The organism is Planctomycetaceae bacterium (genome assembly GCA_041398825.1).
Lineage (GTDB): Bacteria > Planctomycetota > Planctomycetia > Planctomycetales > Planctomycetaceae > F1-80-MAGs062.
On sequence record JAWKTX010000003.1, the window covers coordinates 403,701 to 461,371 of the forward strand.

Annotated in this window: 43 protein-coding genes and 2 pseudogenes (2 of these 45 cut by a window edge); 28 read left to right on the forward strand and 17 right to left on the reverse strand. The window is 53.6% G+C overall.

Annotated elements, in window-relative coordinates:
• Nucleotides 1-1,006 carry the beginning of a HEAT repeat domain-containing protein gene (locus R3C20_07850; GenBank protein MEZ6040404.1) on the reverse strand. 2,447 nt of this gene lie to the left of the window's left edge, so the window shows 1,006 of its 3,453 coding nt (coding positions 1-1,006); its start codon is at nucleotides 1,004-1,006; the stop codon falls past the left edge of the window.
• Between the two features lie 691 nt (nucleotides 1,007-1,697).
• Here R3C20_07850 and R3C20_07855 point away from each other — a divergent pair.
• The 3 genes from R3C20_07855 (at nucleotide 1,698) to R3C20_07865 (ending at nucleotide 4,492) form a co-directional block, all read left to right on the forward strand.
• Nucleotides 1,698-2,132, forward strand: a complete 435-nt coding sequence (locus tag R3C20_07855; protein ID MEZ6040405.1) for a hypothetical protein — start codon at nucleotides 1,698-1,700, stop codon at nucleotides 2,130-2,132.
• Between the two features lie 889 nt (nucleotides 2,133-3,021).
• The gene (locus R3C20_07860; protein ID MEZ6040406.1) at nucleotides 3,022-3,702 is read left to right on the forward strand and encodes a metallophosphoesterase; all 681 of its coding nucleotides are present in this window, start codon (nucleotides 3,022-3,024) and stop codon (nucleotides 3,700-3,702) included.
• 313 nt (nucleotides 3,703-4,015) lie between these two features.
• Nucleotides 4,016-4,492, forward strand: coding sequence for a DUF1851 domain-containing protein (locus R3C20_07865; protein ID MEZ6040407.1), 477 nt, complete (start codon nucleotides 4,016-4,018; stop codon nucleotides 4,490-4,492).
• On the opposite strand, the gene R3C20_07870 is transcribed toward R3C20_07865, so the two are convergent.
• Nucleotides 4,479-4,964, reverse strand: a complete 486-nt coding sequence (locus R3C20_07870; GenBank protein ID MEZ6040408.1) for a hypothetical protein — start codon at nucleotides 4,962-4,964, stop codon at nucleotides 4,479-4,481. The genes R3C20_07865 and R3C20_07870 overlap by 14 nt on opposite strands.
• 288 nt (nucleotides 4,965-5,252) lie before the next feature.
• Here R3C20_07870 and R3C20_07875 point away from each other — a divergent pair, with 288 nt between their 5' ends.
• Genes R3C20_07875 through R3C20_07885 form a run of 3 tightly spaced genes read left to right on the forward strand, consistent with a single transcriptional unit; the run spans nucleotide 5,253 to nucleotide 9,010 of the window.
• On the forward strand, nucleotides 5,253-6,581 hold the full coding sequence (locus tag R3C20_07875; protein MEZ6040409.1) for an APC family permease: 1,329 nt from the start codon (nucleotides 5,253-5,255) through the stop codon (nucleotides 6,579-6,581).
• Between the two features lie 12 nt (nucleotides 6,582-6,593).
• On the forward strand, nucleotides 6,594-7,238 hold the full coding sequence (locus R3C20_07880; protein ID MEZ6040410.1) for a methyltransferase domain-containing protein: 645 nt from the start codon (nucleotides 6,594-6,596) through the stop codon (nucleotides 7,236-7,238).
• Between the two features lie 50 nt (nucleotides 7,239-7,288).
• The gene (locus tag R3C20_07885; GenBank protein MEZ6040411.1) at nucleotides 7,289-9,010 is read left to right on the forward strand and encodes an SBBP repeat-containing protein; all 1,722 of its coding nucleotides are present in this window, start codon (nucleotides 7,289-7,291) and stop codon (nucleotides 9,008-9,010) included.
• A gap of 204 nt (nucleotides 9,011-9,214) precedes the next feature.
• Here the strand turns inward: R3C20_07885 and R3C20_07890 are convergent, their stop codons facing one another.
• The gene (locus R3C20_07890; GenBank protein MEZ6040412.1) at nucleotides 9,215-10,066 is read right to left on the reverse strand and encodes a DUF817 domain-containing protein; all 852 of its coding nucleotides are present in this window, start codon (nucleotides 10,064-10,066) and stop codon (nucleotides 9,215-9,217) included.
• A 215-nt stretch (nucleotides 10,067-10,281) separates the two neighbouring features.
• Here R3C20_07890 and rpsR point away from each other — a divergent pair, with 215 nt between their 5' ends.
• Nucleotides 10,282-10,563, forward strand: a complete 282-nt coding sequence (rpsR, locus tag R3C20_07895) for a 30S ribosomal protein S18 (protein ID MEZ6040413.1) — start codon at nucleotides 10,282-10,284, stop codon at nucleotides 10,561-10,563.
• 77 nt (nucleotides 10,564-10,640) lie between these two features.
• Here rpsR and mog read toward each other — a convergent pair whose 3' ends face one another.
• Complete coding sequence (gene mog / locus R3C20_07900) at nucleotides 10,641-11,192, reverse strand: molybdopterin adenylyltransferase (protein MEZ6040414.1); 552 nt, start codon at nucleotides 11,190-11,192, stop codon at nucleotides 10,641-10,643.
• Between the two features lie 234 nt (nucleotides 11,193-11,426).
• On the opposite strand from mog, the gene R3C20_07905 reads away from it, so the two are divergent.
• The 5 genes from R3C20_07905 to R3C20_07925 all read left to right on the forward strand — a co-directional run bounded on the left by R3C20_07905 (nucleotide 11,427) and on the right by R3C20_07925 (nucleotide 19,766).
• Nucleotides 11,427-14,342, forward strand: a complete 2,916-nt coding sequence (locus R3C20_07905) for a 2-oxoglutarate dehydrogenase E1 component (protein MEZ6040415.1) — start codon at nucleotides 11,427-11,429, stop codon at nucleotides 14,340-14,342.
• Nucleotides 14,339-15,535, forward strand: coding sequence for a 2-oxoglutarate dehydrogenase complex dihydrolipoyllysine-residue succinyltransferase (gene odhB / locus R3C20_07910; GenBank protein ID MEZ6040416.1), 1,197 nt, complete (start codon nucleotides 14,339-14,341; stop codon nucleotides 15,533-15,535). The genes R3C20_07905 and odhB overlap by 4 nt, the downstream gene beginning before the upstream one ends.
• A 171-nt stretch (nucleotides 15,536-15,706) precedes the next feature.
• Nucleotides 15,707-17,092 carry a dihydrolipoyl dehydrogenase gene (lpdA, locus tag R3C20_07915; protein MEZ6040417.1) on the forward strand — a complete coding sequence of 462 codons (1,386 nt, stop codon included), beginning with the start codon at nucleotides 15,707-15,709 and terminating at the stop codon, nucleotides 17,090-17,092.
• Nucleotides 17,093-17,919: 827 nt separating this feature from the next.
• A complete protein-coding gene (locus R3C20_07920; protein ID MEZ6040418.1) occupies nucleotides 17,920-18,498 on the forward strand; it encodes a response regulator in 579 nt (192 codons plus the stop codon).
• 125 nt (nucleotides 18,499-18,623) lie between these two features.
• Entirely contained in the window at nucleotides 18,624-19,766 is a 1,143-nt protein-coding gene (locus R3C20_07925; GenBank protein ID MEZ6040419.1) for a HAMP domain-containing sensor histidine kinase, read from the forward strand.
• Nucleotides 19,767-19,797: 31 nt separating this feature from the next.
• Here R3C20_07925 and R3C20_07930 read toward each other — a convergent pair whose 3' ends face one another.
• On the reverse strand, nucleotides 19,798-21,435 hold the full coding sequence (locus R3C20_07930; protein ID MEZ6040420.1) for an ammonia-forming cytochrome c nitrite reductase subunit c552: 1,638 nt from the start codon (nucleotides 21,433-21,435) through the stop codon (nucleotides 19,798-19,800).
• A 461-nt stretch (nucleotides 21,436-21,896) separates the two neighbouring features.
• Here R3C20_07930 and R3C20_07935 point away from each other — a divergent pair.
• From R3C20_07935 to R3C20_07960, 6 genes and pseudogenes are all read left to right on the forward strand, one after another.
• Nucleotides 21,897-22,094 (forward strand): annotated as a pseudogene (locus tag R3C20_07935) (DUF1559 domain-containing protein).
• Nucleotides 22,081-22,314, forward strand: a complete 234-nt coding sequence (locus R3C20_07940) for a DUF1559 domain-containing protein (protein ID MEZ6040421.1) — start codon at nucleotides 22,081-22,083, stop codon at nucleotides 22,312-22,314. Before R3C20_07935 ends, R3C20_07940 begins: the two are co-directional and overlap by 14 nt.
• Nucleotides 22,315-22,822: 508 nt before the next feature.
• Nucleotides 22,823-23,035, forward strand: a complete 213-nt coding sequence (locus R3C20_07945) for a DUF1559 domain-containing protein (protein MEZ6040422.1) — start codon at nucleotides 22,823-22,825, stop codon at nucleotides 23,033-23,035.
• A gap of 375 nt (nucleotides 23,036-23,410) precedes the next feature.
• Nucleotides 23,411-23,614, forward strand: coding sequence for a hypothetical protein (locus tag R3C20_07950; GenBank protein MEZ6040423.1), 204 nt, complete (start codon nucleotides 23,411-23,413; stop codon nucleotides 23,612-23,614).
• 268 nt (nucleotides 23,615-23,882) lie between these two features.
• A complete protein-coding gene (locus R3C20_07955) occupies nucleotides 23,883-25,838 on the forward strand; it encodes a Na+/H+ antiporter NhaC family protein (protein ID MEZ6040424.1) in 1,956 nt (651 codons plus the stop codon).
• A 122-nt stretch (nucleotides 25,839-25,960) separates the two neighbouring features.
• On the forward strand, nucleotides 25,961-26,986 hold the full coding sequence (locus R3C20_07960; protein MEZ6040425.1) for a dihydrodipicolinate synthase family protein: 1,026 nt from the start codon (nucleotides 25,961-25,963) through the stop codon (nucleotides 26,984-26,986).
• A 20-nt stretch (nucleotides 26,987-27,006) separates the two neighbouring features.
• Here the strand turns inward: R3C20_07960 and R3C20_07965 are convergent, their stop codons facing one another.
• Genes R3C20_07965 through R3C20_07975 form a run of 3 tightly spaced genes read right to left on the reverse strand, consistent with a single transcriptional unit; the run spans nucleotide 27,007 to nucleotide 31,311 of the window.
• Nucleotides 27,007-29,064, reverse strand: a complete 2,058-nt coding sequence (locus tag R3C20_07965; GenBank protein MEZ6040426.1) for a transglutaminase-like domain-containing protein — start codon at nucleotides 29,062-29,064, stop codon at nucleotides 27,007-27,009.
• Nucleotides 29,061-30,305, reverse strand: coding sequence for a DUF58 domain-containing protein (locus tag R3C20_07970; protein MEZ6040427.1), 1,245 nt, complete (start codon nucleotides 30,303-30,305; stop codon nucleotides 29,061-29,063). The genes R3C20_07965 and R3C20_07970 overlap by 4 nt, the downstream gene beginning before the upstream one ends.
• 43 nt (nucleotides 30,306-30,348) lie before the next feature.
• Nucleotides 30,349-31,311 (reverse strand): MoxR family ATPase, encoded by a 963-nt coding sequence (locus R3C20_07975; GenBank protein ID MEZ6040428.1) that lies wholly within the window; start codon nucleotides 31,309-31,311, stop codon nucleotides 30,349-30,351.
• Between the two features lie 506 nt (nucleotides 31,312-31,817).
• On the opposite strand from R3C20_07975, the gene R3C20_07980 reads away from it, so the two are divergent.
• The 5 genes from R3C20_07980 to R3C20_08000 all read left to right on the forward strand — a co-directional run bounded on the left by R3C20_07980 (nucleotide 31,818) and on the right by R3C20_08000 (nucleotide 37,040).
• Nucleotides 31,818-32,864 carry a GDP-L-fucose synthase gene (locus tag R3C20_07980; GenBank protein MEZ6040429.1) on the forward strand — a complete coding sequence of 349 codons (1,047 nt, stop codon included), beginning with the start codon at nucleotides 31,818-31,820 and terminating at the stop codon, nucleotides 32,862-32,864.
• Nucleotides 32,776-33,975 carry a DegT/DnrJ/EryC1/StrS family aminotransferase gene (locus R3C20_07985; GenBank protein ID MEZ6040430.1) on the forward strand — a complete coding sequence of 400 codons (1,200 nt, stop codon included), beginning with the start codon at nucleotides 32,776-32,778 and terminating at the stop codon, nucleotides 33,973-33,975. Before R3C20_07980 ends, R3C20_07985 begins: the two co-directional genes overlap by 89 nt.
• Nucleotides 33,976-34,188: 213 nt before the next feature.
• On the forward strand, nucleotides 34,189-34,467 hold the full coding sequence (locus R3C20_07990) for a hypothetical protein (GenBank protein MEZ6040431.1): 279 nt from the start codon (nucleotides 34,189-34,191) through the stop codon (nucleotides 34,465-34,467).
• A gap of 26 nt (nucleotides 34,468-34,493) precedes the next feature.
• Nucleotides 34,494-35,636, forward strand: coding sequence for a glycosyltransferase family 4 protein (locus R3C20_07995; GenBank protein MEZ6040432.1), 1,143 nt, complete (start codon nucleotides 34,494-34,496; stop codon nucleotides 35,634-35,636).
• A gap of 15 nt (nucleotides 35,637-35,651) precedes the next feature.
• Nucleotides 35,652-37,040 (forward strand): hypothetical protein, encoded by a 1,389-nt coding sequence (locus R3C20_08000; protein ID MEZ6040433.1) that lies wholly within the window; start codon nucleotides 35,652-35,654, stop codon nucleotides 37,038-37,040.
• A 209-nt stretch (nucleotides 37,041-37,249) separates the two neighbouring features.
• Here R3C20_08000 and R3C20_08005 read toward each other — a convergent pair whose 3' ends face one another.
• From R3C20_08005 to R3C20_08025, 5 genes are all read right to left on the reverse strand, one after another.
• Nucleotides 37,250-38,797 carry a sulfatase-like hydrolase/transferase gene (locus R3C20_08005; protein ID MEZ6040434.1) on the reverse strand — a complete coding sequence of 516 codons (1,548 nt, stop codon included), beginning with the start codon at nucleotides 38,795-38,797 and terminating at the stop codon, nucleotides 37,250-37,252.
• Between the two features lie 443 nt (nucleotides 38,798-39,240).
• Entirely contained in the window at nucleotides 39,241-40,479 is a 1,239-nt protein-coding gene (locus tag R3C20_08010) for a hypothetical protein (GenBank protein ID MEZ6040435.1), read from the reverse strand.
• Between the two features lie 93 nt (nucleotides 40,480-40,572).
• Nucleotides 40,573-41,583 carry a hypothetical protein gene (locus R3C20_08015; GenBank protein MEZ6040436.1) on the reverse strand — a complete coding sequence of 337 codons (1,011 nt, stop codon included), beginning with the start codon at nucleotides 41,581-41,583 and terminating at the stop codon, nucleotides 40,573-40,575.
• A 206-nt stretch (nucleotides 41,584-41,789) separates the two neighbouring features.
• Nucleotides 41,790-42,302, reverse strand: a complete 513-nt coding sequence (locus tag R3C20_08020; protein MEZ6040437.1) for a hypothetical protein — start codon at nucleotides 42,300-42,302, stop codon at nucleotides 41,790-41,792.
• A 134-nt stretch (nucleotides 42,303-42,436) separates the two neighbouring features.
• Complete coding sequence (locus tag R3C20_08025; protein ID MEZ6040438.1) at nucleotides 42,437-43,435, reverse strand: DUF1559 domain-containing protein; 999 nt, start codon at nucleotides 43,433-43,435, stop codon at nucleotides 42,437-42,439.
• Between the two features lie 539 nt (nucleotides 43,436-43,974).
• Between R3C20_08025 and R3C20_08030 the strand changes: the two genes are divergently transcribed.
• Together R3C20_08030 and R3C20_08035 are read left to right on the forward strand one after the other, a co-directional pair.
• Entirely contained in the window at nucleotides 43,975-45,813 is a 1,839-nt protein-coding gene (locus R3C20_08030; GenBank protein ID MEZ6040439.1) for a CRTAC1 family protein, read from the forward strand.
• Nucleotides 45,810-46,583 (forward strand): hypothetical protein, encoded by a 774-nt coding sequence (locus R3C20_08035; GenBank protein ID MEZ6040440.1) that lies wholly within the window; start codon nucleotides 45,810-45,812, stop codon nucleotides 46,581-46,583. Before R3C20_08030 ends, R3C20_08035 begins: the two co-directional genes overlap by 4 nt.
• A 428-nt stretch (nucleotides 46,584-47,011) precedes the next feature.
• Here the strand turns inward: R3C20_08035 and R3C20_08040 are convergent, their stop codons facing one another.
• The gene (locus R3C20_08040) at nucleotides 47,012-47,503 is read right to left on the reverse strand and encodes an HD domain-containing protein (GenBank protein MEZ6040441.1); all 492 of its coding nucleotides are present in this window, start codon (nucleotides 47,501-47,503) and stop codon (nucleotides 47,012-47,014) included.
• A 153-nt stretch (nucleotides 47,504-47,656) separates the two neighbouring features.
• Between R3C20_08040 and R3C20_08045 the strand changes: the two are divergent.
• Nucleotides 47,657-47,866 (forward strand): annotated as a pseudogene (locus R3C20_08045) (transposase).
• 411 nt (nucleotides 47,867-48,277) lie between these two features.
• On the opposite strand, the gene R3C20_08050 reads toward R3C20_08045, so the two are convergent.
• Complete coding sequence (locus R3C20_08050; GenBank protein ID MEZ6040442.1) at nucleotides 48,278-48,535, reverse strand: WG repeat-containing protein; 258 nt, start codon at nucleotides 48,533-48,535, stop codon at nucleotides 48,278-48,280.
• Nucleotides 48,536-48,690: 155 nt separating this feature from the next.
• Nucleotides 48,691-49,263, reverse strand: coding sequence for a WG repeat-containing protein (locus R3C20_08055; protein ID MEZ6040443.1), 573 nt, complete (start codon nucleotides 49,261-49,263; stop codon nucleotides 48,691-48,693).
• 273 nt (nucleotides 49,264-49,536) lie between these two features.
• Here R3C20_08055 and R3C20_08060 point away from each other — a divergent pair, with 273 nt between their 5' ends.
• A complete protein-coding gene (locus R3C20_08060; GenBank protein MEZ6040444.1) occupies nucleotides 49,537-54,642 on the forward strand; it encodes a GDSL-type esterase/lipase family protein in 5,106 nt (1,701 codons plus the stop codon).
• A gap of 482 nt (nucleotides 54,643-55,124) precedes the next feature.
• Here the strand turns inward: R3C20_08060 and R3C20_08065 are convergent, their stop codons facing one another.
• On the reverse strand, nucleotides 55,125-55,517 hold the full coding sequence (locus tag R3C20_08065) for an SMI1/KNR4 family protein (protein ID MEZ6040445.1): 393 nt from the start codon (nucleotides 55,515-55,517) through the stop codon (nucleotides 55,125-55,127).
• 1,063 nt (nucleotides 55,518-56,580) lie between these two features.
• On the opposite strand from R3C20_08065, the gene R3C20_08070 reads away from it, so the two are divergent.
• Nucleotides 56,581-57,671: the 5' portion of a hypothetical protein gene (locus R3C20_08070; protein ID MEZ6040446.1), read on the forward strand. It continues 280 nt past the right edge of the window; only the first 1,091 of its 1,371 coding nucleotides appear in the window; its start codon is at nucleotides 56,581-56,583; the stop codon falls past the right edge of the window.

The following is a 57,671-nucleotide window of genomic DNA, read 5'->3' on the forward strand; positions in this document are numbered from 1 at the left end:
ATGTGGAATCTCGCTCGTGCAGGATGTCCACGTTGATGCAGTTTCCGTGGATATTTCCCATCATCAGCCGATCACGATATTCCTTTGGATAGGCGTCACTATCGAAGTATGTGATCCCGCAGTAAGCAGCCTTCTGGTGCTTGTGACTAACAATCGATTCGGCCTTCCATGTGAATGGCGGATACGGTCCTCCCTGACGATGGTAGTAGCCGGTTTCTGTCAGATGCCACAAATGATCGATCACACAAGCACTCAGGAACGGATCGCCGACCGGATTCCACGCAATGCCCCAGGGATTGCTGGTGCCTTCTGCAAACAAATTGAATTCATGCGTTCTGGGGTTGATGCGGAATAAAGCACAGGTGAAATCAAACGTCTGTCCGGTGACGGGATCCTGCACAACACTGCGATTGAAGACCCCGTTCAAACCGTAAAGCCAACCATCCGGCCCCCAGGTCAGAGAATTTGGCAGCTCGTGCGTATCGAATCGGCCGAAGCCAGTGACCACCACAGTTTTCCTGTCCGCTTTGTCGTCCCCATCAGTATCTTCGAGGAAAAGGATGTCGGGCGAGTTCGCAACCCAAACACCGCCATATCCCACGGCAATGCCGGAGGGTATGTTCAGCCCTTCGGCAAATGTCGTGAACTTGTCCATGCGTCCATCGTGGTCCGTGTCTTCCAGAATGCGAATCCGGTCTCGCCCTTCGCCCGCAGACATTCGTGGATATTCCAGTGATTCGGTTACCCAGACACGGCCCCGTTCATCGAATGTCATGGCAACGGGATTCACCAATTCGGGTTCACTGGCAATCAGTTCGACGGTAAAGCCATCCGGGACGGTCATTCTGGCAATGGCTTCTTCCGGAGAAAGAGCAGGGCCGGGCGGCTTGTCCTGAGCGTGCGGAATTCGTTCCTGACCGATGGAAAGACCGGTACCTGTGATGGCTGCGAAAACCGCGAACACAAAGCCGGAAATGAGCTTCTTCAGGAGCTTGCTTGACCGCATTGATGGAGTACTCCGGGAATTTCTGGATCAAATTGTGGTGGTGTATGGTGGCAGGATGCTGTCCATGCTGCAATGAGCCGTCAGGTCGGCTGCCACTGTTGTGGAGCTCACCTCCGGCATCGATGGCGATTTCAGCACGCAGCCGATCCGTGAGCACTCGACGATTGACCGGAGTTCAGGTTGAGTCACTGGCTTGCGGTTACAGAACGCTCTTGACACGGCGGCATGGAACAGAGGAAGGGGCACGATTGAATGAGCTCGTCGTCCGGAATTCACGCCTGAAGAATTACAGATCTACAGGAACACTGCAGTTCCGGATGTCTCATTTGACCTGCGACCGACATGCCAATTCTTGTCGCGAAATCCGGGCCTCCGCTTCCGTGCAAGATGCATAATACCGGATTCGAATCTGCTTTCGCATATCCTGCAGCAACGCTGGCATACCTCCGACGATCTCGTCGGGCATTATGCAAATCGGTTTAAGTTAAACTTGGGGAGTCAAAGGAATCCCTTTCAGGGCTTCCATGCCGACAGTCGGCGCATGTAGAATCGCATCTGGACCATCAGGTTCTCGCAGCCTGGTAGTGGTCCTCAATCAACAATCGAATGCACCGGAATTGGGCTTGGTGTTGAAATCTGCAAATCATCTCGCCGAGCCCAATTCGGTGATATCCCGCATTTACCTAATCCGATGGCTTCTCAAATTGCGTACAAGGACCTGGAGGTTCTGACAAACAATATGCAGTTTTCGAGGTTGATCGACTTCGTAATTCAGGTGGGTCGCGCGACTACGACTGGTTCCGTCGAGGATCGCTACGTCGATCGCATGAGTCAATTGCAGGAATCGGAGTTTTGGCCTGGACGAGGTATTCAGATCGAAGATGACTTCCCAGACATCGAAGAGCAAAAATTTTGGGCAAGAGTATTCCTTGATACAGCCCGTGAAGTTTTCGATCGCCGAATCGGAAATCATGAGCATTCGTTCTGGCAGGCACAGTGCATTTATCAAGCGTACGGGGCAGGGCAACTCTTTGTGCACGCTGTTCGCGATACGGACCGACGATGGTTACCTGATTGCCGAGACTACCGTGAGTTCGATCTCGTGATGAACAAACCCTCCACATAGAGCGGCGAGCAGGGTGTTCAACTTGAGCAATTCCTGAAATCAAAGGTTCATGGCTCGGGTTACCTTGGTCGACTAAGAAGCCGTTTTGTATTCACGGGTGAGTTTCACATTCTGTTGGTCGATTGGAAGTTCCTCTCATTGAGCCAGAGTTGAGGCGGGACTGGCCTCCGTGGACCCGAACCATACAAGGTGGCTTCACTCGGTTCTTCGCGGCGTCCGGCCTGGTAACACTGTTGTTGTTTCTGCTGCGAGGTCTTACTCTATCCATGCGTGGAAGAAGACGCTGATGCACCTGTCGATTCCTGTCAGCATTGCAAGGCTTTGTCACTGGAACAGCGACGGCTATATTGGCTTTCGCTACAGATTTTGAAGATCGGCTGGCCGAACTTCAGCAGTGATCGTTCGGCTCGTACGTTGGGAATCGGCACATGGACGGTCGGAAGGTGATTCATCGTTGTGAATCTCGCCAGTTCGAGGGTTTCATCTCGATCAGTCCAGCGTTTGATCTTCGACCATCGATTTGCCGTCCAGGTTTGCGATGAAGTCGGGCTGGTCGAGTTCGCCGCACGGATCGGTCAGGCAGCCGACCCACGCCCAGAATATGGAGATAAGGATGTCAGTTTTTTTGTATTTGATGAGCTATACAAATTCGATGCCATCCTCTGGTCGGTGGTGAAGTGGCAGGGCCGTCGCGGGCAGTGCGGTTGGTGTCGGTCTCTTCGCACATGCTGGCAAACGTCTTAAACTGGCCCGGGGCCCATGCGAAAATCCTTTTGGCCGTTTTGTGTTCATCCTGAATAATAGCAGCATATGCTGCCCGTTTGCGGGGTAATGCCCCGTCCGATCAGACTGCGAGTAAACCTGCCTGCCTTATCGGCGCAAGGCTTTCATGATTTTTTTGCTGGGGAATGCATTGACTGACCGCACCATTGCAATCGGTGACATCCACGGCTGCGCGTCCGCTCTGAACTCTGTACTGGAAGCGATCTGTCCGACGCAATGTGACACGATCATTCAACTTGGCGATGCGATCGATCGAGGAACTCACTCTCGGGCGGTGATCGATTCGCTGCTCTCGCTTTCAAAGCAATGTGCCTTCGTTTTCGTTCGAGGCAATCACGAAGAGTTGCTGTTGGATGCACTCGATGATACCGACAAACTGGCTCGCTGGTTGCGAAACGGCGGCACTGACACGCTTCGTGCATACGGATGCGATCGACCAGAGAATATTCCGGCCGATCATCTGGAGTTCCTTCGTGGCTCCGTCCAGTATTTTGAATCCGAACGTCATATCTTCGTTCACGCCGGATATATCGACGATCAGCCAATGGCCGGGCAACCGGGTCTGGCACTTCGCTGGCGAGTCACCAACGAAAACAGTCGACCACATTGTTCCGGGAAAACAGTAATTACCGGCCACACGGCTCAGAAATCGGGAGAGATTCTGGATCTTGGTCATGTGAAATGCATCGACACCAACTGCGTTCACGGTGGCTGGCTGACTGCGATCAACGCAGACAATGGCGAAATGTGGCAGAGCGATCAATATGGTAAGCTTCGTTCACGCTGAACAATAAATTGCCAGTTGGCGAATGCGGAAAGAACGGGGCTGCTGCGGCTGGTTCGGTATCTGCTTGGCAGGATGATTGAACCTGCGGTCGGTGTGTGATCTGTTTGCTATGACTTCCGGAGCTCCGACGGCATTGGAGTGGAACGCCTTTCAGGGCTTCCTGTCCGAGGCTCCATGTGCGTAAAATCCGGCGTGTTCGATGTTCGCTCGTCGTACGGTTGCGGGGCGATCGAACATTTCACAAGCAGGTCAGCCGGAGTCGTTGTTCACCCGCTCCCACAAAAAATCGGAAAGCGTGCGTCTGGAGGTACTGATGCCGATCACAATGAACGACCTGACTATCAGCCCAAAGGGCATTGATATGGATTCGCTTCTATCGGATTGGACATGGGTAATGCCTGAGCCACTGCGTCCGGTTCTGCTCACCGCGATGGGCGATGCGTTTGCACAAGGCGAGTCTGGTGCTGTCTACTTTGTGGACACTGTCGGAGGCGATATTCGGGTCGTTGCTGACGACGGGGCCTCATTTCAGTCGTTGCTTCGGAACAGTCAGTTCGTTTCAGACCACATGTTTCCATCACGAATTGGGCAGTTTCGTAATGCCGGGATGAAGCTGGGGCCGGGACAAGTCTACAGTCACAAACAATTACTCGTCCTGGGTGGAGATGACGACATCGAGAATGTCGAAGTCGCCGACGTCAGCGTTCACATCAGTATTCACGGCCAGGTGCACCGACAGGTTAAAGATCTGCCGGACGGCGCGCAGATCTCCGAAATCAGGATCTTGTAACCTTTACGTGGAACGGGCCGAGTGCATGAACGAGTTGCCCTGGATTCGATGCCCCGGCTGTGACGCCATCGTTGCCCCGACGCGGCCTGTTTGTCCAGGTTGTGGGCGATGTCTCAACTGCGGCAAGATACGGGCGACGGAGGTTAACCAGTGTCTCGATTGTGACTTGCCCTACTGTGACTGTTGCGGTCGTTGCCCGAAATGCCTTCAGTTGCGATACGAGGACATTGGCTCTTGTGACTGCGGACACCCCGGAAACGATGAGAAACTCGAACGACTTATTCGGTATAGTGCTGTGGTGGGCGCGGAACGTTCCCGAGCGCCGATTGGCTGCGTCGTCGCGATCGTTGTTGTGTTGGGCATCCTGACTGTTAGCGTTGTCTGGGTACTGCGATAGCCGCTCTGCCCAGCGACGTCGCGTCGCGCTGCAACCCATCCAGTGAGTTGAAGGAAATCCTTCAATAGTAGACATTGTCACGTCACCATCGGAGGCATCTGAGTCATCAGTTCTAACAAGAACATCCAGATTCTCTGCTCAACTGTTCGTTGAAAAATCAGGACAGGCACACGCGGGATGGCTGTCAACCGTTGTTTTTTGGTGTCTCCTGCTTGAGCCAGTCGCATTTTTCAACAGGCTGCCATGGCCGTGTCGAATGTGTTCAGTCAGCGGGTTGACGAGTTTTGAGCTTCAACAATCAACTGAAACACCGGTTACGAACCGCAGTTCAGCGGTCTTGCCTGCAAGTGACGAACGCCAATGATGTCGCCAGACTCGAATCAATCAACAGACTCATCCGGGATTGGGATTCTCGGGGCGGCCGCCATTGGAGTGGGCGGCATGGTTGGTGGAGGAATATTTGCTGTCCTGGGAACTGCTGTTGGTCTGGCGGGGGGAGGCACGCCGATTGCTTTTGGGCTGGCTGGCCTGATCGCGCTCCTGACTTCGTACTCCTATGCGAAGTTGTCCGTCCGGTATCCTGCTTCAGGTGGCACGCTTGTGTTTCTCGATCAGGCATTCGGCGTCAATGTGCTGACCGGCACGCTTAATGTGTCCTTGTGGTTAAGCTACCTGGTCACAATAGCGCTGTATGCGTCGGCATTTGGTTCATACGCGATGACATTTTTTCCGAATGCCACTTCTGTATGGAAGCACGCCTTCGTCAGTGCCGCCATCATCCTTCCGGCTTTGATTAATCTTCTGAATTCTGCCATTGTCAGTAAGTCGGAAACCGTTGTGGTAGTGGTGAAACTGATCCTGCTGGCCATTGTCATCGTTGCGGGTGCACCGCACGTTCAGCTCGACAGGCTTCAGGTGTCCACGTGGTCTGACCCACTTTCAATGTTTGTGGCCGGAATGGTGATTTTCGTGGCTTACGAAGGGTTCGAACTGATTGCAAATGCGGCTGCAGACGTTCGCCAACCAGCGTACACTCTACCGCGAGCATATTTTGGCTGTGTGACTTTTGTTGTACTGTTGTACGTGCTGGTTGCTGTCGTGACAGTGGGGTCTGTGAGTGAGTCGACAATCTCAAATGCGAAAGACTACGCGCTGGCGGCAGCAGCCAGGCCTGCGTTGGGGCATGCGGGATTTGTACTGGTGGCGGTGTCGGCACTGCTCGCGACTTTTTCTGCCATCAATGCAACCATTTATGGTAATGCCAGGCTTGGCTTTGCTATTGCCCGGGACGGTGAGTTACCGGAGATGCTTGAACGCAAAGTGTGGAGTCGCCCGCTGGCCGGAGTACTGTTGACGACGGGGCTGTCATTGCTGCTTGCAAACGGTGTTGACCTTCAGGCAATTGCCATCATGGGCAGCGCTGGCTTCTTGTTGATTTTTGCTGCCGTGAATGCAGCTGCATTTCGTCTGGCCACTGAAGTCAGTGGCAACCGTTTCATTCCCGCATTGGCGACCCTGTCATGCTTTGCCGCACTCGTTGCGTTACTCAGCAATACTTACCAAACTGATCCGACGGCCCTTTGGGTCTTTGTCGCGATGATGGTTGGTTCGCTGCTGTTCGAACTGATCTACCCTCGCATCGTACGTCGGACAAAACGACAGCTTGTACCTGCACCATCCGCTTCGAATTAGAGTGACAAAGCCATGACCGAAAGCTCAGCCAGAAAGTTCTATGATCGCATCAGTCACGCGTATGATTTGATCGCCGATGGTGGAGAGCATGTTGCCCGCGAGAAAGGACTTGACCTTCTGGATGTCAGAAAAGGCGAATCCGTTTTGGAGATCGGTTTTGGCACCGGCCATTCACTGATTGCTCTGGCTGATTTGGTCGGCGATGAAGGGCATGTGACTGGAATTGATATCTCCACAGGAATGCGTGACGTGGCAGCACAGCGGGTGGCCGACGCAAAGCTTGAACATCGGGTCGATCTGAACGTCGCAACCGTACCTCCGATTCCTCCAAACCTCGGGCCGTTCGATGTGATTTCCATGAGCTTCACGCTTGAACTGTTTGCCCTGGAAACCATCCCACATGTGTTGGCTGAATGTCGGCGTGTGTTACGGCCAGGTGGTCGGCTTGGCGTCGTGAGCATGGCGACGGTCGAGCCCGGGAAAAGTGAAAGCATTCTGGAACGGACGTATATCTGGATGCACAACCATTTCCCGCATATCGTCGATTGCCAGCCGATTCCTCTGGAGTCTTACCTGCAGGATGCGGGTTTCACGATCACGAAGGGTGAGCGAATTGATTTGTTCACGATGCCGGTCGCGATCGCTGTGGCAACTTAGTTCTGAACGAACGGCCTGTCCCGAAAGGAGTCTGTGGTTTCTGGTGACCAATGTCGCGTTCTGAGGGCCATGGTGCTTTGTACGGGACCGAAACGGCAGCGTGTGAAATTGTCTTTGGAGAATGGACGAAGTATCGAGGCATCCACAATTCCTGCGTACGCCTTCACTTTACTTACAGGGGCCTGGCCGTGGCTTTTTCATGTTGCTGCAAATGGATCTTTTTACGAGCGACAAAATTCTTCCGTATCGCGACTGTTGGAGTTCTGCTGCACAGTTCTTTGAACGGTGGTGAGACGGAACTGCAATTCGTGAGGCTGCTTGGCGGAGCCGGGCCGGAGGATACCGCGCGGGCGGTTGCTGTGGACCAAAGCGGATGCATCTACGTTGCCGGAGGAACTCGATCGCAGGACTTCCCGACGACATCCGGTGTGATCCAGGAACGGTTTGCCAGCGGCGGAACATCGCTTGGGGCAAATGGCGAGATGGATGCGTTTATCACGAAGTTGTCGCCGACAGGGACTGTTCTCTGGTCAACATTCCTGGGTGGGCCAAACTATGATCGAATCTATTCGATTCGTATTGGCAACGACCAGAGTATCTACGTTGCAGGCCGCGCTGGTGAAGGATTTCCGACGACACCTGGCACGCTTCAGCCGAGGTTTGCCGGAGACAACCAGCTTGTGAATCGAGGATATGGAAAGCAGGATGGTTTTGTGGCCAAGTTGTCGCCGGATGGGGCTCAACTGCAGTGGTCTACTTACTTCGGGACTCCAGGTCCATCCATCATTCGCGACATGGTCCTGGATCGCAATGGCGACGTTTATGTGACGATGATCGAACTTAAGACGTCCTCCCCCTACATCACCGACAACGCGATTGTCAGCAAGCCCATTGATGGACGGGAAAGTCTTGTGGCGAAGATTTCCGGAGATGGTCAACGAGTGCTTTGGTGTACTTATCTGGCGGGTAATGGTGTCGATCTCGCAACTTCTCTGGCCGTCGACAGCAACAATCGTTTGATTGTTGCCGGTTCCACTCAGTCGAGTGATTTTCCGGTCACTGCAGGCGCGTTTCAGACAACGCTTAAGGGATCGATGGACGGCTTTGTGACAGCCTTTTCTTCGGACGGGGAGCTTGAGTACTCCACTTATATCGGCGGTTCCGACATTGATGGAGGCACCAGTAAACATGCGGTGGCGGTCGATCAGGAGAACCGCGCCTGGATCATTGGTTTCACTCAATCCACCGACTTTCCAGTGACGCCCGGAGCATTTCAAACGTCCAATCATGGAGCTCTGACGGGTGCCTGGCGAATGACGGCTGATCGTTTCGTCGCCATTGTTTCAGCCGACGGAAGTCGAGTCGAAGCGGCGACTTATCTCGGCGGTGGTGCTCGCGACGGGGGAGAGGGAATCGTGATCGATCGACAGGGGAACGGTTGGCTGACAGGCTTTACATTTTCATCTGACTTCCCCACAACACCGGATGCGATTCAGTCCGAATATCGAGGTGCACCAAAGCTTCGCAATCCATACAGTGGCGGTGGCGACGCAACTATTACGGCTTTTACGGACAGGCTTGGACCCCCTGTCTATTCAACGCTGATGGGCGGAACCGGGGAAGACATGCTGCGAGCCTGTGCGGCAGGTCCCGACGGTGGCATCATTTGCGTCGGCACCACGCGATCGAACGACTGGACGCCTGGTTTACGTTCAAGCGATCGACGAATCGGGCCCGATGAAATCGTCGTTGTTTCCGTTCGACGTGAATGATGCTGTCTGCTGGTGATTCGCTGTTCGTTCGGGATTCGTCGGGACCACGTGCTGGCAACCCGCAAATCATCGGTCCTGCCACCGGCTACAACACAACAGGTGTGCAGTTCCCATCTGTTGCGATTCCTGATTCAGGATGGTGGATTCGCCGCGGCTGATGATGAGCTCGTCGGAGGATCACCGGGGCATCGCCGCGGATATCTGTCAATCGGGCACGTTGATGGATTCTTTGATGTGTTTTAGATGGGCGACAATTGTGAAAGTCATAATGACCAGCAGCGACCATGACGTCCATTTTCCGACGTGTACGGCCGCCCAGCCGCCCAACTGATTGGGATACAACCAGATGCTGAAGAAGGTGCTGATGTTTTCGGCAAGCCAGACAAAGAATCCGATCAGCACGAATGACAGTAGCAACGGCATCTTGCGGTCGCGATCAAGGGGGCGGAAAATGCAGGTGGCCCGCGCGTAGAGTCCCATAGCGAAGAAGGCGATCTGCCAACGATAGTCAGGAATGAAATGGTGAGTGAAGAAATTCAGATAGATCAGCGCTGCGACGGCGGTGGCCATCCAGTAAGGGGGGTGATGGCGAATTCGAATGTCGAACAGCCTCCAGGCCTGAATGAGGTAGCTGCCGACACCTGCGTACATGAACCCCGAAAACAGGGGCACTCCCATGAATTTGAAGTAACCAGCGTCAGGGTAGCTCCATGAACGGATGGGGCTCGACGTCTTAAAGACCTCGAGGCCAAGACCGATCAAGTGGAAAAGTGTGATTGCCTTCACCTCATCCCACGTTTCCAGCTTTGCCCGCAGCATCCAGAACTGGATCGACAGAGCGATCAGAAACAGCAGATCGTAACGTGCAATTCCCAGAACTCCCTCTCGTGGAACACCGAAAACCGCAGCAAAGAACAGCACGACGAAAAGGCAGGCTCGCGCTTCCTTGATCCCGAAGAACCAGAATTCGACAAGAAACCGTCGCAGGCCGACCAGGTTTGGACGCACAGTTGCATCCATGAGGCGGCGATCGAGTTCCTGAAGCAGCCGGTTCATGAGAATTTCCTGAGCAGGAATCTTTCGGGGGAGGAGAGTTTGTGTTGTGGAACCGTTTTTGCCGAATTACACTACGCGACTCGAATTCTCCCCGCTGGATCGAATCTTCCAGTCCATAGGGCGGCCGTCGGGATTGACGATCTGTTCAATTCCAATGGGCTAAACGGGGGCAGAGGCCCTTTCTTTTGTGTTTCGAAAAGGTTGTAAGTAGTTCCATGGCAACGATTTCCCGCGCAGATCTGAAGAAGCTTCGCAAACGCCGTGCTCGTCTGAAGAAAAAGAAGATGAGCTGTCAGTTCACCGTTGGAGGTGAAGTTCCACGTCCGGTTTATGTGGATTACAAGGACCTGCGAACGCTTCGGAATTTGATTGATCGAGAAGGTCGCATCGTTCCGCGTCGCCGCACCGGCACAAGTGCACTCTATCAACGGGCTGTGCGAACCGCTGTCCTGCGGGCACGATTTATTGGCCTGCTGCCCTACGTAGCAGAAGAGTAGTCTGGTCGAGGCGGATGGCCCGCAGACGGTTGTAAATGCAGATAAGAAGCCAGGTTCCCTTTGTCGGAGTCTGGCTTTTATTTTGGTTTTGGGCGAAATGCGGTCAGGACTTCCGGATTGGTCTGAAGGGAAGGGCCGCCGATCAGGTCGATGCAATAGGGTATTGCGGGAAAAACAGCGTCCAGGCATTCCGCAATGGCTTTGGGCTGGCCGGGCAGATTGACGATGAGGCTTTTTCCCCGAATTCCTGCCGTTTGTCTGCTGAGGATGGCCGTGGGGACTTTTTCCAGCGAGACCTTCCGCATGAGTTCGCCGAATCCAGGCATAAGTTTTTGACAAACATCCTCGGTTGCTTCAGGAGTTACGTCCCGAATTGCTGGTCCTGTGCCACCTGTCGTAATAATAAGACAGCATTTGTGCTGGTCTGCAAGTTCCTTCAGAGTGAGTGCAACCTTCGTGCGGTCATCTTCGATAATTCGAGAGATCGCGTGGAACGGTGTCGAAAGAACTTTGGAGAGGTAAGCCTGAATGGCTGGACCGCCTCGATCCTCGTAAACACCCTGACTGGCCCGATCCGAGACGGTAACAATGCCAATCGTCGCGGTTAACTGATTGTCGAGTGGGTTCATTGGGTCCTGCCCATGTTTCATTTTCGAAGATTGTTGCAGTCGAATTTGTCGAGGAATAACAGAAATCCACAATCGGTCAAACCGGCGTTAACTTCCCATTCTTCCGCGCGGGTTTATTATGCAGATCTCACTCTCTGGTGCTCGATAAAGAGCCGCACACCCAACGGAGCCGGATCCGCATTTGAAAATGGCAAGAATCCGCTACTTCAGGTGTGCCTTTAAAAAAATAATTCCATGTCATCCCAAATTCCGACATCCGCACCACAGTTTCTGGACTCTTCAGATCAGCCGAATTCGCCTCAGGGCAATTCCGTGGATGGACAGAATCTCAGATCCGGTTCGACCGTTCAGCTGGGGACGCAGAATCTGGACTTTGCAGAGGAGCAGTTCGCGAGTTACCTGCGGGACCGGAATTCTGTTTCGCCCGATTGGCGCGATTATTTCGACGAGCTGAGCGCGGGGCAGGAAGAACTGACGGTTGAGGCACTCCAGGCTCCGTTCCATTTCGAGAGTGTATTTCATCGGACAATTGCTACGGGTACGGGTTCGAAAGCCTCCCCGTCTCCCGCTACGGCTTCGCACACGACGATTCTTCAGGAACGGCTTGACCAGCTGATTCGTAATTACCGGGTTCGAGGCCACATCATCGCACAGATTGATCCCCTGAATCATGTGCGCCCCCGACCGGCCGAACTGGATCCGTCATTCTACGGATTCAGCGACGAACACATGCAGATGGAGTTCTCGACGGAATGGTTTGGTGGTCCGGAATGCCGAACTCTGCGGGAAATGCTGGCGTGGTTACAGACAACGTACTGTCGTTCAATTGGTGCACAGTTCATGCACATCGACAGTTTGCAGGTCAGGGCGTGGCTGCAGGATCGAATGGAACGCACCGCGAATCGCATACGTTTGACGCGCGATGAACAGGTCCGGATCCTGAAGCGGCTCAGCGATGCCGTCATGTTCGAAGAATTTGTCCAGAAGAAGTACGTCGGTGCCAAGAGCTTTTCGCTGGAAGGCGCGGAAAGTCTGATTCCCCTGCTCGACATGGCGATTGAGCGTGCCGGCAGTCAGGGTATCGAACTGATCGTCATGGGTATGGCCCATCGAGGTCGGCTGAATGTTCTGGCAAACATCATGGGAAAGGATCCCAAGAAGATCTTTCGGGAATTCGAAGACTGTGATCCCGAATTGAAGATGGGGCGTGGTGATGTGAAGTATCACCTGGGATACAGTTCCGACTGGAAGACGGCTGAGGGCAGGAATGTCCATCTCACGTTGTGTTTTAATCCCAGCCATCTGGAATTTGTGAATCCGGTGGCACTCGGGCGACTGCGTGCGAAGCAGGATCATGATGGCGACTTTGAACGCCGAAACAGCTGCGTCATTTTGATTCATGGTGACGCTGCATTTGCGGGAGAAGGGGTCGTTCAGGAAACATTAAACCTGAGTGAATTGCCTGGATACCAGACCGGCGGAACAGTCCACATTATCGTGAACAATCAGGTTGGCTTTACGACGTCACCTTCGGAATCGCGTTCGTGCACATACGCAACCGATGTGGCCCGTATGCTGCAGATTCCCATCTTCCACGTGAACGGCGAAGATCCGGAAGCCGTGGCACAGGTGGTTCAGCTGGCGATGGATTTCCGGGCGAAGTTTCATCGCGATGTCATCATCGACATGTACTGTTTCCGCCGTCGTGGACATAACGAAGGGGACGAACCATCCTTCACTCAGCCGACGATGTACCAGGTGATCCGCAGTCGCGAAACTGCATTTGAACGCTATCTGAAGTCCCTGCTGTCGCTTCGTGAATTGACCAGCGAAGAGGCGGACGAGATTGTGGCTCGTCGCGCTCAGTTACTTGAAGACGAACTGGCTGAAGCGCGGAAGACCGAATACCAGTATCTGGAGGATACCGGCGGTGGTGTGTGGAAGGAATTCTTCGGTGGCCCGGTCGGCAAGGCGGATGTTGTCGACACGTCTGTTTCGCTCTCTGAGTTACAGAGAGTCGTCCGGACACTGAATTCGCCTCCTGACGGATTTACCCCGCATCCACGTCTTGTTCGTATGCTCGAACAACGGATTGAAATGGCCGAAGGTGGCAAATCGTTCGACTGGGGAGCTGCAGAAATGGCTGCCCTGGGGACGCTTGTCGGAGAGGGCGTTCGCCTTCGGTTCAGCGGTCAGGACGTGCGCCGAGGCACGTTCAGTCATCGACATGCTGGCTTGTATGACAATAAGGATGGACGTGTCTGGATTGGTTTGCAATCTCTCGCAGAACGACCGGAGTATGTGGAGATTCACAACAGTCCGTTGTCCGAGGCCGGGGTGCTGGGTTTTGAGTACGGCTACAGTCTTGATTCACCGTACGGCCTCGTAATCTGGGAGGCCCAATTCGGGGATTTCGTGAATGTCGCTCAGGTGATTATTGACCAGTTTATCAGCAGTGCGGAGGACAAGTGGCGACGGCTGAGCGGCCTCGTGATGCTGTTGCCACACGGCTTTGAAGGTCAGGGCCCGGAACATTCGAGTGCACGGCTGGAGCGTTTTCTGCAGCAAGCCGCTGAAGATAACATGCAGATCTGCAATCCGACGACCCCGGCCAACTACTTCCATCTGCTGCGACGTCAAACGCTCCGAAAATGGAAGAAACCCCTTATCGTGATGACACCGAAAAGCCTGCTTCGTCACAAGGACGCAGTGTCTCCGGTTTCTGATTTCACGAGTGGCTCCTTTCACGAAGTGCTGGCCGATCCCCTTGCCCCGGATCCGGCGAAAGTCAAACGCGTACTCATCTGTTCGGGAAAAGTGTACTACGATTTGGCTGGCTATCGCGACGAGCAGCAACGCGACGACGTCGCCATCATTCGACTCGAACAGCTGTACCCGTTTCCCGAGACTGCTCTGGACGAGGTTCTGTCGCAGTACTCCGATGATGCTCAAATCGTTTGGGTACAGGAAGAGCCAGCCAATATGGGGGCTTGGGGCTTTCTGCGTTACCGGTTCGGAAACACATTGCTGAATAAGTATTCTTACATTGGGGTGAGTCGTCCCGAGTCTGCCAGTCCGGCAACGGGCTCCGGCACCAGCCACAAGATCGAACAACAGGTCATTTTGAAAGAGGCATTTGCAGTTCAATGAGCAACTCACAACCAGAAGTTGAAATCCGCGTCCCAGCGGTTGGCGAATCGATCTCTGAAGTTTTCATCGGCGAATGGTATGCGCCTGAGGGAACGTTTGTGGAGTTGGATGCAAATGTCGTTGGCCTTGAAACTGACAAAGCCACTTTCGATGTTCCCGCATCAACGGCCGGCGTCGTTTCAAAGATTCTGAAACAGGCGGGCGAAACTGCCAATGTGGGTGATGTCATTGGGTATATTCAGCCATCGGCAGCGCCAGCGGCCGGTAGCGCGCCGTCTACCAGTGCCCCGGCTGCGGGGGCAAGTCCATCGAAACAGTCGAATGCCTCAGGAGGCAAGGACAGTGGACACGTCATGCCAGCAGCCGAACGGCTGATGGCTGAGAACAAAATGGCTGCGGGTTCGGTGCAGGGAACGGGCCCGGGGGGCAGGGTGCTGAAGGAAGACGTTGTTCGCCAGATTCAGTCGGGTGGACCTGCAACTTCCGTCGGTCTTCGTGAGACAAAAACTGTTCCGCTCAGTCCAATTCGACAGACGATTGCCCAGCGCCTCGTCAGTGCACAACAGACTGCAGCCCTGCTGACCACTTTCAACGAAGTGGATATGTCCAGCGTAAAACGACTGCGCGAATCTTACAAAGATCTGTTCGAAAAGAAGTATGGCATTAAGCTTGGTTTCATGTCGTTCTTTGTTCGAGCCGTGGTAAGCGGTCTTCAGGCGTTTCCTCAGATCAATGCTCAGATGGAAGGCAAGCATCTGGTGCACCACAACTACTGTGACATTGGAATTGCCGTAGGTGGTGGAAAGGGACTTGTTGTTCCCGTGTTGCGAAATGCGGAAAACCTGAGCTTTGCGGACATCGAACTGGCAATCGTGGAGTTTGCACGCAAAGCGAAGAATAATCAGTTGTCACTGGATGAACTGGAAGGTGGCACATTCACCATCACAAATGGCGGGGTCTACGGTTCGTTGTTGTCCACGCCGATTGTCAATCCTCCACAAAGTGGTGTGCTGGGGATGCATGGCATCTTCGATCGCCCCGTTGCTGTCAATGGCGAAGTGGTGATCCGGCCAATGATGTACATCGCGTTAACCTATGACCATCGCGTTGTGGATGGTCGGGAAGCCGTTTCATTCCTGAAGCACGTCAAAGACATGATTGAGGATCCGACACGATTGGTTCTGGAAGTCTGATTTGCCGGAGCGATGGTTCACGTTTCAGCATCTGAATGATTAAGATTTCCGCCCGGCATCCCGCAGTGCCGGGCTTTCCTTTTTTTCTGTGTCCCTGGCGATTTCCCCTTCCGCTGCCGGGTATCCTGACCAGTCCTGTTTTCACCCGGTTGCAGACTTAAGGCTCGAGTAATGGCTGAAGAATTTGACCTGATTGTAATTGGTGCCGGTCCCGGGGGATATGTTGCTGCCATCCGAGCATCGCAGCTGAAGATGAAAGTGGCCATTGTCGAACGCGAAGGCCAGCTTGGTGGAACATGTCTGAGAGTCGGTTGTATTCCCAGCAAGGCGCTGCTCGAAACAAGTGAGATGTACGAACGTGCTCAGCAGGAATTCGCAGACCGCGGCCTCAAAGTGAAGAGCGTTGACGTTGATGTCCCCAGGATGATGGAGCACAAACAATCGGTGGTGAATACCCTGGATACTGGTATTCAGGGATTGCTGAAGAAGAACAGGATCGAACGCTTTTCAGGGCACGGACAGTTAAAAGGCAGCGGTGTCGTTGAAATTTCCGGCGAAACACCACAAACCATCACCGGTAAGAACATTTTGATCGCGACAGGCAGTGTTTCGTCATCTTTACCGGGGATTGAGCCGGATGGCGATCGCATTGGTACCAGTACAGAGGCTCTGGCATGGTCTGAAGTTCCGAAGGAACTGGTTGTTATTGGGGCGGGAGTGATTGGCCTTGAACTGGGAACTGTGTGGCGGCGACTCGGGGCAAAGGTCACCGTGCTTGAATACCTGCCACGCATTCTGCCGGGAGTTGATGAACAAATTGCAGCAGAAGCCCGGAAACTTTACGAAAAGCAAGGCATGACGTTTCGGCTGGGCGTAAAGGTTACGGGAGTGACAGCCAAAAAGAAGTCATGCACCATCACAATGGAAGGCGCAGAGCCTGTCACTTGTGACCGTGTATTGGTGGCAGTGGGCCGCAGGCCCTGCACCGACAAACTTGGCCTGGATATTGCTGGTGTCCAGACTGATAAGCGTGGCTTCATACAGGTGAACGCGAACTACCAGACGACTGCCGCTGGCGTCTATGCAATTGGCGACGTTATTGGCGGCGCAATGCTGGCTCACAAAGCGGAAGAGGAGGGCGTTGCGTTCGCCGAAAAGCTGGCCACCGGACATGGCCACATCAACTACGGAAATATTCCGGCGGTTATCTACACTCACCCGGAAATCGCCTCGACCGGAGCAAACGAGGACGCTCTGAAAGCGGCCGGAATCAAATACAAATTAGGTCGATTTAACTTTGCAGCCAATGGCCGCGCCCGGGCAGCCGGTCACACGGATGGCTTTGTCAAGGTTCTGGCGGACGCAGAAACAGATCGTGTCCTTGGAGTTCATATCATTGGTGCTCACGCCGGTGAACTTATCCACGAAGCAGCTGTCGCCATGGAATTCGGAGCCAGCAGCGAAGATATCGCGCGATGCTGCCATGCTCATCCCACACTTTCCGAAGCCGTCAAAGAAGCCGCCATGGCTGTTGATCGTCGGGCTATCCACAGCTAGCTGTCCGTTGAAAAACCGGGACCGCCACGCAGGACGACTGGAAACCGTCGTGTTTTCAGGTCTCCTGCTCGAGCCAGTCCCGTTTTTCAGCAGGCTGCCAGCAAAGTCGCCAGAGGAACTTCTGTGGATGGAAACGGGTCAGGATGTTCTCGTGAGTGCCTTGATCCCTTCCCATTGAAGGGCGAATCCTTTCACGAGTGTCATCCGTCGACAATTTTCCCGATTCGTCGAGTTTGGCCCAAAAAGGACCTGGTTCCCGGCGAAGCACTATCGACGCTTGATTTCTGACTTGGCTTCTCTGAGCGAGTCTCCCATTTTGCCCTGAGTAAACCACCTGCAGGTCCCCAAACCGGTTGCTGCGTGGCCCAAGAGCGGTTGAAGTGCCTGCGAACCGCAGGGCGACAGTGTTTTCGGTCAGTGAATTCGGCTTCCCCTACCACTCGCCCTACTTTCTCATTTTTCCCTGAACTGCCAGTTCATCAAGTGCCGAGATTAGCCTTAGAGTGATTAAAACAGGCAATCTGCGCAATAAAACTGCCGTTGACGGTCTTTAGCGAATAGATACAATCGGGTGAGTTGATGAATGGGACGGTTGAGGGATGTTTGTAGCTCGGAGTGATTTCGGGTAACTGCGTCTTTCCACAACGACGGGAAATCCCGGCGGCCGCATCGGTTGGCGGGACTTTGCGATAACACCATGGTGCTGTGGATGATCCCACGGCATCTTGCAGACGCCAGAGCGTCAAGGATGGCGTCCGGCAAAGAGTCGGACGATGAACAGCTGCCTGTTGCAGCTCATCGCTTTTCCACAGAACGGATTGTGTTGCATGAAAACAGTGTTCACTACCGGCGAAGCTGCCAAGATCTGCAAGGTCAGTCAGCAAACCATCATCCGGTGTTTTGATTCGGGGCAGCTGAAGGGTTTTCGAGTTCCAGGCTCGCGGTTTCGGCGAATTCCGCGTGACGTCCTTTATAAGTTCATGAAGGAAAATGGCATTCCTACGGACGCGCTGGAGAGCGGTCGCCGAAAGGCATTGATTGTTGATGACGATGAGGAACTGGTGGAACTGATCACAGACGCTCTGGAAGCCGATGGTCGTTTCGAAGTTCGAACGGCGAACAACGGTTTCGACGCGGGAATGATGGTCAAAGAGTATCACCCCGATATCATCGTGCTTGATGTTATGCTGCCGGACATCAACGGGAAAGAAGTTTGCCAGCGAGTCCGAAGTGACTCGACGCTTGATGATGTTCGAATCATCTGCATTAGCGGGATGGTTGAACAGGATAAGATTCAGGACCTCAAGAATGCTGGTGCAAATCATTTCCTTCAGAAGCCGTTTGAAGTCGATGACCTCATTGAGAACATCTGTGGTCTGCTGGATATCGAACAGCTGACGGCCTGATGTATGGGGCGTGTTGACAGCATGACATTTCTGCAGCGGTTGTCGAAAGATGACCGCTGCTGGCGTTTGATGTTGAGAGCCAGATGATGGAGCAGCAGCTTGCCGCTTCCCCGGGTCCGTGTGAAATGCAGCACCTTCTGCTGAGGCTTGCTGGTGCCGTTGTCGGCGAACCTTTGTTTGCCGAATCGGCAAAACTGATTGTAGAGTCCTGGGTGCGAATCTGCGGCGCCGCGTCAGCAACTCTGGTGACCCCTGTTGATGCATCTACATTGCTGCTGACATCCTGTCGACCGCGTTCGCAGGATCGCCTGGAATTCAAATCAGACGAGGTCCGGCAACCGTATTCGTCCCTGCTTGCCAAAGATGCTCTGATTCGAATGGTGCCTGGTGGTCATCCTGACCCTCACCCAAGCGTTTTTCAGTGGCCGGGACTGCTGAGTAGTCTGATTGTTTGCGGTGAACCGGAACGTTTGATCGAAGAAGCGGTTTGCGTGCTCCGGAGTGTGACGGCAAGTCTGCTTGCACGATCCGTTGATTTCCCTGTCCTTTTCCCCAGTCCGCAGCATCTGGAGTCGATGGCTGAATTTGCTGCGGGGGCCGGGCACGAAATCAATAACCCGCTGGGCAGTATTCTCGGACAAACACAACTCTTGCTGCGTCTCGAAGGTGAAATCGACAAACGACAGAGCCTGGAAACGATTGGCAGTCAGGCATGGCGTATACGCGATATGATCGGTGATGCCATGCTGTTTGCCAGACCGCCCGCAGCAACACCTGCCCAAGCCGATCTGGTGACGGTTGTGCAGGATGCTGCTGTAAACACGGCGGCCAATCACACCGACAATGAGCGACACTCACCTGTGGATGTCGAATTCCGTTGTTCGGAGTCCCGTCTGGCAGCAGAAGTCGATTCAACGCAAATCGCTTTACTGGTGAGCCATCTTGTACGCAACGGCATCGAATCTGTGCGCGGAACAGGGCAGGCGGGGGCGGTGACCGTTGTCTTGAAGAAAAGCCGCGTGGCGGATATTGCGGAACTCCTTGTTCGAGACAGCGGGCCGGGTATCCGCGATGCGAATGTTCGCCGCCACCTGTTCGATCCATTTTTCTCGGGTCGATCAGCGGGCAGAGGATTGGGGTTTGGGCTGAGCCTTGCCTGGCAGGTCGTTCGGCTGCACCATGGCCTGATGTTTCAATGCAATACTCCGAATGACGGGGGATGTGAATTCCACGTCGCACTGCCCTTAACGCTAAGTTCCCCAGCGTAATACAGGGGATACTTTCTGGCGATATTCTCCTTCACTCCACAATTGCGATTGGAGTCTGGTCCTGCTGCTCAAGAAGTGAGTCGACAAGTTGCTGATTTCGGGTTCCGTCCCCGTTCAGTAATGTCTGTCGCATGAGTTCGGTCTGTCCGTCATTGCTCATCGTTTTCCAGAGGGACAAGACTTCCTGCCGAACTGACTCGCGATGTGGCAAGGGGCCATCAAAATCGTATTGGGGGCACTGGTCACCCAGAAGTTTCTGCAGAGATTCGAATGCGAGATATCGAACAGCGGAATACTGATCCAGAAGGAGATCGGCAAGGAGAGGGATCTTCCAGTAAGTCGCAGACACCGAACGGGCTTCGGGCCATCCAAGGTGCCATGCAGCAATGGCCCGTTGAGCGGCATCTCCTGTAGTGGCCCAGGTTGCACCAGCCGAAACGGTCTGATCCTGAATCGTAAGATTCGGCGGTTTCAGTTCATACCACTGGTTCAGCATCTCCGCTGCCCATTGCTGTGTCTGATCAAGATGGCAAAGATTACATGCGTTTGGTCTGACCCCCGGGCCGCTATTTGGAATTCGGGGGGATTGCACCCGGTGTGACCTGATTGCTCCAAACAGGGCGTAGGAAGTGTGGGGCATATGGCAATTCAGACAATTGCTACCGGCTGATGCAGGGGCATGATGCGTGTGTTGCTGAATGTCTGCTGTGTATTTGGCCTCGGTGTGACATTGAATGCAGGATGCATTGCCGGTTTTTCCACGCGTGATCAGCTTGTTTGTCGACTCATACTGATGCATGGAATGACACGATGTGCAGGTCATCTTTGAGACGCCGCGGCCCCTGGTATAACAAGCGGATAACAGTAATGCGTTGTATTCGCGCCCGCCCGTTCGGACAGTTCCATCCGGCCAGAACCCTGTTTTCACCATGGTCGGAAAATGGTCCTGCTGGACCTGGCGATCTTCTCCGAACAGGACGACCTCGCGTAATGTGTCAAACTTATCGTTTCCGGGGCGATACGGGTCACCGTGCGTCAGGAAGTATGGTTCATTCTTCTGACGCGAAATCACGTGACACTGTCCGCAAACCTTTGCGGATTCAACAGGATCCATAGTTCCCGGGTGGGCGACCGCAGATTTCACATCGGTCGACTTATTCTTTGCCAGCTCAACATGTTCAGAACCGGGGCCGTGACAGGCTTCACAACTGATCCCCAGTTCTCCAACACTGTGCATGGATCTGGTCGGTCCACTCATCCGGGGTTCCCCGCCGGTGGCATGACAACCAATGCATTTCATGTTCCAGATGTTGAACGTGACTGTGTCACGCGGTGGACTCAGAAAAGAATCAATCCGATAGACCCAGCGTTGGCTGTCAATGTGATAGACCCACGGAAACTGCACCAGTGTCCCGTTGGGATTCTGCATCCAGTATGTCTGATGAAGATGTGAACCTGTTGTCATTACAATCTGTCGATGAACGGACGGAAGATTCACGGAACTGTCCGACTGGCCGTTGATGTAGGCACGCATTTCTGCACCAGGGTCAACGGTATCGACCCAGAATTCGTCACCCTGACGATGAAGATGGTACTCGCGTCCCCGGCTGGTCAGATGGATGTCGTTGAACGACGGGACAACGCTCTCGTCAGAGGCTTCCTGTGTCATTGTGCGGTGCCACGTTTTGAACCAGCTGTTGAATTCGGGTTCGTGGCATTCCCTGCAGGCGGTGGCGGATACAAATCCATCTTCTGTATTGCAGGAAGGAAGGCTGCCGGCCTCGACAGCAGGTTTCGATGGCAAACGGGCCTTAGATTTTACCGGATCCATCCCATCGCTAGTTATTAAACTTGAGATAAGAAGTGTCGCGATGGTTGCAAGAAGGACAAATCCCGGAACAAACTTCTTCACGCTGACGCCGCCTCAAGCTCCCGAGGTCAGGTGATCCGCGGGTAAAAAAGGGAGAAAAGCCGGCTCTGTCACAAGCGCAGACAGGTGGCCAGTGGCATTTCGGTGTTTTCTCACAAACTGGAGTTTTCGATTGTGTTAATTTATTAAATAGAATAAAAATAGCCAGTGGGAGATGAACTTTTACCGAACTTCTTTTTGCGACCCGGAGGAAAATTCGAATGAAGAGGAACCTGAAGAAGGGATTTACGCTGATTGAATTGTTGGTGGTCATCGCCATCATCGCCATCTTGATCGCGTTGTTGTTGCCTGCCGTTCAGCAGGCTCGAGAAGCCGCTCGACGGACTCAATGTCGAAATCATTTGAAGCAACTTGCGCTGGCACTGCACAATTATCATGATGTGTATGACCAGTTTCCGATGGGGCGCTACGTGTGCCAATGCTTCGCCGGCCAATCCTGACCCTTGCGGAACCAGCTTCCGCGACGAAGACTGGGGCACCACCTGGGCGATTGCTTTGTTGCCCTATGTTGAGCAGGCCAACCTGTTTAATCAGTGGGATTCCAGCAAGAGTTCCTACGATCAGTCTCCTCACGCGGCTGGACACGGAATGTCATTGGTGTTGAGTTGTCCTTTATGAAGTGTCCAAGTGACAGTGACACGGCGGCAGCTTCTGGTAGTGGCCCTGCTGGCGGAGCCGTCCTGGGGGGCCTTATGCGAAAGGGAACTACGCTGCCAACTATGGTGGTGGATACGCTCAGGAGAACACAGGTGGCAATGGTGTTGACGGAAAGCCGGGCTGGACTGGCGCGAACCTTGGTCCGTTTCACATGCGAGGTGCGGGTTCTCCTCCTCGTCGTTAAAGCGCAAGCTTTCGAGACATGAAGGACGGGACAAGCAACACAATTGCCGTTGGTGAAATTCTGAAGGAACTGAGCAACGGTGACCTTCGTGGTGCATGGGGCCATGCCTCAGCGCAATTTTCAGCGGTTATACGGGGACAGTGAATTCATCGCCATATCGTCCAAATGACGGGCCAAATGGGATAGCAACCCCGAACGCTCCGGCGATGGATAACAACGGCAATCGAACACCGTGGGCCGATTGCCCCGCGTTCTGCGGAAGCGGGCGCCGGCGATAAGCAACTGTTGTGTCTGGATTGCGGTGGTGATGGCCGCGGTGGAAACACGGCACGCAGTCGCCACACCGGAGGAGCCCAGTTTGCAATGTGTGACGGAAGCTGCACGATTCATCAGCGAAAATATCGATCGCGAACTCTACCGTGGCTTGCTGACAATCAGAGGCGGCGAAATTCTCGGCGAGTTCTAAAGCAACGCTGCCGTGATTTCAAACTGAAATGACTCTGGCAGACTGTTGTTTGCCAGAGTCTCTTCTTGCAGACCGAATCTTTTTTTATCGTCAGGACATCAGGCGAAGCAGCCATTCCATGTTCTGTAGAATTCAATTCCAGTCTTCGGCGGCACAAACGAAACGGGGGCATCTGTCTGCCTGTTTCGGCACTGGATTCGAAGACTTGCTACGGAGAAAATGTGACCTATGAAGTATCGACTTCACGGAATTGTCTTGTCGACGATGGCAATTCAGACAATTGCTACCGGCTGATGCAGGGGCATGATGCGTGTGTTGCTGAATGTTTGCCGCGTATTTGGCCTCGGTGTGACATTGAATGCAGGATGCATTGCCGGTTTTTCCACGCGTGATCAGCTTGTGAAGGAATGTTGGTCGCCAGTATGGAAATCCAGACCGCGATGGAAGATACCCATTCGCTGGATCCCAATAAATTTTCCGATGAACACAAGCCGACAGTATCCGCAATCATGGACAAGATGCAGGAACTGCAGAATGCCAGGGGGCGGGACGAAGCCAAAGACATCCTTGACAAAATGGAGGAACTGGCGGAAAAACTGCCGCGAAATTAATTGCAGATCGCGCCCGGAAAGAATGCATTCGAAACCAGAATTCAGACAGCTGCCATCTCACGTGAGAGGGCAGCTTTTCTTTTTGGTTGCCGTATCAGGAGCGATAGAGCATCGCGCGGCGCGGCAATTCGTCCTGTTTTGTGCTCGTTCATCATCGACTTGATATCAACTTGAGGACGCTGGTGGCTAATATTTACGGCCATTCAGGCTTTGCGGCATGCATGCGATGTGGGATGCATTCAGCTGACATCAGGAGAAGGTCGAATAGATGAACGGGTTGAACCTGAAAACAGTTCTGATGCTCATCAGCCTGTCAGCAATGCCAGCGGTGGAGGCGGGTGGTACGCCGCTGCAGAGTGATGCCAACACTGAGACAGCAGATTCTGAGCTCACAGGTGCGATTCTGATTGAGCCTGAATCTCTGCCGAATGGTGCAGCTGTTTCAGAGATCAGAATTCAGGCCGTTGGTGCTGACGGAGCACCGCTTCGTTTTAATGGTCCTGTGACCGTCAGCGGGATGACGCGACGAAAACCTCAGGTGGACGCTTCAGTTCCGTTTGAACCATTCGAATGCGTTGCAGATTTTGACGATGGCATTCTTGTGCTCAATTCAGATGTTGCTGATGGGCGGCACATTTCCATTTCAGAAAGTGGATTGACCATTCGCGAGGGCGAAAGTGTTATCGCCACGCAGCTACAGCCCAGTCGGCTGAGTGACTGGTGGCGCATCGTTCCACCAGTCATTGCCATTCTCCTGGCAATTGTGATCCGGGACGTCAACGTCTCGTTGATCCTGGCGACATTCGCAGGGTGCCTGTTGTATCACAACTTTACAGACATCCCGGGGGCGATCAATCAGCTTTGCGCGACACTGCAGAACCAGTTGGCAGATTCTGATCATGCTTCGGTAATTCTGTTCACGGTGTTTCTTGGGGCGATGATCGGACTGATGAATGACAGTGGTGGCACCCAGGCTGTTGTAAACCGAATGGCAAAGTACGCTAACACACGGGAACGCGGCCAGTTGCTCACCTGGTTGATGGGACTGGTTGTCTTCTTCGATGACTACGCAAACGCATTGCTGATTGGAGGAGCCATGCGCCCGCTGAGTGATCGACTCAGGATCTCACGGGAGAAGCTTGCATTTCTGATCGATTCGACAGCAGCCCCCATCGCAGGCCTCGCCGTTGTCTCTACGTGGGTTGCATTTGAGATTGATCAAATTGCTGCGGGGCTTGCCATTGCCGGAATCAAAGCCGAAGCATCGACGGTCTTTTACGAGAGCATACCGTATCGGATATATCCGATACTGGCGCTGGCGATGGTGGCTACCATCGCGAAGACTGGCAAAGATTTTGGTCCGATGCTTTCAGCCGAACGTGAAGCGTGGCGGCGTGCTCCCGCAATGAACCCGCAGGTCCAGGAAGCGGTTGTCACCGGGAACATGGCGTTTGCCGTTCTTCCCGTTGTGACGCTTGTTGGTCTGGTGATTGTTGGTTTTCTGAATGATGTTGATTCTTACAGGTTGCTGCTGATCGCTTCGTTTATTGCGTCAGTGATAGCATTCCTGTTGCCATTTTTCTGGCGAAAAATGTCGTTTGAGGAATGTTCTGCCAGCTGGACTCGCGGCGTGGGTTCGATGATTCCGGCAGTTATCGTTCTTATTCTTGCATGGGCGGTTTCTGATGTTTGTCGTCCGGACAAACTGGATACGGCCGGGTTCATCATTAACCGCGTTGGTGATTCGATTCGGCCGCAGTTTCTGCCTTCCATTGCGTTCATTGTTGCCGGAGCAATTTCACTTTCCATCGGTAGCTCATTCACGACCATGGCCCTGCTGACACCGTTGTTCATTCCATTGTGCTGGTCATTATCAACGGAGGGTGGCGTAACAGAGTTTTCTGCATCCAGCACTGTGTTTCTCGCAACGGTTGGGGCCATACTGGCAGGTGCAATTTTTGGTGATCACTGTTCCCCGATTTCAGATACAACGGTGCTGTCTTCGGCAGCCTCCGGTTGTGATCACTTGAAGCATGTGAACACTCAGTTTCCGTATGCTTTGCTGGCGGGGGTGTTTTCACTATTGACGGGGTATTTGCCAATGGGTTTTGGCGTTCCCTGGTGGATCACAGTGCCTCTGGGAATGGCCGTCATAGTCGGAGCAATCGTTGTCCTGGGAAAACGGCCAGACGAAGTGGGACGCTCTGCTTCGGATTCCGAATGATGAAGTGCGGACTGATTTCCTGGTTCGATGCTTTTGTTCGCTTAACCTGACAAGCCACAATGCTGACCTGATCTTCCCGATCGACAAACCCTTCGTGAACGTTCTATCCGTCGAGATTCATTATGTCACAGGCACCGCTCAAGGGCATCTTTACTCCGAATCTGGTTCCTTACTCATCAGATGGTGACATCAACGAACCTGAACTTCGACGCTATGTCGACTGGTTGATTTCGCGCGGGGTCCACGGACTGTACCCGAATGGATCCACAGGGGAGTTCACACGGTTTACTCCCGAGGAGCGACGGCGAATTCTGGCAATCATTGCAGATCAGGTACGCGGACGCGTTCCAATTCTGGCCGGGGCCGCGGAAGCCAATGTGAAAGAGACGATCCGGGCGTGTGAGTATTATCATTCTCTGGGGATTCGCGCCGTCGCGATCGTGGCACCGTTCTATTACAAACTGAGTCCTGCGTCAGTCTATGCTTACTTTAGGGAGATTGGTCGGAACACTCCGATCGATGTGACTCTTTACAACATCCCGATGTTTGCCAGTCCGATTGATGTTCCAACAATCCAGCGGTTGTCGGAAGAGTGCGAAAAGATCGTCGCGATCAAGGATTCTTCCGGTGATATTCCCCACATGATCCGCATGATTCAGGCTGTTAAGCCCAATCGCCCGGATTTTGCCTTTCTGACTGGCTGGGATGCCGCATTGATGCCCATGTTGCTGGTGGGGTGTGATGGGGGGACGAATGCCAGTTCGGGTATTGTGCCGGAATTGACCCGCAAATTGTATGACCTGACGACCAGCTATCAGATTGATGCAGCACGCGAAGTGCAGTATGACCTGATCCGCCTGTTTGACACGATGATCTATTCGGCCGAATTTCCAGAAGGGTTCCGCGCTGCCGTTGAACTACGTGGCTTCCGCATGGGACAGGGGCGACAACCATTGTCGGACGATCAGCGTACTGATCTGACTGTGCTGAGCAGAGAATTACAGTGTCTCCTTTCTCAGCACGGTTTTACCGATCAACCTGTTGGTGGATGTCCTGTGGGAGATTCAAATCCATCATCGTCGGGTGAAGAGGTTGGTGCGATTGTGCAGCAGGTTGTCTCGGAACTCCGCCGCCGGGGACTCATGTAGGCCGCTGACATGACATCAGTTCATGTTGTGCCACCTGGCTGGCCCTGGTCGCGAAGTTGTCCTGTGATTTGAATCAGCTGCTCGATCGATTGATGCGAATGGGGATCGAATCGCAGACTCTCGTACAACTCGTACCAACGGACGAACAACTCTTGCTGTTGCGTCGGTTGGGCGGCTCCGATTCTGGCTGCAAACTGGTGCACGGTTTCGTTTGAATGGCGTTCGAAGCCGGATCGTTTCAGCATGAGTTCCACAGAAATTCTTGCGTTGGTCAGGTGCGATATGAATTCAGGCTTTGTTCGCGGATCTGAAAGATCCTTTGATCGTTTGATCCTGGTCAACAGCGAGTAAATCAGCGGAGTCAGGTACCAAAGGCCACCTAAAGCAGCAATGAGGGTGACGAACTTATAGAGTCGTATTCGTTTTATGGAATCCATGAATCGAGTCATGGACATACGTATGGCCTGTTGCCATGCGGCCAGCCCCGATGTCTCCCTCGCTTGAGGTACGCCCGTACCCGGAGTTGGTTCGACAAGAACCCAGCGACTTTGTTCTTCGTCGAAGGCTTCGACCCAGGCGTGCGCGTCCTTGCGTCGAGCAATCCAGAAGCCTGAGGTTGAGCTCCTTTCTCCTGCAACATATCCCGTAACAAATCTTGCGGGGACGCCCGCTTCACGCAGAATCACGACTGCCGCAGTTGCAAAATACTCGCAGTGGGCAGCGGGTTTGTTTTCGAGAAAGTATCCAAGTGGGTCTTCACGACGAGGAATGTAGACGCGCGTTCCATACTCGAAATTGTTGTGAAAGTAGTTTTCAACACGTCTGATCTTTTCTCGTGCCGATTCGGCTCCATCGCAAATACTATGAGCCGCCTTTGTAACTCGTTCGTCCAGGCTCACCGCCAGCTGAAGGTAGAGAGAACGGTCATTATCAGTCAGATCAACGCTTCGAGACTTTGATGGCAGCAGGACTCGATAGTGATTTTCAGCGTGCTGTGACTTGCGTTTCACATTGCCGGAAGAATCCTGTGTATACGCGCCTTTCTGCGTGATGAGACAGTTGGCCGACCGTGGTAAGAGGAAGTATTGCCCGCCGGCACCCTGCTCAGGCCAGATATCAACCACTGATTCCGGTGATGCGAGTCGGCCGGGCTTGAGGCGGTAGATGCCATCATCCTCTCTGACAAAGCTGGAGATGTCGTCCGATGAAATCTCTCGTAATTGACTTTCAGCCGGACTTGCTGTCCAGACATTGTTGTCGAAATGATCAAACGCACAGCCGCCGAGATAGGTAACTGAGTTTGCACCATGAACTCGCAGCATCATTGTTTCGCCCGAGAATTCGGACCAGCCTGTGATGCTGTGCAGCCCGGCCCGGCCTGTGAATCCACTGCAGACATCACGACTTTCCGTGTCGGTCAGGTCAGCAATCCATGAGGACAGCGTCTTTTCGTTTTCCGCCAGGATTCGTGATCCGAGTGCTCCGGCCAGCGAGCCCAGAACCACTGGCAGGCTGAATAGAAAGCGGCGTAACGCGACATTCGTCTGTATGCGGGAATATGTGCGCCGTTCGCTCAGCAGCAGCATAATCATCATTACGCCCAGCGAGCCGGACACTGCGTAGAGCGAGCGTTCTGCATCAGTGACCTGAACGTCACCGACAAAGACGATGGCAAGTCCACCCAGAATCGGAAATCGGGATGGAAGGCGTCGACTGCATGGAATCGTCGCCAGAAGAAAGATCTGCAGCAGGATCAGCAGGCAGACAATTTCATAGGCAAGTTCTGAATAGACGAACGTATGCTGAGGCGAAAGTTCGTGTGGTAAGGTGAAATACTTTATGCCCTGACAGATCGTTATCACGGATGCCCATCGTAAGAAACGAAGTGGCGGTAGCCATTGTCTCCGTGAGACCTGACATGCGATCACTGTCAGAAGCAGATAAATGATGGCTCCGGCCATGCCATCCATAAGCTTCCATAGTAAAAGGCACTGAAGACTCAGAAAGCAGACAGCAACGATTCTCTGCGCAGGATTCGCAGAAACGAATGATCGTGCGTTGTCCACTGGCGGCATCATAATTTCAGTACCTCGCCATTGACGATTGTGTCCGGTGCCATCCGGATAAACTGGACGCCGTCTTCCGGAAACGGCAGTTCCGATTCGGATTCGTTTACAAGCACCACCCTGAATTCGCAACCAGCAGCATGAATGCCATCAACGAGAGTTTGTCGTTCGAGATCCCAGTGCAGAAACACGCAGAATACCGTTGAAATTGACTTCAGCTCTTCAGTGACGGCTGGAGTTAATTCCGGAAGAGGATTTGTTGTTGTGGAGCCAATTCCAGCAAGAATCTCGAGAAGGCGATCAAAGTGATAGGCGCCGGTTGCACCACGGAAAACATGTAATTCGGGTCCGGCCGCAAACATATCCAGAAGTGATTCGGCAGTCTGCATTGATGCTGCAAGGCTCGCAACAAAACAGATGGCCGCTTCAAGATTCTTATTTGATGCAGCGTTCGGAATCTTCAGTGGGTTCCATCGACTGGTGGGCGTAACCCTGGTGTCGAGTACAATGGCGACGCGCATACAGAATTCATCCATGTACTCGCGCACGACGGGTCGTCCAAGCCTTGCCCAGGCTCGAAAGTTAATTCGCGACGCCGGTTCGCCGTAACTGTATTCCCGGTTTCCCACGAATTCAGGAGAATTGCCATCGTGTTTTTGCAGCAACATCCCACCGGGTTGATGACGTGAGCCCGCTGGGATGTTTAGTTCCGGGATCATGTGAAAGTCCGGCAGGACATGCAGTGGCTGAGCGAGTGCCGTGCACTTTCCAAATCGCATCAGATTGAAGGGGAATGTGCTGTGGATTCGCAACGGGGGCAGGTCATAAATACCGCGTGTGGAGGTGGAGAGTGTGACGGGAAGTTCGGCAGACTCACCTGCACGAATTGAAGGAATCATCTCGTGTTTGTTTGCGTGCCGGATTGGCCGTGGAAGTCCATGAAACATGGCCATGATGTCAAAAACAGGCCATCGACCGATGTTTCTAATGGTCAGTGTTCCGCAGACGGTTTGCCCCATTTGTATACTTGATGGCATCGTCAGGACCGCGGACAGCTTCGGCCGAAACAACTGTCCCAATGCCTCCGCGAACAGGACGACGCAGGTCAGGACGCAAAAGAACTGATAGACCGGCAGTTGAACGGTGACAGAACCCAGCCCGCTGATGCCGATCAGGAAGAAGCAAACGCGCCCGGCCGGTGTCAGACGAAAGGCCAGATGACCTTCAGAAAGTCGTTTCGTCTTTCGTTTCACAGGGCCATTCTTCCCCGAATCGAATCCGCTTGTTCCAGCGTAATCATGCCGGAACCGGAAGGGATTCCACGATTTCTCTGATCAGGTCCGAACACATGATTCCGCTGTAGCGTGCCTTCGATGTCCGGACAACTCGATGGGCCAGCACAGGAGCAGCGACCAGCTGGACATCATCCGGAAGTACATACGAACGCTGGTCCAGCATGGCTGCCGATTGAGCTGCGCGAAACAGCATCAGTGAACCACGCGGACTGACACCTAGTTTCAGCATGTTGTGGTATCTGGTGCTGTTCACGATCTCAATCATGTATTCAGCGACAGATTGTTCGACTGTGATCTCACGCACGTGTTTTTGAATTGACAGGATGTCTGCCTGATTGAGTATCGGTGTGAGGTCATCGATTGGTAACGCGACAGCCTGATCGAACAACATCGCAACCTCCATTTCCTTCTCCGGGTAGCCAAGGCTGACGCGCATGAGGAAGCGGTCAAGCTGAGCTTCGGGAAGCGGATAGGTGCCATGGAAATCCACGGGGTTTTGAGTGGCCAGAACAATGAATGGCTTTGGCAGATCGTGCCTGACACCTTCAATTGTCGCCTGACCTTCGCTCATCGCCTCAAGCAAAGCGGATTGTGTTCGCGGGGAAGCCCGGTTGATTTCATCTGCCAGCAGGACACTGCAGAAAACGGGCCCCTGCTGAAAACGAAAGGTGCCATCCCTGGGGTTGTAGATTGAAGAGCCAAGGATGTCATTCGGCAGCAGATCCGGGGTAAACTGAACGCGGCCAAATTCGGCGCCGGACAGCTTGGCCAGGGCTTTGGCCAGTGTCGTCTTGCCGACACCGGGGACATCTTCCATCAGTATGGAGCCACCAGCGGCGATTGCTGTGAGAATCAGTCGAATCGCATCGTCCTTGCCTCGAATGACACGTCCAAGAGTGTTCCGCAGCTTCTGCAGCCTGTCATGAAGTTCGGATAGGTCTTGCCCTGGCTCTGTCACTGGCATTGCTGGAATTCAATTTCTGGAAGGCTGTGGGGCGGGTATTTCAAAACATACTGGAGAAGTCGCCGGACGACTGTAATCCGGTCCGATTCAGTTGGCATAGTTCATGCAGATTTGAAATCACGAGATTGGCCGTGTGGAGATTCCATTAGCTTCAAAAAAGTGATGAGCATCGTGTCGAAAATGAGTCAGGAATTTTCCAGCGGCGTCTGTTCGCCGTGTTTCCCGTTGGCCCCTTTTTGTCTCGTCGAAAGTTACAGACACCTGAATCGGCTTGTTTCCTGATATCGAAGAGTTTCGGGCCGCGTGAAGATTAGCATTCCTCATGGTTTATGAAACGCTGCTCGCCAATGCCGGACGGATTGTTCACGGAAATTCAAAGCGGCAGGTTCGCGTGGTCCGAGGCTCCCGATTCTCGTCTGCCCGGAGGGTTGGTCTTGTGGCTTTTCCGGGGTTTCCGGTAGTCTGCGACCACTCTTCAGCAAACTCTGCGTCAGGTGATCAATGTTATGAAACACCGAATTTTCGTTGCCGGGCACCGTGGAATGGTGGGGGCTGCGATCGTGCGCTCGCTCAACCGTACCCAAACGGCAGAAATTCTGACGCGTACGCGGGCGGAACTGGATCTCTGCAACCGAGAGGCCGTGCAGGACTTTTTATCAGCAGAACGACCGGATGTTGTGATTCTTGCGGCAGCACGTGTTGGAGGCATTCAGGCTAATCTGGATGCCCCTGCAGAGTTCATCTACGAAAATCTGCAGATTCAGAACAGTGTCATCCATGGGTCCTGGGTTGCCGGAGTCCGAAAACTTTGTTTCCTCGGCAGTTCATGCATCTATCCCCGCCTGTGCCCTCAGCCCATGAAGGAAGAATACTTGCTGACGGGCCCGGTTGAGCCGACCAATGAGGGCTACGCGATTGCAAAGATTGCCGGCCTGAAGATGGCCCAGGCGTATCATCGGCAATATGGAATGGACGTACTTTGTGCGATGCCGTGTAATCTGTACGGCCCCAATGACAGCTTTGACCTTCAAAAATCACATGTATTAAGTGCGCTGGTGCGACGATTCGTTGATGCGCACGATTCGCAGATGCCTTCATTGACCTTATGGGGGACAGGTGCAGCGAGAAGAGAGTTCATGCATGTGGATGATCTTGCGGAAGCGGTGCTGTTCGCAATGGAACACTGGCAGTCGCCGGAAGTTATCAACATCGGCACAGGGGTCGACGTGTCGATTCGTGAGCTTGCAGAAGCGATTGCGGCGGAGGTTGGGTTCAAAGGCGAGTTGAAGTGGGACACTTCGAAACCAGATGGTATGCCGCGAAAGTGTATGGATGTGTCCAGACTGCAGAGTCTCGGGTATGAATCTCGCATCAGTCTGTCGGAAGGAATCCGTCAGATGATCAGCGAGTATCGATGTATCAAAAGCAATTCCATTGCTGACAACGACTTGAAGGATAAAGTCAATGATTCCGCTCATGAAGAACGCATTCCATCGGGAGCTGGAAACCCGACGGGCCCTGGCGGAATTCATTCTGGAAGCGCCGCGGCTTAGTATGGATACCGAATGCTTCCGTTTTGAAGAAGCATTCGCAGCTCACGAAGGACGCCGAGACGCGATCCTCTTCAATAGTGGCGGAAGTGCAAACCTTGCGCTGATGCAGGCGCTGAAGAATCTTGGTCGACTGGAAGACGAAGACAGAGTGGGTTTTTCTGCCCTCACGTGGGCAACCAACGTCATGCCCATCCTTCAGCTGGGTATGCAGCCGGTTCCTGTTGACTGCGATCCACAAACTCTGAACTGCATGTCCGAAAATCTTGAGCATCGCCTTCGGACAACAAAGCTGAAGTGTTTCTTCTTGACCAACGTGCTCGGCTACTGTGGTGATCTGGAGAATATTCGCCGAATCTGCGAAGAACGAGACATCATTCTGGTCGAGGATAATTGCGAATCGCTTGGAACGGAATTGCATACGGGGCGTGCCGGTGGCTTCGGCGTCGCCGCGACATTCTCTTTTTACGTTGCGCACCATATGTCAACCATCGAAGGTGGCATGGTTTGCACAGATGACGAAGAGCTGGCGGAAATGCTTCGCATCGTGCGGGCCAATGGCTGGGATCGTAATCTCAGAGCATCGCAGCAGATGAAGCTGCGTAATGAATTTCGCGTGAAGGGCGAGTTCGAAGCCAAGTACACGTTTTATGATCTGGGCTACAATCTTCGGCCAACGGAAATTACGGGCTTTCTCGGCAACCTGCAGTTGCAGCATCTGGACGACACTGTGCAGAAGCGAGCTGCGATACATGAACGGCTGGATGCCGCTGCTCAGCAAAATCCGGATTTGATCGGCCTCGATCGATCCCATATCAGGACGCTCAGCAGTTTCGCGTATCCGGTAATTTGTCGAAGCGAAGCAATTCGCGACCGCTTTGTTTTCCAGTTTGCAGGCGCAGGTGTTGAAATTCGCCCTGTGATCGCCGGTAACATGCAGCGACAGCCGTTTTACAGCCGTTATGTTGAACGACTTTATGATTTACCGGGGGCTGAATTTCTCCATAATAACGGCGTCTACTTTGGCGTGTATCCCGAACTGACGGAAACGGATCTGAATGTTCTCGGCGGATGTTTGAGCAGTTACTCGGGTAGTGCGTCCCGCGCGGCCTGAATGGTCTCGACTTGTAGAGGCCGATGCCAAAGCCGACAGTCCATTGAAGAACCATACGAAAGACAGCCCGAAGTATTAATGAGGGATGATTTCACGGGACATCCATCTCTCGGTGACACTTCAGGTTCCTTTCTTCAGCCGGTCGTTCACAGCACGGCCTGCTAATCATCACCAAAACACATCAACGAAGTTTATCCTGCAGAGCATAGCCACATGGCAGATCGAGAATATTCAGCCTATCAGCAAAAAGTCATCCAGCGCTATTATGACAACAAGGATCAGATTGAAGAGCAGCGTCTGGCAGAACTGGTAACCAACCTTTACCTCGCGCCGCCAAAGAAACAGGCCAAAATGTGGGAAACGGCCGAGGACCTGATGGCTCGCATGAAACTGCCAGCTTCGCGGGTTGAGCATGTTTTGAAGACGAAAGACCCGGCTGTGCTTGCCAAGCTCGTTGAAGAGCTTCAAAAGGGCATGGTCAAACGAGGCTGATCAATTCAGCAACGGAATGCACCGACATGGACAGTCGACAACTCACAATCCTACAGCTTCTTCCTGCGCTGGAAAGCGGTGGCGTCGAACGAGGTGTGATTGAGGTTGCGGGGGCTGTTGCACAGTCAGGGCATCGTTCGCTGGTCGTTTCGGCTGGTGGGCGACTGGTCGATCAGCTGCTGGATGAGGGGTCTGAGCATTTTGCGATGCCAGTTGGCGTCAAATCTCCAGTAACGCTGAGGTGTATTCCGCAGTTGCGCAGATTGCTGATCGAGGAGCGTGTGGATGTGGTCGATATTCATTCGCGGCTTCCCGGTTGGGTTACGTGGATGACGCTCGCTACAATGCCATCCGCGGTAAGACCTCGATTCATTTCCACACTGCATGGATTGCATTCAGTCAATGCATACAGCAGCATCATGTGTCGCGGTGACTATGTCGTGGCTGTATCGCACGCGGTCAACAATTATATCCGTGATCACTATTCATGGGTGCCGGAATCTCGGGTGCGGGTGATTCCGCGAGGCGTTGATTCGGAGGAATTTCCGCGAGGTTACTATCCCGATGCTCAATGGGAAATGGAGTTCTATCGCGAATTTCCAAAGCTCAAGGGGCAGATGCTGGTGACGCTTCCCGGTCGTGTGACCCGACTGAAAGGGCATCTCGATCTGCTGCATTCCATCCATCAGTTACGGAAGCGCGGGTTGAGTGTTCATGGTCTGATCGTCGGAGACTGCCCTTCGGGCAAGACAGACTACCTGACGGAATTGAAACAGACGATTCACAAACTTGGGATTGAAGACTTCGTCACATGGATCGGCCATCGTGCTGATGTGAAAAACATCTACGCAATTTCGCGTGCGGTCGTGTCTTTGTCTCAGAAGCCCGAAGCCTTTGGTCGGACGGTTGCCGAATCACTTTCCATCGGGACGCCCGTGCTTGGATATGCACACGGAGGCGTTACTGAAATTCTCAATGCTCAGTTTCCTCAGGGAACCATTGCGCCGGGCGATGTTAACGCGCTGACAGATCGAGCAGAAGAGCTTCTGACGAGCGGACACTCGCCTTTTATCGGGTCGAATCCTTTCGACAAACGCGCGATGTTGCAGGCCACGCTTGCCCTTTATGAACAGACCGCTCGTGTGAATTCGTCAAGAGCCGCCGCATAACGGGGCTGCATGCAGATGGGCAACAGCGTTCCGAAGGATTCCCCGCCTGACGGGCTCAATTCTGCACTCCAGTTTCGACAATGTATTCGCCGTATTTGTCAGGGTTCCTGGGGCCGGCATCGCTGGGCCTTTCTGCAGCTTCGTGGGGAGCCGCTCCATACGGTGACTCCCTGCAAGGCAGGCAGTGGAGAAGATGCCGACGATGTTGATCTGCTCGGTGACGAGAGTTCGGTTTATGCATTGGTCGATGCCGTGTTTGAATGGGTTCGTGCCAGTGAGTGCCACGTCGAATATTCCCGCAGGGCTGCAGCCAAGGCGACTTTAGTTCTCTATTCCGTCGACGGGAATGAGTTTGTGCAGTTCGATCTCTGGATGACTCTGGCGCAAATCGATGGTGGCCGGAAGAGTCTTCGGTTTCCTGATGTTCCCGCCAGCCTGCGTCATCGCGAGCGATTTTTGGGTGAGGATTGTTCTGATGCAACTGGCGGCGATGACACGGGGCTCTTTCGTCTTCCTCCGGAGCTGGAAGTCTGTTTGTACATTCAGCATTTGATCTGTAAACGAAAAAACCTGCGGTCAGCACGCGTGCGGAATCGACTGGATTTCTACGAATCGTTACTCAATGGAACGCAGGAACTGGCCCTCGTGGAGTCGCTTGGTTTCATTCGAACGTCGCATCAGATATCAGTGGATATTGCGGCCGCAACGTTGTCGCTGTTGCAACAGCAACTTGTACTTCATGACGAATTCCGGTCAGCGAAGCGAGCCGTTCGATGGTGGCAAAGCCGACTGGACGGATCTCGACCGTCGACGCGAATGCTGGCATTCATTGGTTGTGACGGAACAGGGAAGACGACGCTCGCACACTTTTTTCGGGACCATTCGTCTGGCCAGTTCCGACACAACGTCGGCAAGCATCTTTATCGAAAGACGATTCTCTATAAGCTGCTGGTGATCTTTGTGCGACCTCTGATTTGTCGGGACCGAGATCGTTTTGACGATCTTATCGCTCCGGTCAACTACATGCTGGCAGCACTTCGATTACGAATCCTTACCATGCTGCCAGACCGGAAATGGCGACTGTTCGATCGTTGTATTCACGACTTTCTGTTCATTCAGCGCAAGAGCGACGCTGCCCGTTTTTCTCGTTGGCAATGGCTGGCGGGCTGGATCGGAATCCGTATTCGGACCGTGCATCTGGTAGTGTCACGAACGAATCTTCAAACGCGCCGAGATGAAATTACCGACAAAGGCCATGGCGCGTACGACCACCTTATGCAGCAGTTTTTCACACGGCAAATACCTGTTCATTACACCGCTCAGGGACACGACTGTCCCGTAGAAGTGACTGCAGGACAACTATTGAAAAGGATTGTTCAGGAGCCTCCTGAAAAGCGATCCTGAAAAGCAAACCTGAAGCGTCAGCAAGGGTTCGTCTCGTTGAGAACGTCGGGCCAGTGAGAACGTCGGGCCAGTCTGACCCTCGCTCACGCGTCCGGTGTCCTGAAGACATGATTCTCAGAAGACTTTCATGGCAACGCTGATCAGAGAACGTTCGTTCCTGAAATTGCAGTTGTTCCTGTGATGGAAATCTCTTGGGGCGGGAACACGTTTTAGTTGTAATCTTTGCCGCGCAGACTGTCGGTGACAGATTGAAGCCACGTTTCAAGGTCCTGCTGCATCGATTTTGCTCGAGCTGCCTCTGAAGCGACTAGATTATGTTCTTCTTTCGGATCCAGAGTCAGGTTGTAGAGTTCGAGGGTCACCTTCGTGGTCTGAACGCCGGATTGGCTGTCCCCTGCATTCGACGAAGCGTTTGCGCCTTTCTTTTTGCGATTATTGTTTGCTGGTCTGTCTGGACGTTCAATCCGGTGGAGCTTCCAGTCGCCGTCACGCCATGCTGAATGCCCCTGGTAGGAGCCTGCAGGTGCGTCCCATTCCAGTGGCTGGGGTGCTTTGCCGTGCGCTGCGTGGTCGGCAGGGATTGTTGTACCGTCTGTTTGATGCTCTGCGACAAACGCAAGGATCGAATCGCTTGGTGTCGAGAAACCACCGACACCTGCATCCCAGAAACCCAGGGGCTTGTGGCGTTCACGGATTTCTTTGTCGAACAATTCGGCGATGCTTTGCCCATCCAGCACAGGCTGATGATCGATCTTTGCTCCGGTAATCTCCACCAGAGTCGGGTAGATATCGTAGGTGCATGCGGGCAGTTCACTTTGGCGAGGCGACTCTATTCGGTCTGGCCATTCGATCAGGCAGGGAACTCGAAGTCCTCCTTCATAGATTTGTCCCTTCTTGCCTCTCAGTCCCCCCGTCGAGCCTTGTGGAATCGCTCCGTTGTCACTGCAGTACCAAAGCAGTGTATTGTCCGCGATGCCGATTTGCCGCAGGCCTGTCCTGAGTTGACCAACAGCTCGATCCATTGCTGTGATTTCGGCGAGGAAGTGTTTTTGCTTTTCGGGCTGATCCGGGTACAGCGCTAAATCCTCAGGTGTTCCCTTATGCGGCGAATGAGGTGAACCAAACCAAACAACAGCCAGGCAGGGAGTTTCGGGTGTTTGCGACTTCAGAAACTGGAGTGCGTGTTCGACGATTAATTCAGAACTCTCGCCTTTCAGTTGTTCGGCTTTGCCCTGATTCGACAGCCAGGGATCGATCTCAAAAAAGTTGGGGGCCGACAACCAGCGATCGAATCCCTGAGCTCCAGGCGACGTCCTGCTGTCCGGCAGCACCGATCCAAGATGCCATTTACCAAAATGAGCGGTCGTGTATCCCACCGTCTTCAACGCTTCCGCAATGGAGACTTCCTGCGGACGCAGCGAGTGTCCCCAGCTGAAGACACCGGATCGATTGGGAGTTCGGCCGGACATCACACTCGCCCGTGTTGGCGAACAGACGGGGGCTGCGGCATAAAACTGATTCAATCGCAGGCATGTGCGAGCCATCTCGTCGAACACCGGCGTCTTCAATGCAGGATGTCCGTTGTAGGCCATATCGCCCCAACCCTGATCGTCCGCCATGACGACGACAATGTTTGGCCGTGGCCCGGGTTCGCTGGAATTATCGGCGAGGCAATTGGCTGGGGGCAGATGCGTGAAGAGCAGGCTGAGAGCAATGACGCTGACAGACTGCCTGAAGTTCGCAGGGGTTAGCAACATTCTGGTTGTCTCGGACGTGTAGAGGTAAAAGTGGCTGTCGACTCACTTCGTGCAACGAACGACGGCAGCGAGCAAATCCTCACTCGAAAACTCACTGCTTTCGTGTGACTTTCGAGTCTGTTCTGCAAAACCGCCAAACAGACCGGGCGAAAACGATGTGGCACTGTGAACGATGTGGCACTGTGGAAGGCACGAACAGAAGGGGCCTGCCCGTGCAGAGCATTTTACCGTCCCGCAGCAACCGGACACAACCGGACAGTTCCTGGTCATGGCACCCAACAGAAAACGGCGTGTCAACGGTGACCGTCAGACCAACAGAAGCGTCTGGTATCGCAAACCTGAAAAGCCGCTGGCATGCGACCGTCAATTCCCACCGCACCAAAGTTCCGAGCATCGCACGCGTCACAGTGTGTGTTTAATCTGATGCCGGGATCGGTTGATGACTACTGAAGTTGGAAACATCCGAAATGCATTTGCTGCATCTTCTTTATCAGCGATTTGGCCTTGTCGCGATAACGTGGAGACAATTCAGCTGCTTTTATGGCGTATTGCTGCGCCTTGGTTGATTTCTGGATGTCTTCGTAGAATTGAGCCAGCAGGAAGTAGGTGTCGGCTTGAGGGCTAAGTGCAAGCAGCTTAAGCCATTCATCCTCCGCCTGCCGGATTCGACCGAGTTTGCGATAGCAGTAGGCCGTGCCTCGCATCGCCGAGTAGATTCCTTCTGGTCTTCGAGTTGCTTCAGGCAGGGCATTCCACAATACCTGGCAATTGAGATACCGCGCCAGTGCTGTTTCCCACTGCTTCTGGTTTTCTGCGATGATCGCCAACAATTCACAGATCTCGACATGAGTCTCTGAGTGACCTGTTGCCAACAGAATTGCCGAAGCGTTTTCAACCTGCCCCAGCATTGCAAGATGACGCGCACGTTCGAGGTGGTCATCGATTGATGCGGTGCTTTGCAATGCCGTCTCAACACGGCGGTTGAGAAAATCGACTGACTCGTTCAGTTCCGGCAGTAGTTCTCGGATGGGTTCGCCGTCGTAATCAAATTCGACGTCCAGCGCCAATAGTCGGTCCAGAATGTGTTTCGCTTCTCCAACACGCGACTGTTCGTGTAATTCCACCACTCGTTCCGCGTTGTAGCGACAATGAGCGTTCACGTAGACCATCGGAATCAGACCAAATGCCATCACGGCGGTCAGCACCTGTCCAGTCCATCCCATTGTGTCACGTGATGTTGGAATAAGATTCGATCGGAGTGCGGTGGCCTGTACGGCAAGCGTTGTTCCTGAAGCGATCATCAAAGCGACGAAACTGCGCAACAGCGTTCCGTGAGGATGAATTCCGGCTGAAAAGGCAGCAGTATCTGTTGAATTGATAAAAAGCAACCACACAACAAAGCTCAGGGTCAGCCCAATCGTCATCGAGGGCAGACGTCCCAGCATGCGAAACAGGAACTCCGAGATCAGCCATGCCAGGGGCAACGCGCTGAGGAATGAAACGGCAGCGATATCTCGCCAGACAAATGGCAGAACGGCTTTCTGCATTTCCAGATCGATCCGGCCACTTTCACCGGCGAACGAAGAGACTGCTGTCAGAATCAACGCTGTGATGACGCCAGCCACCATTGATGGGGGATACGCAACTGAAGAAGTTGAGGTTGATTTGTCGTGAGGATTCATACCGGTTGTATCTGCACCCTGATACTCAAATCATTCATGGGGCGATGTCGAATCCGGATATCTGGTGATCGAAGATTCGATGGCCGACGCCAACTATGTCGAAACCTGCTGAACTGGTCGACCGACTCCACCGGTAACTCGGCGAGATTTCCAGATGAAGCCATCATAACCGTAATGTAGAAAGGCAATGATGACATTAATCGTCAACCAGGTTTCCAGAAATTGATGTTCGAGCACCCATGAACAGCTTCCGAGCACAACGACAAAGACAAGCATCGCCACGATCCATCGAGACGCCAGCCAGGCGAGCAGTGGTACGTCATCGCCAGTGGTCGCTCTTTTCTGTATATGCCAGCCAATGACAGACATGTATTCGCTCGCATGAAACCACGCCGATGCGGTCGCTAGTATGAGTGTGAGTGCGCCACGATGTGTGTGAACGGACCACAGAAGGCTCGAATAAATCCCCAGGACGCTGATCAGGTAGAGTCTTCGCCCAAGGGAATTGTGATTCGACGTTCGAAACTCGCTCATCAGTAGGTACGCTGGCATCAACATGACCCACCAGTCCAGTTGCATTGTCACCTCTTCAATGGCGATATCCGCAAAGGTAGAAGTGGCGACACGTAGAGTCACGTAAAGAAGAAAGCCTCGCAGGAACCATTTTTGCATTTGTAATGCGAGAGTCGACGCCGGGAAGTTGCGATTCACGCGTGTGTAGATGCGGTAAATGCCGTGATGCTGTGATGCGAAGTGCCAGGCGTTCCAGACATAGTCAACAGCCAGCAGGCACGTCAGAGTTCCCGTCAGGACTCGGACTCCAGCGCAGACACCCACCACCAGAACAGCAATCCAGAGGAAGGCTCTGGACTGCTGTCGGTAGTACCTGTGATCCAGCAACACCAGAACCATCGTGATCCAGCGGTGCGGCGTTGTGATGAAATAGATCTGCCAGAATTCAACAGCCTGTCGCCCCTCAAAACCATGTTCGTGCTGCAGCAACAACAGGAGGGGCCAGAACAGATTTGCAATGAACACTGAATCGACCCACGGGCCGATGATCCATCCATGCGGGCGGCTGGGTATATGCGGTGCGGAGGTCATGAGCCAACTCCATTCCTCCGTTTTGCCACATCACGAATATTCGCGAGTGCCTGCGATGGTTGTTTGATTTCCACTGAAGGATGCCCGAGTGCAGAATCTGAACCTGTCTGTCCGTTGAAAAATCGGGACAGGCACACGCAGCATGGCTGTAAACCGTCGTGTCTTGGTGTCTCCTGCTTGAGCCAGTCCCGTTTTTCAACAGGCGGCTATGCGCCGAATTGAGGTTTGCCGGAGGCCTGGGGGCTAAGCTCAATTTTTAGTTCATTCATTTCCACTGGTTCAATTGTGACAGTTGCGGGCGATTTTACGGGGTCGGCATAGATGATCGGGATCTGCAGTTTCGCCGAAACAGTTTCGACGGGTTTAACACCGTTACCGGCACCAGGGTTGTCCGTATCTCCTGTGTAGACCGGCTCCTCGACCATCGTCTGCATGATCATGACGCGAAACGTCCCGGCCATCGCACCGTCGCCGTCGACGTAAGTCGTCATCTGGAAGGTGCCATCTGGATTGATCACGCCACCGGCATTTTTTCCGCTTTGCGACGTCAGGGGTACGAAGGATATGGATCCCCCGCCAGCCATCGGCTGACCGTTGAACAGGACAACGCCCTTTACGGGGTAAACCGCTACATTGTCATCGGAGCCACAGCCGGTCGCGAAGAATGTTAACAGCAGTAGAGACATCGATTTCCGAAAGCCAAACCCGGGTTTACTCATTGTTCGGTGTCCGCAAAGTGGTCAGCCATTTGAAACTTGTGAGGAAGCAGTCTGGTCAACTTCCGTGAGGCTGAAACACGGGGCGAGCATCGTTCTCACCCCGTAAGTGTCGCCGAATAAGAACGCCATCGATGCTATAGTTCGCCAATCACTTCGCCAGCACCGCGTGTTCCGATCGATTGCCAAAGAAGCAGATCGATGTTCTCGGAGAAGAATCGGACCGATCCATCCACAAGTGCTCCCTGAACTCCACCGACGTGGTAGCTTCGAGCAGCTGAGTACATTTCTGTGTAGGGAGATCCGATCTGCACACATGGCATGCCTTCTGCCGGATAGCTTCGGCACCCCCAGATCCCATCAGGCGTTGTCGAATTGGGGCCGGTCTTCGTGCTGAAGATATTTGCTCCCATAACTCCGTACGGCCATGTTCCGCGCGTGTCCTGAGAAGAAGGGCCAGTGGAACTAGGCAATCGAAACTTCAGCTCACTGATCGCAATGGTGTTTGAGGTTCCGTCGGTAATGTCCCGCATACTGAATTTGGAGTTGTTTCCAAACATGCCACCCTCAGCCACAGTGCGTGTGTGGATTCGACCGTAACCGGCCTTGCCGTAACAGGCGGCGTAATTGCCGCGAGCCAGGTGTTCCATCGCCGTTCCGTTTGCGAATTGCTCATCGTTGCTCGGATGAGATGGGCAAGACATTGCCGGGAAGGATTTCGCTCCAACAGTCACATCCTGTACTGTGTAGGCACCGTTTCCGAACCAGTCGACGACTTCGGGTCGTTCGGCAACGATTCTCGAAAATGCTGCATACTGTGCCGACTGTTCGAGCTGGGGCAGAATGAAACAGATCCACGGCCCCCCGATACCCGGATTGCCACTACCGTTCCGCCCGTTCGGATCGTCACCCAGAGGATTCACTGTGCCCGGAGGGAACACACTGAAGGTGTCGTGATAATTGTGCAGCGCGAGTGCAAGTTGCTTGAGGTTGTTTTTGCACTGAGTTCTTCTAGCCGCTTCGCGGGCCTGTTGTACAGCAGGAAGAAGAAGTGCAATCAGGATTGCAATAATGGCAATGACAACGAGCAGCTCTATCAGTGTAAAGCCAGGGCGTCTCCGAGAATCAAGTCGCATATGCACTCTACCTCCATACCTTCAGGTTCAGCAGAAGAATTCATCACTCCAGCACACCTTCGAATCCTATTGGCGATTATTAACTTTCAGTGAGGAACACGTGAATGTTTCTGTAGGGTCAACACTGAGACGGTATGATTTGCTGCCGTCCCGTCTGTCAGCGTTGGCTGAGGGAACTGGACGCCATTTCATCCTGAATGAAAGCACGAACACATACTGATGAGTGCAATCTCGGTCGGGCTCCTGTCAGGGGATGCGATATGAACGCTGGAAACGCAGCCCTGAGCGACCCGGTGAATCCTTCACCTGGCTTGCTTCACGTGGACAACTTTTTCGGATTCGTCATCGCACGTTCTTTCGCAGTTGGTTCTGCTGCCTGTGTGACTCCTGATGACAGGCCTTCGAACTTTGGGTTTGTGATTCGGAGAGGGTTGGTTGTGAACGGCTGATGCCATCACGTCTCCTTCAATGACTGAAGCACTCTTGCAGGTTCAAATCGTGTGAATGAAAGTATCAACGTGATCACAAAGAACACACGAATGAAATGTCAGTTCGTCACCCGGAAAGTTAATTCGATCTGGGAAACGCTGATCGCCAACACGGCCTCCCGAGATCAGCCCGGCCGCATCGGCTTCCCAGTCATCGCAGGAGATCGCGGCGTGAGACTGAGAGCAGTCGTAATCGCGGCCGTGATTGCGTTTCCTCAACTTTCAGCAATCTCAGCACAGGTGTCGTTGACTGATGAATTCAAATTGAAGGATGTTGCGCAGTCGGCAAGTCTGAGCTTTCAGCACAATTCGCCGTTCACTCCCGAACGTCATTTGCATCTGACGATGGGCTCCGGAGTTGCCTGGATTGACCTTGATCAGGATTCCTGGCCGGATGTCTGCTTCGGTCAGGGAACGCCATGGAATGGCGACCCGGAAGAGTCCTCCAAACTGGAATTACGCGATCAGGTTTTTCGAAACCGAAACGGCTCTTTCACTGATGTGACTGCTGAATGCGGGATTCTCAACACCCAATATTCCATGGGATTCGCCGTCGGCGATTTTGACAACGACGGGTTCTCGGATCTTTCGATTTCATGTTTCGGAAGACCTCGATTGTACCGAAATAACGGCGATGGGACTTTCGAAGATTCTTCCAGGCAGTTGTCCGGTGACCCATGGACTGTTTCGGCCAGCTGCACCTGGACCGACGCTGATCTCGATGGGCTGCTGGATTTGTACATCACGAACTACTTAGGGATCGACAGCCAGAGTTACGCCGTTTGTTCACAAACGTATCGTGGCAATTCAATTGAAATTCCGTGTCCTCCGCGCAGGTACGAATGGCCTGTCGATACGCTTTACAGAAATGTCGGTGACGGGTGTTTTGTTGACGTGTCGAAGGAAGCCAGGCTCACCCACTCCTCTCCGTCTGCCGGGCTGGGCGTGATCACGAATGATTTCAATGATGATCATGCGCCGGACCTGTACGTTGCCAACGATACGACAGCGAATTTTCTGCTGATCAATGTCGGCCCGGGGCAGTTCACTGATCAGGCAACAGCAGGAGGAGTCGCCTATAATCGGACGGGAGAAGCGGAGGCTGGAATGGGAGTTACCAGCGGTGATGTGGATGGGGACGGTCGACTGGATATATTTGTTGCGAACTACTACGGTGAATCCAATACTCTTTATCGTAACGAAGGTCACGGACTGTTCCTGGACGTGACATCCGAATTCGGGCTCGCTGCACCAAGTCGAACCAGGCTTGCGTTCGGAACATTACTTTGCGACTTCAACAACGACTCCTGGCTGGATCTGTTCATCGCGAACGGTCATCTCACCGACCGTCTGGCCGAGGCGGGAATGCAAATTCCGTTTCGACAGAAATGCCAGTTGCTGCTTAACGATTCCGGTCGATTCTTCAAAGAAGTCTCGGCGACGTCGGGCACTTACTTCAGTCGCGAAGTGCTCGGCCGTGGTTGTGCCGTGGCCGACTTCGATCTTGACGGAGATCCTGATGTGGCCGTTCAGCATCTGAACGATCCGGCCGCTCTGCTTCAGAATGACGGCGGCCACCAGAATCATTCGGTAACCATCAAACTGATCGGCAAGAATCGAAATCGAGACGCGATCGGCTCAACAGTTGAAATTCAAACGGCCGGGCGGTCCATCATGCGTCAGCGTGATGGCAGTTCCAGCTATCTGTCGTGCAACGATGGATGGTTAGTAATTGGTGTAGGGCAAACAGAGCAGGCGATGTCCGTTCGATTGAAGTGGGCGGACGGGATCACGAAGACGAATTCCGACATTCAGCACGGGCGTCGAATTTGTATCGTTGAGGGAAATAAAGAAGCGGGCGAAAATCGCGTGCTGGAGATTCCGAAATGACCGGCAAGGATTCCGCTCACGGCAGGAAAATACCTGTTCTTGTCATGGCAGTATTCAGCCTGATCGTCGTCTGCGCCTGGCGAGTGCTTCAGAACTCAGAGAACGATGATCCAGGTAATTTGTCGTCTGCTTTTCCGGGGCAAAGTGAGTTCACCGACTTGTCGACAGCTCGGCGTGCTGCCCAACGTGGGGACTACGAAGCGGCGCTTCAGGAAGTTGATCATATCATTGAGTCTCAGCCGGATAGTGTGCCTGCGAATCTGCTGAAATCCGAATTGCTGTTCCGGCTCTATCGAGCGGACGAAATGCGACCCGTACTTGGGAACATACTTCGGCAGGCTCCGGATCACTTTGAGGCTCACGCCAACCTGGCATTTGCGCTGCGGTTTTCGGGTGAACTTGACGAAGCTGAAAAACATGTTGACTGGTGCCTGTCACGCCGTCCCGATTTTTTGCCCGTTGCGAGAATCAAAGCAGAGATCTATCGAGATCGCGGTGATGCTGATCGCGCACTGCTGGAGGTTCATCACATCCTGAAGATGCACCCCAACGATGTGGACACGCGAATTCTGGAAGCCGAACTAATGATGTACCAGCGCGAATTTGAAGCCGCTTATCAATCACTGAAGCCCTATTCCGGATCTTCGCAGCATAACCATCGCCTGATGGCGCTAATGGCTCAGCTTTGCCAGCTGATCGGCAAAGACGCCGAGGCTGCTGAATACCGCGACCGATTGAATGATCTGAAGATCGCCCCCCCAACTCATTGACAAAGTGACCCTGCGCATTCTCGCATGAGTGCGAGTTTCACAATGTGCAGTGGTGTGCGATTTCCTGGAGCATTGATTCGCTACGCTGCGAATATTTTCTTGTCGAAACTCGCGACACAAGTGGTTTCGATGATCGAATCCGGAGTCGCCCCAAAGACATCTGATTGAAGTGGACCCCGATATTCAGATCAGCGGTGAAGTTGGAACTGTTGACCTGAGTATGGAGGTTATTGTGGCATCCTCCGAGGAAGTTGCCTGCCCCCTTCCTCGTTTCTCTGCCTCCGCTTGTCTCTGCTAACTGTCCGTTGAAAAACCGGGCCAGCCACGCCGGACGACTGGAAACCATCGTGTTCTTAATGTCTCCTGTTCGAGCCAGTCCCGTTTTTTCCAGGCTTTTAATTTAACGCCTGTCACGCCCGACACTGGCTTCAGGCATCGACGATCGCTGCCATTCTTTCCCAGAGTTCATCACAAAGACCGGAGCGATAGGCTGCCTTCCTGAAGGCTTCGTGCTCGCGGCGATACATGGTCAAATAATGGGCTTGAGATTCCTCCAGCGATCCCAGAAGGTTGGCCAACCGGTCGGCTGCCTTGACGGTGAGTGCCAGAGAATTGGTTGTCATCGATAGCTTTTCATTCGTCCGAGCCTTTCGAACCGCTCGACTTTCACCAGGTTCATCCGTGAGCAGGGCAACACAATGAGCGATGTCTTCGCCGAATGCTTCCGCGATTTCGGCAACCGTGACTTCGCAGTCTTCGGCAACGTCGTGCAAATAGGCCACGATTTGAGCCTGATCTCCGAATGGGGCGAGAATCTCAGCAACGGCATCCAGATGGTACACATACGGATGTTCTCCATATTGTTGCCCGGCATGCGCTCGCATGGCAAAGTCACGGGCTCTCTGAATTTCGGCATTCATGAACGAACTTTGACTGACAAACTGTTGACGGTGCTCCGAAAACCCACGAGTGAAACCATAGCTCTGTGGAGCTCCTTCGATTCTGCCGCAGAATATTTCAGGCAGGGACTCCGGGACAAGTGAGACGTTTTTCGGGGCACAACACGAGTCCAGCGTGGCACTGTGCACAAGACATCGAACGTGCTCGACAAGATGCCAAAGCCTGTGCAGCCTCAGGCAAAGAGAATGCTGCATTCCATCTGGGATGCGCCAAAGAAGGACGAAGCTCTCAGAGCGTTTGATCTTTTCCTCAACACCTTCGAAGCCAGGCATTCGGCCGCGGTGGAGTGTCTTCGGGAAGATCGTGATGTGCTGCTAACCTAACCTAACTGACCGTTGAAGAACCGGGCCAGCCACGCAGGACGACTGGAAACCATCGTGTTTTACGGTCTCGTGCTCAAGCCAGTCCCGTTCTTTAACAGGCTGCTGAGCTGAGCTAAGCTAACGTTCTATGGCTCTCCAGCAGAGAACTGGTGCCACATTCGAACGACGAACCCAATCGAAAGTACCTTTTCCACAATTCGACTTCGTCATCGCAAGGCCAGAATGCCAGAATGAACCCAACCCCCCGGAGCTTTTCGTTTCGGTCGTCCCGAAGCAGAACACTACCCAAACAAACAACGAGCTTATCCGTTTCTGGCTGAACGCTGGTCCGTTGTTTACGTTCCTGGGCGGCACAGAGTCATGCTGGAGCGTTGCAAATCGCCTGCATACTCGCGTGACATGGTCGGCGATTCATTCGTCGGCCAGCATGACGGTTGCGATGCCCCATTGGTTGAAGCTTTGAGCGGCTTTGAATTGAAATGGAATCGCCACCTCACCTGTGGGTTTGATGTAACCGGCCTTGCTGTTCATTTCTGCCGGAATGAGGCCTTTTCCGCATGCATCCAGAGAATCATACTTGAAGGGGACAATCAGCTTGCCGGAAAGATCGATGAGCCCCCACTTCTTGCCACCTTTCACGCTGGCGACCCCTTCGCTGAAGTTTCTCACGTCGGCAAATGTCTGCCCAAAGGCCGGTCGAAAATGCAAATCGAGAAATTGGGCACGCTCACGCCCCTGACTATCAGTCAAAAAAGAACAGCAGTATTCGTGGTAGAATGGCCAGCAATAATCCCTGACGTTGGCAACACGCTGACCGTTCACATCTAAGAATCCAGCCCATTCCTCATTCGATGCGTTTGCGAGTCCCTCACTAAATCTCTGAGCGTGAATATACTGCATCGGAATGACCAACTTCCCGTCACGGTCGATATAGCCGTAGTGCCTCGTTCGGGACCGCCCACTATCGCTCGTCCATCGCGAAATTGCTCTACACTCTGATAGATAGGGGCGATAACCCATTCTCCAGCTTCATTAATGAAGCCGATTCGATTGTCCCGCGTTCCGCGTTCGTCCTTTCGCTCCCAGGCCACGGCAAGGCCATCGACGAAACTGCTCAAGTCACAGAATTGCCAGTTGCCAAATGGTCCATGCACGGCGTGGACAAGCCCATACTTGCCAGTCTGCGGGTCTCCGGCTGTGCTAATTTCGCTTCGAAAAGGCTGGATGACTGTAAATCTCGGCTGCAGCAGGATTTGCCCGGTTTTTGCATCCAGCAATCCTTCCAGACCCTCATCCGTGCGAAAAACAACTCGGTCCAGCGTCGTTGCCCTGACGTACGCGTAGCTGTTGGGAAGGAGAAGATTTCCTTCCACGTCAATCAAATTGAATCGGTTCATCGGAAGTCTCTTTCTGTCATATCATTGGTGGCCGACCATGGTGATCGTGGTATGGATTCGGGCCAATAGAACTTCCAAAGCGTATCGCTAAAGGGGACATTGTGCTTTTGATCTAAATTAAAGTGTCCCCTTAATGAAGCTCTTTGAAAATCCGATTGTGTCGATCTTCAGCAGCGGAATGGATTGGCGATCAGCGGCACCGATCCGATAGAATTCCGCATCAAGTCTGCTGAATTCTCAATGCAACCGATGACGATGAAAACAGGAACACTGATGCAAAGCATGAAGATTGCGACCGCTTTTCTGATGGCGGTAGTGGCCACCATTTCGGCATCTGCTCAGGAAGTTGTTTACCCCGGGGGCCATGGTGCAGGGCATGGGAAACATATCGTTTTCCTGGCGGGAGATCACGAGTATCGATCGGAAGAGACGCTGCCGGCACTGGCTCGCATTCTGTCAAAACACCATGGATTCAAATGTACGGTGTTGTTTAATGTCGACCGGGAGTCCGGGGAGATCGTTCCGGGGAACTCCAACATGCCCGGGATGGAGGCACTGGATACAGCCGATCTGGCAGTCGTGTTCCTGCGATTTCAGAATTTCCCGGTTCAACAGATGGAGCACCTGGATGCTTATCTCAACCGGGGTGGACCAGTTGTCGGCCTGCGAACCGCAACTCATGCATTCCGCATGAAGGCGGATGAGCCATTCGCAAAGTATTCCTTTGACTACAAGGAAGACGACTATCAACTGGGATTCGGACATCAGGTGCTGGGGCAGACCTGGGTCGGACACTACGGTCGCAACCATCTGCAAAGCACTCGAATTTCGGTGGTCGATGGAAAGCAGGACCATCCCATCCTGAGGGGTGTGAAGGACATCTGGGTTCAGGCCGGAGGATATGTGGGCAAACCGGTTGACGGAAACATCCTCACGATGGCGCAGCCACTGAACGGCATGACGCCTGAATCACCCGCTGACGACTCAAAGCCCCCGATGCCTTCGGAATGGACTCGAACTTACAGTACCTCAACGGGCAGGACTGGCCGCGTCTTCACATCGCTGTATGGAACACCCGAGGATCTGCTGAACGACGGTTACCGTCGACTGCTGGTCAATGGCTGTCTGTGGGCGGCAGGACTTGAAGACGCGATCACGCCGGATGCGGAAATCTCATTCGTGGGCCCCTTCCATCCCACGACGTTCGGAAACGGAACTCATGCCAAAGGAATCAAGCCAGCCGCCTATGTGGGATTTGAGACCCCCATTCCCGCGGGCCACGATACAAAAAAACCGAAATCAACGACCGGACAGAATCCTCCGGCAAAGAGAACCCGGCAGAAATCGCAGACCACAGTCACCGATGCCCGAACAGGTTCCACGACAAAGGAGCCTGTGAAACCCGCTCGGTTCGTTCGGATCGAACTGCCTGGCCAGAAACGTATTCTCACGCTGGCCGAAGTGGAAGTGTTCAGCGGCGGACGCAACATTGCGGCTCAGGGAAAAGCGACGCAGTCAAGCACGAACGGTCCCGGAGTCGCTTCAAAGGCAATCGATGGAAACAAGGACTCCGACTGGGGCAAACAGGGGCAGACCCATACATCCAATTCGGGAGAGACGAATCCGTGGTGGGAACTTGATCTGGGGAAAGAAGAGAACATCGAAAAAATCGGCGTCTGGAACCGGGCCGGGTTTGAACGCCGTCTCGCCGGTTTCACGCTCGTGCTGCTGGACTCTGATCGCCGTGAAGTTTTCCGCGTGGCGGATATCGCAGCGCCTCAGGGGATGGAACTCAATGTCCAGGACGGCGGCAGTCTGCGGTATCTCGCCTTTGATGGTCAGCCAGGAAAACCGGTCGTGGGTGCAGCCATGCTGGCTGCCAGTGCAGGGCGGCAGCAGTCTCCTTCAGAATCGGATCTGGCTGATCTGGCAGAAGTCCCCGCGAACTATCGCGACCCGGCGCCGTTTGCTTTTCGGAAAGACGACATCGTCGCCATTCTGGGCAACGGCCTGCCTGACCGGATGCAGCATGACGGCTGGCTGGAAACACTGCTGCAGTCACAGCTTAAGGATCTGCACGTCCGCTTCCGCAACATGAGTGCCAGCGGCGACCGCGTCAATCACTATCCGCGCAGCTCCGGCCAGATGTCCATGACCGCCTATCTGCGGAAAGTGCAGCCGACTGTGGTCTTTGCATTCTTTGGTTACAACGAATCCTTCGAGGCCAAACCGGAGGACTACCGAAAACAACTGATCGAATTCGTCCGAAGGACCCGCGGAGCAAAACCGAACGGGAAAGACTTCCCTCGAATTGTGCTCTTCAGCCCCATTGCCCAGGAAGACACACACAATCCCAATGTGCCTGATGGCAAAGCACAGAATGTTCGTCTGGCGGCGTACACCGCTGCGACCGCAGCGGCGGCAGAAGAAACGGGTGTCGCATTTGTGGACCTGTTTCATCCGTCTCTGGATCTTTACGGTCAGGCCGAACATCCGTTGACGATCAACGGCATCCACCTTTCAGAGGACGGAAACCGACAGCTGGCCGAAGTCATCGCCAGCGCATTGTCCGGCAGGTCGGTCAGGTCTTCACTCTCCCTGGATCGCCTGCGTCAGGCAGTGCTCGACAAGAACCTGCACTGGTGGAATCGCTACCGTGCCTCCGACGGAAATGACATCTGGGGTGGGCGGTCCACACTGACGTTTGTGGACAACCAGAGCAACGCAGAAGTGCTTCAGCCGGAACTGGCGATGCTGGATGTTATGACGGCCAACCGCGACGAAGTGGTGTGGGCTCGCGCTGCTGGAAGCGACAAAACCGTTGACGACAGTAACGTTCCACAGCCCGTCCCCGTGACTTCCAATGTGGGGGGCGGCAGCAAGAGTTCCAGTGCGGAAAAAGAAGGGTCACTGAGCTATCTCAGCGGCCAGGACGTTCTTGAACAGATCGCCGTGGCCAAAGGGTTTGAAGTCAGCCTGTTCGCCGACGAATCCCGTTTTCCTGAGCTGATCAATCCCGTGCAACTGCAGTTTGATACGAAAGGCCGACTCTGGGCAGCTGTCTGGCCCACGTATCCCAAGTGGGAACCACGCGGAAAAATGGATGATGCGCTGATTATCCTGCATGACGACAACAGTGACGGCGTTGCTGATCGAGTGACGGAGTTTGCAAAAGTGCAGAATCCTCTGGGCTTCGAATTCTGGAATGGCGGGGTGATTGTCACCTTCCAGTCCGAGCTGCTGTTTCTCAAAGACACAGACGGAGACGATGTTGCTGACGAGCGGATCATTCTGCTGCAGGGACTGGATACATCCGACACTCACCATGGCGCAAACAACCTGATCTACGGTCCGGATGGAGGAATTTACTGGCAGAGCGGCGTATTCATGGTTCACAACCACGAACATCCATGGGGACCGTCACTGCAGTCATCGGCGTCCGCCATGTATCGCTTCGATCCGCGTCGTTTCACAATTGCCATGCATGCCAACAATTCGCCGAATCCCCACGGGATCGCATTCGACTACTGGGGGTACCACTACGCCACCGATGGAACCGGCGGTCGTGCCTATCAGGTCCGCCCTGAAGGTGACGGCTTCCAGATGCACGAACTTCTCAAGAAGGAAGTTCGTCCGGTGACGGCCAGTGAGGTTGTCAGCAGTACTCACTTCCCGGAATCCATGCAGGGTGATTTCCTGATCTGCAACGTGATCGGATTCCTGGGAATCAAGCATTATGACCTGCAGCGCAACCCGGACACCGGGACTGTGTGGGGAGAACCGGCCGGCGACGAACTGACGGTCACCGTCACACAGGCGGATGGCAGCACGAAAGAAGACCAGTCGCGCGGCCTGCTGATGAGTGGCAATAAGAATTTTCGTCCGTCCGATGCCATCTTCGCGCCGGACGGTTCGCTGTACTTCAGCGACTGGCACAACGTCATCATCGGGCACATGCAGCACAATGTGCGAGATCCCAATCGTGATCACGCCCACGGCCGAATCTACCGCGTGACCGCCACTGGACGACCATTGCAGAAGCTGGTGGCGATCGACGGTCAGCCCATCGCCGCGCTGCTGGAGAATCTGAAATCGCCAGTCGATGGGATTCGCCACCGCACGCGCATAGAGCTCAGTGAACGGGATTCAAAGGACGTCATTGCTGCCACGCAGCAGTGGCTGACGCAGTTTGATCCCGGAAAGAAGGAGGATGCTCACCATTTCCTGGAAGCTCTGTGGCTGCACCAGCAGCACAACGTCCGGGACTATGCGCTGCTGAACCTGGTGCTGAATTCTCCGGAACCGCACGCGCGAAACGCAGCGAAGACAGTGGAGCATTTTTGGGGACGTGTGGAGAAGACTTTGCGCGGCGGCGTCATTGCAGAACAGGCACTGGCTTCGTCTCAGAAGTCCGGCATCCTGAGCGATACACCGGAACTGACAACTATCCGAATCGGAACGGTCCCGGAAAAAATGCGATACGACGTACAGGAACTCACCGTGACACCCGGGAAGAAAGTGAAGCTGACATTCGCGAATTACGACTTCATGCCTCACAACATGATGCTGGTCAATCCTGGCAAAGCGGATGATGTGGGACTGGCGGCGATCAATCTGGGTGCCCGCGGTTTTGATGTGGGATTTGTTCCGGACTCACCGGATATCCTGTGGCACAGCCAGCTGGTTGATTTCGGTCAGGAACAAATCATTGAATTCACAGCACCTTCGGAAGAGGGAGCCTATCCATATATCTGCTCCTTCCCGGGACACCATCGCCTGATGCGCGGCATGATGTTCGTGACCAACGATCTGAAGGCCTTCCTCGCGAAGAATCCGCAGGAGCAGATCAAGATCACCGAATGGAAGCTGCCCGACTTTGCAGAAGACATCCGGCGTGTGAGTCAACACCGTGACTTCAACAGCGGAAAACAGCTGTTCACGACGCTGGGCTGTGCTCAGTGCCACAGACTGAGCAATGCAGCCGCAGCGGGAACGTCCGGCCAGGCCGTTGGCCCCAACATCGATGACACGGTGAAGAAGTACAAACGCAGTGCAAACGACGTCCTGCGGGAGATTCTTGATTCGTCCCGGAACATTGACGAAAAGTACCGTCAGGTCATCGTGGCACTGGAGGATGGCAAGACGCACACGGGTGTGATTGCGTCCGAAGATGACAACACTCTGACATTGCTGTCAGGAAGTCCTCCTCAGATGCTGCAGATTCCGAAGCGTTCCATTGATGACCGCGCTGCGTCAGCGGTGTCCATCATGCCGGCCGGGCTTCTGAACACACTCGACAAAGAACAGATTCTCGACCTTCTCGCCTATCTTCTGGCCGGAGGCAACGAGAAGGATCCGGCCTTCCATCACCATCATTAGAGTGACGTTCCCGCCAAACCACAGGGGACCAAACCAAGCCACCAGATTCTCGATACGATTCCTCGGTGCTCTCAGAGCGATCTGTCGATTCGCACGGTGTTCTGAGTTGCCCCTGCGGTTCGTGTCAGAGTGTGGGCTGCACTCAACTGTGAATGCATCCACCGGAAGAGTGATGTCGGCGTCAATCAGCATCACTTGCGCGATGAACCACATATTGAAGAGAAGCAAGTAACAGATTGGTAAAGCGAAAAAGCCAAAGAGGCGACTGACAGACGAATAAGTCACGGGCATCTTCGGGCGTACAAGCTCCGTTCCCGTCGCGTGTTATTGTCGACATACGCAAGATGACGCGGGGTTGTCTCAAGCGACGTCGACGGCCGTGCCCACCGACAGTCACTATGTCGAAACAGTTTCAATCAAACAATTACCTCAAGACGGCGAAGCCTTGCGGCCAAATTGGAGAGGATCGCGTGGCATCACGATCACCATTCTCTCTCGGCTTCTTCTGCTGCTTTCTCTTTTTCATAGTAATCCTCGAATGAGGAATACTGCAGCGTGATTTGTTGTGACTCATGCTCATACATCCAGATCCCCTGTGGATCACCATTGCGAAATATGAACCACCAATCACCGCCTTCGTTGTCTGCCACGAGGATGATCTTTTCAATAAAGTTCGCGTCGTCTGGCAATTCCAGTTGTGATGCCGGAGTATTCTTATTCGCGTGAATAATATCGTGGGAATCGCTGTAAAGCAGATGGCCATCGTCATACGGATCAGGAATTTGCTCTACCAGCGGCAGAAGTCGAGTCAGGAAATCTCTGTACGATTCCGGCAACGCATATCCAAGCGACTGTTCAATTTTTGATGTGTCCATCGAGAATGTTCCAGTGTGTTGTGATGCAGTCGAATTCTTGCTTTCGTCACGAATCCTCAAACAACTGCCAACTGCCAGGCGGAGGATTTAAGTGGAAACAAGTTGAGGCGTTCAGATGCCATCCTGCACGAAGATACGGAGATTTCTGTTGAGAACTTCCGTGCGGAAATGAAGTACATCCTCTTCGCTCAAAGTCAGAACGGTAACTACAAGATTCATTGACTACAAGATTCATTGGCTGCTGGATTTCCATCCCTGTTCTGCGGGGGTTTTTGCTCCAACAGAACGGAGATAGCTGACGATCTCTGTGTGATTCCTCTGAATGGCCAGACTCAGGCCATTCGAGCCTAAGAAGTACGCATTCACATCAGCGCCATGCTCGAATTGACGTAATTCTGGCACGTCAGAATTACGAATCGCCTTTACACAAGATCGTTTCAATTCCATTGTTATAGCCATTTTAGACTCACTCGGGCCCAGCAGATGAAAAAGAAGATTGGCAGCCTGACACTAACGACGACCTGCGATCCATGCGATGAAAGATGTGGGTATGTGAATTGTGGGTGAGTTCTGCGAATTCGCAAAGATTCAGGTGCGGTCACGTCTCGTAAGCACAGGAATGCTAGAGCAACGGAAGACTCAGCAGAAATGCAACCCGGCAAAATTGTCTCGTGATATTCTACGCCACTTTCGGTCATTCATAATCGCGGTAGCGCCGGAGATGCCGGGGTGCCTGAAGACACCCGCATTGAACCCCGGGCGGATAGGACCTCAATCGCCGTTGGTTTAAGAAGTCATCTCATCATTCGTCTTCTCAGACGGCCGCCTCCATCGAAACAGCATGGTGCCTGTTGCCTTCCCAAGCGCCGGGAAACCGGGGTTCACGGGCGAAAAAGATTCAGGCCGATTCCGAACTGAACTCACTTCACCTTCGTGTCGATTACGGGCTATTGTTCGGTGATGACCACCGGACGAGAAACAGTGGTGTTTGCTTCGGTCCTGAAGATGCAACTCGCCCGAGAGGATGTTCAAAGAAAGAGAACTGCCCCTTTGGGGATCCATATTGAGTGAGCTTCATTTGACGTTATTTGATGTGATCGCATTTCTATTTGGCGACGCAGATTCGATTGTCCGGGTGGCGTCGTCCAGGCACAATTTGCTGGTCGGAGCCATGCTGGTGTTGTCGGCTGCTCTGGCCAGAAACTGGCAACGCCATGATTTGTCAGTCCAGCCGTGGCTGTTGTTGATTCCCTTTGCCGCATCGCTGGTCAGCAGCACTGCTCTGACCGTGTTGCTGGCCTTGTGGTGGCCTGACTTTCGCCCGCAGATGCTGGAATGGTTGCCGAGAATGGCGGGGCTGTTCTGGATGACAGCACCGCTTGCCTGGATTTATGGTATCCCCTTCGAAGCATTGGTCGAAAGAAAATCTGCTGCACGGGCGCGACTGACTGCGCTTACCATTGTTTCCCTCTGGCGAGTGGCTTTGGTAGTGCGTTGCCTTTGCGTGCTTTTGGACATCCACGTCGCTTCGGCCATGCATCTTGTCATTTTCTTTGGGATTGTCGTCGCCATCGCGGCCATTCATTTTACCAGGCGACGAGACCGTCCTCAGAACATTCCAATGATTGCAATGGGCATGGCCGGGATCTCTTCAACGTCCTCTCGGAGTCCTGAAGCCAGAGTAGTTGCGAACTTCACAGGCTGCCTCTCCGCTCTTCTTTGGATTGGGCTAGTTCCATCGATTGGCCTTACCTGGACATCCGTGCGTCCTGAGCCGCCATTGCAGATCCATGCTGGTGACGCTGTTCGTGCTGCGAGTCCTGGAGTTTGGGGTGCATCTGCCTGTGCCATCGGATTCTGGCTGATGATCCTTCCTGCGGCTCAGCGAAAGCAACGCTCAAAGACGCGGGTATCGAATCTGATTGAGAGCGGCCGCTATCTGGATGCGGTGACGTTTCTGAGTGAGACAGATGCCGACTCATTTCCGGTTAGCTGGGTTCCTCCGGTAGAAACGGCCCTCGACGGATGGCATCCGGAGCGATTGATGGGCATGATGAATCTGATGCCTGAGCAGCGCGGAAGATGGTTTGCCGCCGGATTTGAAACCGTTTTTGTTGAATATCTCAAGCAGCCTTTACTCTATTGGTTCAGTGA

Bases quoted from the DNA above. Each gene is read 5' to 3' on its own strand.
- R3C20_08005 (MEZ6040434.1), bottom strand. From the start codon at position 38,797: ATGTTGCTAACCCCTGCGAACTTCAGGCAGTCTGTCAGCGTCATTGCT.
- R3C20_08040 (MEZ6040441.1), bottom strand. From the start codon at position 47,503: ATGAATGCCGAAATTCAGAGAGCCCGTGACTTTGCCATGCGAGCGCAT.
- R3C20_08010 (MEZ6040435.1), bottom strand. From the start codon at position 40,479: ATGAATCCTCACGACAAATCAACCTCAACTTCTTCAGTTGCGTATCCC.
- R3C20_07860 (MEZ6040406.1), top strand. From the start codon at position 3,022: ATGATTTTTTTGCTGGGGAATGCATTGACTGACCGCACCATTGCAATC.
- R3C20_08055 (MEZ6040443.1), bottom strand. From the start codon at position 49,263: ATGAACCGATTCAATTTGATTGACGTGGAAGGAAATCTTCTCCTTCCC.
- mog (MEZ6040414.1), bottom strand. From the start codon at position 11,192: ATGAACCCACTCGACAATCAGTTAACCGCGACGATTGGCATTGTTACC.
- R3C20_07975 (MEZ6040428.1), bottom strand. From the start codon at position 31,311: ATGCCAGTGACAGAGCCAGGGCAAGACCTATCCGAACTTCATGACAGG.
- R3C20_07855 (MEZ6040405.1), top strand. From the start codon at position 1,698: ATGGCTTCTCAAATTGCGTACAAGGACCTGGAGGTTCTGACAAACAAT.
- R3C20_08000 (MEZ6040433.1), top strand. From the start codon at position 35,652: ATGGGCAACAGCGTTCCGAAGGATTCCCCGCCTGACGGGCTCAATTCT.
- R3C20_07985 (MEZ6040430.1), top strand. From the start codon at position 32,776: ATGATTCCGCTCATGAAGAACGCATTCCATCGGGAGCTGGAAACCCGA.
- R3C20_08025 (MEZ6040438.1), bottom strand. From the start codon at position 43,435: ATGCGACTTGATTCTCGGAGACGCCCTGGCTTTACACTGATAGAGCTG.
- R3C20_07990 (MEZ6040431.1), top strand. From the start codon at position 34,189: ATGGCAGATCGAGAATATTCAGCCTATCAGCAAAAAGTCATCCAGCGC.
- R3C20_08020 (MEZ6040437.1), bottom strand. From the start codon at position 42,302: ATGAGTAAACCCGGGTTTGGCTTTCGGAAATCGATGTCTCTACTGCTG.
- R3C20_07875 (MEZ6040409.1), top strand. From the start codon at position 5,253: ATGTCGCCAGACTCGAATCAATCAACAGACTCATCCGGGATTGGGATT.
- R3C20_07885 (MEZ6040411.1), top strand. From the start codon at position 7,289: ATGTCGCGTTCTGAGGGCCATGGTGCTTTGTACGGGACCGAAACGGCA.
- R3C20_07930 (MEZ6040420.1), bottom strand. From the start codon at position 21,435: ATGACACAGGAAGCCTCTGACGAGAGCGTTGTCCCGTCGTTCAACGAC.
- odhB (MEZ6040416.1), top strand. From the start codon at position 14,339: ATGAGCAACTCACAACCAGAAGTTGAAATCCGCGTCCCAGCGGTTGGC.
- R3C20_07965 (MEZ6040426.1), bottom strand. From the start codon at position 29,064: ATGATGCCGCCAGTGGACAACGCACGATCATTCGTTTCTGCGAATCCT.
- R3C20_07870 (MEZ6040408.1), bottom strand. From the start codon at position 4,964: ATGTCTACTATTGAAGGATTTCCTTCAACTCACTGGATGGGTTGCAGC.
- R3C20_07950 (MEZ6040423.1), top strand. From the start codon at position 23,411: ATGTTGGTCGCCAGTATGGAAATCCAGACCGCGATGGAAGATACCCAT.
- R3C20_07980 (MEZ6040429.1), top strand. From the start codon at position 31,818: ATGAAACACCGAATTTTCGTTGCCGGGCACCGTGGAATGGTGGGGGCT.
- R3C20_07880 (MEZ6040410.1), top strand. From the start codon at position 6,594: ATGACCGAAAGCTCAGCCAGAAAGTTCTATGATCGCATCAGTCACGCG.
- R3C20_07995 (MEZ6040432.1), top strand. From the start codon at position 34,494: ATGGACAGTCGACAACTCACAATCCTACAGCTTCTTCCTGCGCTGGAA.
- R3C20_08060 (MEZ6040444.1), top strand. From the start codon at position 49,537: ATGCAAAGCATGAAGATTGCGACCGCTTTTCTGATGGCGGTAGTGGCC.
- R3C20_07955 (MEZ6040424.1), top strand. From the start codon at position 23,883: ATGAACGGGTTGAACCTGAAAACAGTTCTGATGCTCATCAGCCTGTCA.
- R3C20_07940 (MEZ6040421.1), top strand. From the start codon at position 22,081: ATGACCAGTTTCCGATGGGGCGCTACGTGTGCCAATGCTTCGCCGGCC.
- R3C20_08015 (MEZ6040436.1), bottom strand. From the start codon at position 41,583: ATGACCTCCGCACCGCATATACCCAGCCGCCCGCATGGATGGATCATC.
- R3C20_08065 (MEZ6040445.1), bottom strand. From the start codon at position 55,517: ATGGACACATCAAAAATTGAACAGTCGCTTGGATATGCGTTGCCGGAA.
- R3C20_07905 (MEZ6040415.1), top strand. From the start codon at position 11,427: ATGTCATCCCAAATTCCGACATCCGCACCACAGTTTCTGGACTCTTCA.
- lpdA (MEZ6040417.1), top strand. From the start codon at position 15,707: ATGGCTGAAGAATTTGACCTGATTGTAATTGGTGCCGGTCCCGGGGGA.
- R3C20_07960 (MEZ6040425.1), top strand. From the start codon at position 25,961: ATGTCACAGGCACCGCTCAAGGGCATCTTTACTCCGAATCTGGTTCCT.
- R3C20_07925 (MEZ6040419.1), top strand. From the start codon at position 18,624: ATGCAGCACCTTCTGCTGAGGCTTGCTGGTGCCGTTGTCGGCGAACCT.
- R3C20_07890 (MEZ6040412.1), bottom strand. From the start codon at position 10,066: ATGAACCGGCTGCTTCAGGAACTCGATCGCCGCCTCATGGATGCAACT.
- rpsR (MEZ6040413.1), top strand. From the start codon at position 10,282: ATGGCAACGATTTCCCGCGCAGATCTGAAGAAGCTTCGCAAACGCCGT.
- R3C20_08035 (MEZ6040440.1), top strand. From the start codon at position 45,810: ATGACCGGCAAGGATTCCGCTCACGGCAGGAAAATACCTGTTCTTGTC.
- R3C20_07920 (MEZ6040418.1), top strand. From the start codon at position 17,920: ATGAAAACAGTGTTCACTACCGGCGAAGCTGCCAAGATCTGCAAGGTC.
- R3C20_08030 (MEZ6040439.1), top strand. From the start codon at position 43,975: ATGAAATGTCAGTTCGTCACCCGGAAAGTTAATTCGATCTGGGAAACG.
- R3C20_07865 (MEZ6040407.1), top strand. From the start codon at position 4,016: ATGCCGATCACAATGAACGACCTGACTATCAGCCCAAAGGGCATTGAT.